At 70.1% G+C, this 55,930-nt stretch carries 54 protein-coding genes, 1 tRNA gene, 1 pseudogene and 1 riboswitch (2 of these 57 running past the window's edge); of the genes and pseudogenes, 31 read left to right on the forward strand and 25 right to left on the reverse strand.

Translation table 11 applies throughout. The features are described 5' to 3' along the window. From OG417_RS46235 to OG417_RS46245, 3 genes are all read right to left on the reverse strand, one after another. Positions 1-121 carry the 5' portion of a SigE family RNA polymerase sigma factor gene (locus OG417_RS46235; RefSeq protein WP_329243616.1) on the reverse strand. 407 nt of this gene lie to the left of the window's left edge, so 121 of the gene's 528 nt are visible here — the first part of the coding sequence; it begins with the start codon at positions 119-121; its stop codon lies beyond the left edge, outside the window. 17 nt (positions 122-138) lie between these two features. Then, positions 139-552 carry a hypothetical protein gene (locus OG417_RS46240; RefSeq protein WP_329243620.1) on the reverse strand — a complete coding sequence of 138 codons (414 nt, stop codon included), beginning with the start codon at positions 550-552 and terminating at the stop codon, positions 139-141. Positions 553-648: 96 nt separating this feature from the next. Further along, a complete protein-coding gene (locus OG417_RS46245) occupies positions 649-1,836 on the reverse strand; it encodes an FAD-dependent oxidoreductase (protein ID WP_329243623.1) in 1,188 nt (395 codons plus the stop codon). Between the two features lie 108 nt (positions 1,837-1,944). Here OG417_RS46245 and OG417_RS46250 point away from each other — a divergent pair, with 108 nt between their 5' ends. Both OG417_RS46250 and OG417_RS46255 read left to right on the forward strand, forming a co-directional pair. Continuing rightward, a complete protein-coding gene (locus tag OG417_RS46250) occupies positions 1,945-2,631 on the forward strand; it encodes a TetR/AcrR family transcriptional regulator C-terminal domain-containing protein (RefSeq protein ID WP_329243625.1) in 687 nt (228 codons plus the stop codon). Between the two features lie 117 nt (positions 2,632-2,748). Continuing rightward, the gene (locus tag OG417_RS46255; RefSeq protein WP_329243628.1) at positions 2,749-3,528 is read left to right on the forward strand and encodes an ArsR/SmtB family transcription factor; all 780 of its coding nucleotides are present in this window, start codon (positions 2,749-2,751) and stop codon (positions 3,526-3,528) included. An 18-nt stretch (positions 3,529-3,546) separates the two neighbouring features. Here OG417_RS46255 and OG417_RS46260 read toward each other — a convergent pair whose 3' ends face one another. From OG417_RS46260 to thrC, 5 genes are all read right to left on the reverse strand, one after another. Beyond that, a complete protein-coding gene (locus OG417_RS46260; RefSeq protein ID WP_329243632.1) occupies positions 3,547-4,149 on the reverse strand; it encodes a hypothetical protein in 603 nt (200 codons plus the stop codon). A 112-nt stretch (positions 4,150-4,261) separates the two neighbouring features. Next, positions 4,262-5,884 (reverse strand): chaperonin GroEL, encoded by a 1,623-nt coding sequence (gene groL / locus OG417_RS46265; protein ID WP_329243634.1) that lies wholly within the window; start codon positions 5,882-5,884, stop codon positions 4,262-4,264. A gap of 271 nt (positions 5,885-6,155) precedes the next feature. Further along, the gene (locus tag OG417_RS46270; RefSeq protein ID WP_285568450.1) at positions 6,156-6,356 is read right to left on the reverse strand and encodes a cold-shock protein; all 201 of its coding nucleotides are present in this window, start codon (positions 6,354-6,356) and stop codon (positions 6,156-6,158) included. A 249-nt stretch (positions 6,357-6,605) separates the two neighbouring features. Then, positions 6,606-6,884 carry a MoaD/ThiS family protein gene (locus OG417_RS46275; RefSeq protein WP_285568448.1) on the reverse strand — a complete coding sequence of 93 codons (279 nt, stop codon included), beginning with the start codon at positions 6,882-6,884 and terminating at the stop codon, positions 6,606-6,608. Continuing rightward, on the reverse strand, positions 6,881-8,125 hold the full coding sequence (thrC, locus tag OG417_RS46280; RefSeq protein ID WP_329243638.1) for a threonine synthase: 1,245 nt from the start codon (positions 8,123-8,125) through the stop codon (positions 6,881-6,883). The genes OG417_RS46275 and thrC overlap by 4 nt, the downstream gene beginning before the upstream one ends. 15 nt (positions 8,126-8,140) lie before the next feature. Beyond that, a riboswitch (SAM riboswitch) is annotated at positions 8,141-8,308 on the reverse strand. Between the two features lie 178 nt (positions 8,309-8,486). On the opposite strand from thrC, the gene OG417_RS46285 reads away from it, so the two are divergent. Next, complete coding sequence (locus tag OG417_RS46285; RefSeq protein ID WP_329243641.1) at positions 8,487-9,908, forward strand: alpha,alpha-trehalose-phosphate synthase (UDP-forming); 1,422 nt, start codon at positions 8,487-8,489, stop codon at positions 9,906-9,908. Between the two features lie 288 nt (positions 9,909-10,196). After that, entirely contained in the window at positions 10,197-10,406 is a 210-nt protein-coding gene (locus OG417_RS46290; protein ID WP_329263175.1) for a hypothetical protein, read from the forward strand. A gap of 7 nt (positions 10,407-10,413) precedes the next feature. On the opposite strand, the pseudogene OG417_RS46295 reads toward OG417_RS46290, so the two are convergent. After that, a pseudogene (locus tag OG417_RS46295) lies at positions 10,414-10,680 on the reverse strand (helix-turn-helix transcriptional regulator); the annotation flags it as partial. Then, the gene (locus OG417_RS46300; RefSeq protein WP_329243644.1) at positions 10,680-11,231 is read right to left on the reverse strand and encodes an RNA polymerase sigma factor; all 552 of its coding nucleotides are present in this window, start codon (positions 11,229-11,231) and stop codon (positions 10,680-10,682) included. The pseudogene OG417_RS46295 and the gene OG417_RS46300, both read right to left, overlap by 1 nt. Positions 11,232-11,285: 54 nt before the next feature. Here OG417_RS46300 and OG417_RS46305 point away from each other — a divergent pair, with 54 nt between their 5' ends. Then, positions 11,286-12,956, forward strand: coding sequence for a serine/threonine-protein kinase (locus OG417_RS46305; protein WP_329263041.1), 1,671 nt, complete (start codon positions 11,286-11,288; stop codon positions 12,954-12,956). 74 nt (positions 12,957-13,030) lie between these two features. Next, positions 13,031-13,567 carry a PadR family transcriptional regulator gene (locus OG417_RS46310; protein WP_329243647.1) on the forward strand — a complete coding sequence of 179 codons (537 nt, stop codon included), beginning with the start codon at positions 13,031-13,033 and terminating at the stop codon, positions 13,565-13,567. Positions 13,568-13,670: 103 nt separating this feature from the next. On the opposite strand, the gene OG417_RS46315 is transcribed toward OG417_RS46310, so the two are convergent. The 3 genes from OG417_RS46315 to OG417_RS46325 all read right to left on the reverse strand — a co-directional run bounded on the left by OG417_RS46315 (position 13,671) and on the right by OG417_RS46325 (position 15,460). Beyond that, the gene (locus OG417_RS46315) at positions 13,671-14,084 is read right to left on the reverse strand and encodes a hypothetical protein (RefSeq protein ID WP_329243651.1); all 414 of its coding nucleotides are present in this window, start codon (positions 14,082-14,084) and stop codon (positions 13,671-13,673) included. Between the two features lie 97 nt (positions 14,085-14,181). Then, positions 14,182-14,988 (reverse strand): trehalose-phosphatase, encoded by an 807-nt coding sequence (otsB, locus tag OG417_RS46320; RefSeq protein ID WP_329243653.1) that lies wholly within the window; start codon positions 14,986-14,988, stop codon positions 14,182-14,184. Between the two features lie 145 nt (positions 14,989-15,133). Next, positions 15,134-15,460 carry a DUF3263 domain-containing protein gene (locus tag OG417_RS46325; protein ID WP_329243656.1) on the reverse strand — a complete coding sequence of 109 codons (327 nt, stop codon included), beginning with the start codon at positions 15,458-15,460 and terminating at the stop codon, positions 15,134-15,136. A 99-nt stretch (positions 15,461-15,559) separates the two neighbouring features. Between OG417_RS46325 and OG417_RS46330 the strand changes: the two genes are divergently transcribed. The 3 genes from OG417_RS46330 (at position 15,560) to OG417_RS46340 (ending at position 18,196) form a co-directional block, all read left to right on the forward strand. Further along, entirely contained in the window at positions 15,560-16,366 is an 807-nt protein-coding gene (locus OG417_RS46330; protein ID WP_329243659.1) for an SAM hydrolase/SAM-dependent halogenase family protein, read from the forward strand. 96 nt (positions 16,367-16,462) lie between these two features. Continuing rightward, positions 16,463-17,563, forward strand: a complete 1,101-nt coding sequence (cax, locus tag OG417_RS46335; RefSeq protein WP_329243661.1) for a calcium/proton exchanger — start codon at positions 16,463-16,465, stop codon at positions 17,561-17,563. A gap of 69 nt (positions 17,564-17,632) precedes the next feature. Continuing rightward, positions 17,633-18,196, forward strand: coding sequence for a MarR family winged helix-turn-helix transcriptional regulator (locus tag OG417_RS46340; RefSeq protein WP_329243664.1), 564 nt, complete (start codon positions 17,633-17,635; stop codon positions 18,194-18,196). Positions 18,197-18,333: 137 nt separating this feature from the next. On the opposite strand, the gene OG417_RS46345 is transcribed toward OG417_RS46340, so the two are convergent. Further along, positions 18,334-18,579, reverse strand: coding sequence for an SHOCT domain-containing protein (locus OG417_RS46345; protein ID WP_329243667.1), 246 nt, complete (start codon positions 18,577-18,579; stop codon positions 18,334-18,336). 321 nt (positions 18,580-18,900) lie between these two features. Here OG417_RS46345 and OG417_RS46350 point away from each other — a divergent pair, with 321 nt between their 5' ends. The 5 genes from OG417_RS46350 to OG417_RS46370 all read left to right on the forward strand — a co-directional run bounded on the left by OG417_RS46350 (position 18,901) and on the right by OG417_RS46370 (position 25,908). Continuing rightward, positions 18,901-21,345, forward strand: coding sequence for a S8 family serine peptidase (locus tag OG417_RS46350; RefSeq protein ID WP_329243669.1), 2,445 nt, complete (start codon positions 18,901-18,903; stop codon positions 21,343-21,345). 145 nt (positions 21,346-21,490) lie between these two features. Continuing rightward, positions 21,491-22,324, forward strand: coding sequence for a hypothetical protein (locus OG417_RS46355; protein WP_329243672.1), 834 nt, complete (start codon positions 21,491-21,493; stop codon positions 22,322-22,324). Continuing rightward, positions 22,321-23,679 carry a serine/threonine-protein kinase gene (locus OG417_RS46360; protein ID WP_329243675.1) on the forward strand — a complete coding sequence of 453 codons (1,359 nt, stop codon included), beginning with the start codon at positions 22,321-22,323 and terminating at the stop codon, positions 23,677-23,679. Before OG417_RS46355 ends, OG417_RS46360 begins: the two co-directional genes overlap by 4 nt. Continuing rightward, positions 23,648-25,024, forward strand: a complete 1,377-nt coding sequence (locus tag OG417_RS46365; RefSeq protein ID WP_329243677.1) for a protein kinase domain-containing protein — start codon at positions 23,648-23,650, stop codon at positions 25,022-25,024. Before OG417_RS46360 ends, OG417_RS46365 begins: the two co-directional genes overlap by 32 nt. An 89-nt stretch (positions 25,025-25,113) precedes the next feature. Further along, positions 25,114-25,908 (forward strand): DUF4097 family beta strand repeat-containing protein, encoded by a 795-nt coding sequence (locus tag OG417_RS46370; RefSeq protein WP_329243679.1) that lies wholly within the window; start codon positions 25,114-25,116, stop codon positions 25,906-25,908. A 41-nt stretch (positions 25,909-25,949) separates the two neighbouring features. Here OG417_RS46370 and OG417_RS46375 read toward each other — a convergent pair whose 3' ends face one another. Together OG417_RS46375 and OG417_RS46380 are read right to left on the reverse strand one after the other, a co-directional pair. After that, on the reverse strand, positions 25,950-27,578 hold the full coding sequence (locus OG417_RS46375) for an ABC-F family ATP-binding cassette domain-containing protein (protein ID WP_329243682.1): 1,629 nt from the start codon (positions 27,576-27,578) through the stop codon (positions 25,950-25,952). Positions 27,579-27,862: 284 nt separating this feature from the next. Continuing rightward, positions 27,863-28,741 (reverse strand): NmrA family NAD(P)-binding protein, encoded by an 879-nt coding sequence (locus tag OG417_RS46380; RefSeq protein WP_329243685.1) that lies wholly within the window; start codon positions 28,739-28,741, stop codon positions 27,863-27,865. Between the two features lie 147 nt (positions 28,742-28,888). Between OG417_RS46380 and OG417_RS46385 the strand changes: the two genes are divergently transcribed. Beyond that, positions 28,889-30,937, forward strand: coding sequence for a hypothetical protein (locus OG417_RS46385; RefSeq protein ID WP_329243688.1), 2,049 nt, complete (start codon positions 28,889-28,891; stop codon positions 30,935-30,937). Positions 30,938-30,963: 26 nt separating this feature from the next. On the opposite strand, the gene OG417_RS46390 is transcribed toward OG417_RS46385, so the two are convergent. Beyond that, positions 30,964-31,479, reverse strand: a complete 516-nt coding sequence (locus tag OG417_RS46390; protein WP_329243690.1) for a GNAT family N-acetyltransferase — start codon at positions 31,477-31,479, stop codon at positions 30,964-30,966. A 133-nt stretch (positions 31,480-31,612) separates the two neighbouring features. Here OG417_RS46390 and OG417_RS46395 point away from each other — a divergent pair, with 133 nt between their 5' ends. From OG417_RS46395 to sigJ, 5 genes are all read left to right on the forward strand, one after another. Beyond that, a complete protein-coding gene (locus tag OG417_RS46395) occupies positions 31,613-32,146 on the forward strand; it encodes a PadR family transcriptional regulator (protein WP_329243693.1) in 534 nt (177 codons plus the stop codon). Continuing rightward, positions 32,143-32,883, forward strand: a complete 741-nt coding sequence (locus OG417_RS46400) for an ABC transporter ATP-binding protein (protein ID WP_329243696.1) — start codon at positions 32,143-32,145, stop codon at positions 32,881-32,883. Before OG417_RS46395 ends, OG417_RS46400 begins: the two co-directional genes overlap by 4 nt. 5 nt (positions 32,884-32,888) lie before the next feature. Then, the gene (locus OG417_RS46405; RefSeq protein ID WP_329243698.1) at positions 32,889-34,682 is read left to right on the forward strand and encodes an FtsX-like permease family protein; all 1,794 of its coding nucleotides are present in this window, start codon (positions 32,889-32,891) and stop codon (positions 34,680-34,682) included. Positions 34,683-34,780: 98 nt separating this feature from the next. After that, positions 34,781-35,248, forward strand: coding sequence for a carboxymuconolactone decarboxylase family protein (locus tag OG417_RS46410; protein WP_329243701.1), 468 nt, complete (start codon positions 34,781-34,783; stop codon positions 35,246-35,248). Further along, the gene (gene sigJ, locus OG417_RS46415; RefSeq protein WP_329243704.1) at positions 35,197-36,138 is read left to right on the forward strand and encodes an RNA polymerase sigma factor SigJ; all 942 of its coding nucleotides are present in this window, start codon (positions 35,197-35,199) and stop codon (positions 36,136-36,138) included. The genes OG417_RS46410 and sigJ overlap by 52 nt, the downstream gene beginning before the upstream one ends. A 33-nt stretch (positions 36,139-36,171) precedes the next feature. Here the strand turns inward: sigJ and OG417_RS46420 are convergent, their stop codons facing one another. Beyond that, positions 36,172-36,723, reverse strand: coding sequence for a DinB family protein (locus tag OG417_RS46420; protein ID WP_329243708.1), 552 nt, complete (start codon positions 36,721-36,723; stop codon positions 36,172-36,174). 284 nt (positions 36,724-37,007) lie between these two features. Here OG417_RS46420 and OG417_RS46425 point away from each other — a divergent pair, with 284 nt between their 5' ends. Then, on the forward strand, positions 37,008-37,490 hold the full coding sequence (locus OG417_RS46425; RefSeq protein WP_329243710.1) for a DinB family protein: 483 nt from the start codon (positions 37,008-37,010) through the stop codon (positions 37,488-37,490). A 174-nt stretch (positions 37,491-37,664) separates the two neighbouring features. Here OG417_RS46425 and OG417_RS46430 read toward each other — a convergent pair whose 3' ends face one another. Next, positions 37,665-38,525 carry an SdrD B-like domain-containing protein gene (locus tag OG417_RS46430; RefSeq protein WP_329243712.1) on the reverse strand — a complete coding sequence of 287 codons (861 nt, stop codon included), beginning with the start codon at positions 38,523-38,525 and terminating at the stop codon, positions 37,665-37,667. 1,023 nt (positions 38,526-39,548) lie between these two features. Here OG417_RS46430 and OG417_RS46435 point away from each other — a divergent pair. From OG417_RS46435 to OG417_RS46455, 5 genes are all read left to right on the forward strand, one after another. Continuing rightward, on the forward strand, positions 39,549-40,154 hold the full coding sequence (locus OG417_RS46435) for a class I SAM-dependent methyltransferase (RefSeq protein WP_329243715.1): 606 nt from the start codon (positions 39,549-39,551) through the stop codon (positions 40,152-40,154). A 1,596-nt stretch (positions 40,155-41,750) separates the two neighbouring features. Then, complete coding sequence (locus OG417_RS46440; protein ID WP_329243719.1) at positions 41,751-42,221, forward strand: hypothetical protein; 471 nt, start codon at positions 41,751-41,753, stop codon at positions 42,219-42,221. A 799-nt stretch (positions 42,222-43,020) separates the two neighbouring features. Then, entirely contained in the window at positions 43,021-44,340 is a 1,320-nt protein-coding gene (locus OG417_RS46445; RefSeq protein ID WP_329243723.1) for an MFS transporter, read from the forward strand. Between the two features lie 528 nt (positions 44,341-44,868). Further along, positions 44,869-45,774, forward strand: a complete 906-nt coding sequence (locus OG417_RS46450) for a heavy metal-binding domain-containing protein (RefSeq protein ID WP_329243726.1) — start codon at positions 44,869-44,871, stop codon at positions 45,772-45,774. A 110-nt stretch (positions 45,775-45,884) separates the two neighbouring features. Beyond that, complete coding sequence (locus OG417_RS46455) at positions 45,885-46,148, forward strand: hypothetical protein (protein ID WP_329243728.1); 264 nt, start codon at positions 45,885-45,887, stop codon at positions 46,146-46,148. A 169-nt stretch (positions 46,149-46,317) separates the two neighbouring features. Here the strand turns inward: OG417_RS46455 and OG417_RS46460 are convergent, their stop codons facing one another. The 4 genes from OG417_RS46460 to OG417_RS46475 all read right to left on the reverse strand — a co-directional run bounded on the left by OG417_RS46460 (position 46,318) and on the right by OG417_RS46475 (position 49,803). Next, on the reverse strand, positions 46,318-46,974 hold the full coding sequence (locus OG417_RS46460) for a DUF4253 domain-containing protein (RefSeq protein ID WP_329243731.1): 657 nt from the start codon (positions 46,972-46,974) through the stop codon (positions 46,318-46,320). A 412-nt stretch (positions 46,975-47,386) separates the two neighbouring features. Next, complete coding sequence (locus OG417_RS46465) at positions 47,387-47,665, reverse strand: hypothetical protein (protein WP_329243733.1); 279 nt, start codon at positions 47,663-47,665, stop codon at positions 47,387-47,389. Between the two features lie 637 nt (positions 47,666-48,302). Then, a complete protein-coding gene (locus OG417_RS46470) occupies positions 48,303-49,067 on the reverse strand; it encodes a hypothetical protein (RefSeq protein WP_329243736.1) in 765 nt (254 codons plus the stop codon). Positions 49,068-49,521: 454 nt separating this feature from the next. Then, positions 49,522-49,803 (reverse strand): hypothetical protein, encoded by a 282-nt coding sequence (locus OG417_RS46475; protein ID WP_329243739.1) that lies wholly within the window; start codon positions 49,801-49,803, stop codon positions 49,522-49,524. A 715-nt stretch (positions 49,804-50,518) separates the two neighbouring features. On the opposite strand from OG417_RS46475, the gene OG417_RS46480 reads away from it, so the two are divergent. Both OG417_RS46480 and OG417_RS46485 read left to right on the forward strand, forming a co-directional pair. Next, entirely contained in the window at positions 50,519-51,991 is a 1,473-nt protein-coding gene (locus tag OG417_RS46480) for an exonuclease domain-containing protein (RefSeq protein WP_329243743.1), read from the forward strand. Positions 51,992-52,079: 88 nt separating this feature from the next. Further along, the gene (locus tag OG417_RS46485; RefSeq protein ID WP_329243746.1) at positions 52,080-52,229 is read left to right on the forward strand and encodes a hypothetical protein; all 150 of its coding nucleotides are present in this window, start codon (positions 52,080-52,082) and stop codon (positions 52,227-52,229) included. Between the two features lie 267 nt (positions 52,230-52,496). Here the strand turns inward: OG417_RS46485 and OG417_RS46490 are convergent. After that, positions 52,497-52,569, reverse strand: a tRNA-Thr gene (locus OG417_RS46490). A 113-nt stretch (positions 52,570-52,682) separates the two neighbouring features. Between OG417_RS46490 and OG417_RS46495 the strand changes: the two genes are divergently transcribed. The 3 genes from OG417_RS46495 (at position 52,683) to OG417_RS46505 (ending at position 55,155) form a co-directional block, all read left to right on the forward strand. Then, positions 52,683-53,249 carry a TetR/AcrR family transcriptional regulator gene (locus OG417_RS46495; RefSeq protein ID WP_329243749.1) on the forward strand — a complete coding sequence of 189 codons (567 nt, stop codon included), beginning with the start codon at positions 52,683-52,685 and terminating at the stop codon, positions 53,247-53,249. A gap of 16 nt (positions 53,250-53,265) precedes the next feature. Further along, positions 53,266-54,174 (forward strand): SDR family oxidoreductase, encoded by a 909-nt coding sequence (locus OG417_RS46500; protein ID WP_329243752.1) that lies wholly within the window; start codon positions 53,266-53,268, stop codon positions 54,172-54,174. A gap of 360 nt (positions 54,175-54,534) precedes the next feature. After that, complete coding sequence (locus OG417_RS46505; protein ID WP_329243755.1) at positions 54,535-55,155, forward strand: hypothetical protein; 621 nt, start codon at positions 54,535-54,537, stop codon at positions 55,153-55,155. Positions 55,156-55,218: 63 nt separating this feature from the next. On the opposite strand, the gene rlmB is transcribed toward OG417_RS46505, so the two are convergent. Further along, positions 55,219-55,930, reverse strand: partial view of a 23S rRNA (guanosine(2251)-2'-O)-methyltransferase RlmB gene (gene rlmB, locus OG417_RS46510; RefSeq protein ID WP_329243758.1) — the 3' portion only. The gene runs 200 nt beyond the window's last position; the window shows 712 of its 912 coding nt (coding positions 201-912); its start codon lies off the right edge, out of view; its stop codon occupies positions 55,219-55,221.

Below are 55,930 nucleotides of genomic sequence, written 5' to 3' on the forward strand. Positions count from 1 at the left end.
CGGCCAGGTGCCGGTCGTAGACGAGGAAGATCGCGGTACGCAGGAGGCGGCCCGCGGAGGCGACCACGAACTCATCGAAGGTGAGCTCGCCGTCGCCTCCGCGTGCCCCTTCACCGCTCACGCCCGACAGCGTGCCACCTAGCCCAGGCCGGGCACGGTCGGCGGCGGGCACGGGCGCACCGACGGCACCGGGCGCGGCGTCTCGCGCCGGGTGGACGGCGTAGGAGAGGGCGCCGGCTTACACGGCCGGTGTACGGGCGGCTTGCTCACGACGGGCGGGCGGGGCGAGGGCGTGGCCGCCGGGGGTGCCGTCGGACGGCGCGAGGGTGTGGCCGTCGGCGGGCGGGTGGGCGTCGTGCTCGGCCGGGGAGCGAACGTCGGGGGATCGGACGGCCGAACGCTCGGAGCCGCGACGCGCACGTCGGCCACCGGCGACGACTCGTGGCCGGAGCCGCCCGCCAGGGCGGTACCGCCCACCCACACTCCCGCGAGCACGGCGGCTGCCGCCCCCGTCAGCACCATCACGCTCCGACGGCGTCTGCGGTCGGTCATCGGTTGTTTCCTTTCGTCGTCTCTACACCCCCATCAACCCCTCCCGCCCGTCGATCGGTTGTCATGGTCCTCCGGATTTCCGCGGTGCGGGCGGCCCTAGGCGGGGAGAGGATCCTGGCCGAGCATGCGGTGGCCGTTGGCGGCGGAGGCGCGCACCGCGGCGAAGCCGTAGGCGATCATCTCTGCCTCGTAGGCGGCCAGTGCCGGGATGAGCGGTTCGCCGTGCGCGACCTTGCCGAGCGCGGTGGTGAGGTTGGCGGCGTCGCGCAGGGCGGTGTTGGCGCCGACGCCCGCCGCCGGGCTCATCGCGTGGATCGCGTCGCCGAGCAGGGTGACGTTGGTGGTGGGCCACGGGTCGATCGGCACGCTGGTGCGCAGCGTCAGCGGGAAGACCGTGTCGGGCTGCCAGTGCTCGATGATCCGGCGGACCCGGGGATGCCAGTCTTTGATCATTCGCAGGGTCATCTCCCGCAGCTCCTCGCCGGACATGGCGTACAGCTCCTCGTCCGCTGCGGGCAGGAATTCGGGTCGTGAGCCGAACGAGCACGTCATGTAGTCGGTGGTGTCGGTCAGCCGTACGCCGGGGGCCAGCCGGGCGGTGGCCCGCGCCACCGGCTCGGGGTACCGCACCGGCGCGACCCCGACGTAGTTCTTGTTCGGACCGATGATCGGGGTGAACACGGCGTGCATGTCCGGGAGGAACAGCTCCCGGGTCCGGTCGTTCAGCGGCACCTTGCCGTAGAGCTGACGTAGCCCGGTGTCGACCACGCGGGCGTGCGGCAGGTACTGGCGGCGCACCGGCGAGTTCACGCCGTCGGCCGCCACGAGGACGTCGCCGGTCGCCCGGGTGCCGTCGGAGAAGTGCGCGGCGACGCGGCCGTCGGCCGCCGAGCCGTAGCGGGTGAGCCGTTTGCCGAAGGCGACGGAGTCCCGCACGCCGCTGAGCAGGATCTGCCGCAACGTCAGCCGGTTGACCGCCAGGTGCACGCCGTCGTCGGCCGGTTCGAGCACGGTCAACCTGGTGAGCTGGTCGTCGAACACCGGTGTGCGGGTCCTCGGCACACCGGCCGTGGCGCGGAACAGCCGGTGCAGTTCGGCGGGCAGGACGTGGGCCAGGGCCTGGTCGCCCTGCCCGTCGATGTGGATGCGGTAGCCCTGGGGGCGCGAGGTGAGGGACTGGTCGCCTTCGTAGACGGCGAAGCTCACCCCGGATCGCCGGAGTCCCTGCGCCAGGCACAGGCCGCCCAGCCCGGCACCAACGATGATCACATGCGGATACGGCATGGCCGCCAACTCTCCATCTCCCTAGCAGTGCAAGGTGGAGACTAGCATCGGTAGGGAGACCCTCGCACTGCTAGATTGTCGGAAGGCGAAACGGCAGGGGAGACACGGATGACACCGCACGAGCTCGGCTTTCCGACCCCGGCAGAGGAGGCCGATCCCCGGCTCGACCGCGCGCGGATCGCCCAGACCGCGCTCAAGCTGCTCGACGAGCAGGGGTACGACGCGTTCAGCATGCGCAAGCTGGCCGTCGCCCTCGACATCAAGTCCCCGTCGCTGTACTGGCACGTCCGCAGCAAGGACGAGCTCTTCGAGCTGCTGATCGACACCGTCATCGGCCTGTGCCCGCTGGCCGACGACGACGGCCGCGACTGGGCCGATCGGCTGGTCGGCATCGGACTGGAGCTGCGCCAGGTCCTCCTGGCCCACCCCGCGGTGGTCCGGCTGCTTCCCGGCCGGATTCCGTTCGGCCCGGGCGGGCTGCGGCTGGCCGACCATGTCATCGGCGTCCTCCGCCGGGCCGGCTTCGACAACCGCCTCTCCGGCTACGGCTACCTGCTGTTGATGTTCTACGTCGTCGGTTTCGCCGCCCAGGAGGTCGCCTTCGGCAAGGGCGCCGCCAACCAGGCGCGCCTGACGCAGATCAACGAGTTCCTCCGTGACCTGCCCGCCGATCGCTACCCCGATCTGGTGGCCGTGGCCGACGAGCTCACCGGCCGCCCCGGCCTCACCCACCGGTTCGAGCTCGGCCTCACCGGCATCTTCAAGGAGCTGGCTTCGGCGCGGGACGCGCGCTGAGCCGATCCGGCGGGCGGGCCGTACACCTCCGTACGGTGCCCCGGGATTGACACGCAACCTTGGAGTTGCCTAAATTCTCATGCAACCGGAAGGTTGCCTTTTGTTCGAGGGACGGGGATGGACGCGGTCTTCAAGGCACTCGCCGACACCACACGCCGGCGGCTGCTCGACAGCCTCAACGCGCGCAGCGGCCAGAGCCTGCGTGAGCTGTGCACCAAGTCGGGCATGACCCGCCAGGCCGTCACCAAGCACCTCGCGGTGCTGGAGGCCGCCGGCCTCGTGACGAGCGTCCGGCACGGCCGGGAGAAGCTGCACTACCTCAACGCCGCGCCCATCAACGAGATCGCCGAACGCTGGATCAACCGGTACCACCGCGAGCGGGTGCACGCGCTCGCCGACCTGAAGACCTCACTGGAGGACCGCCTGATGAGTAAGCCCGAGTTCGTCTACGTCACCTACATCAGGACCACGCCCGAACAGCTCTGGCAGGCGCTCACCGATCCGGTGTTCACCAAGCGCTACTGGGGCGTCGAGTTCGGCACGGACTGGTCGGCGGGCGCGCCGATGACCTGGCGGGAAGGCGGGTTCGAGACGAGCGACCCGGAGCAGGTGGTACTGGTCAGCGAGCCGTACCGGCGGCTGTCCTACACCTGGCACACCTTCACGCCCGAGTGGGCGGAGTACGCCGGAAAGTCCGCGGACGCCCTGGCCGCGCTGGCCGCCGAGTCCCGGTCGAAGGTCACGTTCGACCTGGAGGAGGAGGGAGCCGCGGTGAAGCTGACGGTGACCCATGACGGCTTCGACCCCGGCAGCGCCGTACTGCCGGACGTGAGCAACGGCTGGCCGCGCGTCATCGCCGGCCTCAAGTCGCTCCTGGAGTCCGGCGAGCCGCTGTGAGGGAGCGACCTCCGGCCTTCAGATGCCCAGGAAACCACCCATCCCGCGGTTGGAGGACCGGGTCGTGTCGTAGGCGAGGGGGCAGGCCAGCGTCAGCGTGCGGATCGGCTCGGGGAGCTGGAAGTTGAGCTGCAGCACGTAGCGGTCGGCGCCGCTGAACATCTGTGAGATGTAGTCGCCCACACCCCCGGCCCGCCGGAAGGACGCGATCTGGACGTTCTGCCAGTCGGTCACCTGGGAGCTCATGTGGTCGAAGTAGCCGATCTGGCGCTCGTACGCGTCGAGCATCTCGTAGCCCTGCAGGGCCCGCTTGCGGAGATGGCCGATCAACTGCCCCTGTGGCGTGACGACGTCGATCTTCGGCGTGCCGACGTAGGAGTACGGCTTGTTCACCCAGAAATAGGGCATGCCGTCGGGCCTGGTGACGAGAAGGTCGCGCTTGGCCTGGTCGTTGCGGCGCTGGTTGAGCACGCGCCAGGCCTTCTGGGCTCCGCCCACGCCCTGTTCCGCGACATTGGCGACCGGCTGACCCTGCGGATTCCAGATGGTGTACTTCGCCTCGACCGAGAACATCTCCGGCGGCTGGTCGTAAACGAGCACAGGGGTGTTGAAAAGGTCCACGCGCGAAGTGTACGACCGACACGGCGGAGCGGGGACAGGATTCGATTCCCCTCGAAACGCATAACGAAAGGGGCGGCCCCAGCACCGAGGGCCGCCCCTGACGTTGCAGGACTTAGAAGTCCATGCCGCCCGCGTCGGGAGCGGCCGGGGCCTTCTCCTTCTCGGGCTTTTCGGCGACGACGGCCTCGGTCGTCAGGAACAGCGCCGCGATGGACGCCGCGTTCTGCAGCGCCGAACGCGTCACCTTGGCCGGGTCGATGATGCCCGCCTCGAACATGTTCACGTACTCACCGGACGCGGCGTTCAACCCCTGACCCGGCTCCAGCGAGCGGACCCGCTCGGCCACCACACCGCCCTCCAGACCGGCGTTGACCGCGATCTGCTTGAGCGGCTCCTCCAGCGCCCGCTTGACGATGGAGGCACCGGTGGCCTCATCACCCTCAAGATCGATCTTGTCGAACGCGCCCGTGCCCGCCTGCAACAGCGCCACGCCGCCACCGGGGACGATGCCCTCCTCCACGGCGGCCTTGGCGTTGCGGACGGCGTCCTCGATCCGGTGCTTGCGCTCCTTCAGCTCCACCTCGGTCGCCGCACCCGCCTTGATGACGGCCACACCACCGGCGAGCTTGGCGAGGCGCTCCTGGAGCTTCTCCCGGTCGTAGTCGGAGTCGCTGTTGTCGATCTCGACCCGGATCTCGTTCACCCGGCCCGCGATGTCGTCGGTGTTACCCGCGCCGTCGACGATGGTGGTCTCGTCCTTGGTCACCACGACACGCTTGGCCTGGCCCAGCATGTCCAGCGTGGTGTTCTCCAGCTTCAGACCGATGTCCTCCGACACCACCTGGCCACCGGTCAAGATCGCGATGTCCTGCAGCATCGCCTTCCGACGGTCACCGAAACCCGGAGCCTTGACGGCCACGGACTTGAAGACACCGCGGATCTTGTTGACGACCAGGGTGGCCAGGGCCTCGCCCTCGACGTCCTCGGCGATGATGACGAGCGGCTTACCGCTCTGCATGACCTGCTCGAGGACCGGCACGAGGTCCTTGTTGGCCGAGATCTTCGAGCTGGCGATGAGGATGTAGGGGTCGTCGAAGACGGCCTCCATGCGCTCCGGGTCGGTCACGAAGTAGTGCGACACGTAGCCCTTGTCGAAGCGCATGCCCTCGGTCAGCTCGAGCTCCAGACCGAAGGTCTGGCTCTCCTCGACCGTGATCACACCTTCCTTGCCGACCTTGTCCATCGCCTCGGCGATCATCTCACCGATCGAGGTGTCACCAGCGGAAATAGAGGCCGTGGAGGCGATCTGCTCCTTCGTCTCCACGTCCTTGGCGATCTTGGAAAGCTCCTCGCTCACCCGCTCGACGGCGGACTCGATGCCCCGCTTCAGCGACATCGGGTTCGCGCCGGCGGCGACGTTGCGCAGGCCCTCGCGGACCAGCGCCTGGGCCAGGACGGTGGCCGTGGTGGTGCCATCACCCGCGACGTCGTCGGTCTTCTTCGCGACCTCCTTGACCAGCTCCGCGCCGATCTTCTCCCACGGGTCCTCGAGCTCGATCTCCTTGGCGATCGACACACCGTCGTTGGTGATCGTGGGGGCGCCCCACTTCTTCTCCAACACGACGTTGCGGCCCTTGGGACCGAGGGTGACCTTCACGGCGTCGGCGAGCTGGTTCATGCCGCGCTCGAGGCCGCGCCGCGCGTCCTCATCGAACGCGATCATCTTTGCAGCCATAGGCTCCAGATCCTCCCGGAACGGGGTGGCTATCACTGGATCGAGTCGACGCCCGCGACGGACGACCTGCCCGGCGGTTTCCATGCCGCCGCCGGGTGTGAGGCCTCGTCGCCTCGATCGCTTATTCAGGGCTGGCACTCTCAATGGCCGAGTGCCAATGTCGTGTTTAGCACTCTACCCAGGAGAGTGCAAGCCGTACCCCGTCTCACCTGGTCACCGACATGCCAAGGCCCGGCGCGCCAGGCGCCGGGCCTCGACCGAGCTATACCGATCAGAGCGTGCGAACCGACTCCGCCTGCGGACCCCGGTCGCTCTGGGTGATCTCGAACTCGACCCGCTGCCCCTGCTCGAGGCTGCGGTAGCCATCAGCGAGGATGGCCGAATAGTGCACGAACACGTCCCTGCCACCGTCGACCGCGATGAAGCCGTAGCCTTTGTCCGCGTTGAACCACTTGACGGTGCCTTGTGCCATTCCTAACAACTCCCACCAGGGCAATTCCCGTGGTCATTCCCACGGCTACCGACTCGAGCCCGCCGGAGGCGCGGAACCCGACGGTCAGCACGGGTGCGCCGCGATGACCATCGCCGACCATACACACGGCTACGGTCCGTGGAACACCCTTTACCCAAGATGAGCGGACGGCCGATCCTGGTCAATGTGAGTTCATTGAAATGGGAACTTCGGCACGGGCTAGTAAAAATGCCCTGACGCGCCCGGCGCCTAACCGCCGGCGACGGCAGGGATGATCGAAACCTGCGTGCCGTCGGGGGTGGCGGTGTCGAGGCCATCGGCGAATCGGACATCCTCTTCGCCGACATAGACGTTGACGAAACGGCGGATTTTGCCGTTTTCGTCAAGGATTCGGGCGGCGATCCCGGAGAAACTGGCCTCCAGGTCCGCCACGACCTCGCGTACCGTCGTCCCGGACGCCGTCACCTCGGACTCACCGCCGGTGTAGTTCCGAAGGATCGTCGGGATACGCACGCTGATCGAGCTCATACCAGGCCTGCCTTTCGGAAAGCGTCGAAGGTGGGGGCGATGTTCGCCGACGGCTTGGCGACCGGCGCCACCGCGTCGAGGGTCTTCAGGCCGTCACCGGAGTTGATGAACACGGTCTCGGCGTCCGGGTCGAGCGCGCCCGAGGCCAGCAGCTTGCGCAGCGAACCCAGCGTGACACCGCCGGCGGTCTCGCCGAAGATGCCCTCGGTGCGCGCGAGCAGCCCGATGCTGTCCACCACCTCGTCGTCGGAGACGTCCTCGATGGCACCGCCGGTGCGCCGGACGGCGTCCAGGACGTACGGGCCGTCCGCCGGGTTGCCGATGGCGAGGGACTTGGCGATCGTGTCGGGCTTGACCGGCCGTACGACGTCGTGCCCGGCCTTGAAGGCCGCGGCGACCGGCGAGCAGCCGGTCGCCTGGGCGCCGAAGATCTTGTACGGCCTGTCCTCGACGAGGCCGAGCTTGATGAGCTCCTGGAACGCCTTGTCGATCTTGGTGAGCTGCGAGCCGGAGGCGATCGGGACGACGATCTGGTCGGGCAGCCGCCAGCCGAGCTGCTCGGCCACCTCGTACCCGATCGTCTTGGAGCCCTCGGCGTAGTAGGGCCGCACGTTGACGTTGACGAACGCCCAGTCGTCCTGCTCCCCGGCGATCTCGGAGGCGAGGCGGTTGACGTCGTCGTAGTTGCCGTCCACGGTGACGAACGTGCCGCCGTACACCGCGGTCGTGACGATCTTCTGCCGCTCCAGGTTCGACGGGACGAACACCGCGCTGCGGATGCCCGCGCGCGCCGCCGCGGCGGCCACCGCGTTGGCGAGGTTTCCGGTGGACGGGCAGGCCAGCACCTTGAAGCCCAGCTCGCGGGCGGCGGCGAGGGCGACGCCGACCACGCGGTCCTTGAAGGAGTGCGTGGGGTTGCCGCTGTCGTCCTTGACCCACAGCGCGCGGACGCCGAGCGCCTCGGCGAGGTTGTCGGCGCGGACCAGGCGCGTGAAGCCGGGCTCGGTGTTCGGGGTCTCGGCGACGTTCGGGGGCACCGGAAGCAGGTCACGGTAGCGCCAGATGTTCCGCGGACCCGCCTCGATGCGCTCCCGGCTCACCTGGGAGTAGTCGTAGGTGACTTCGAGGGGCCCGAAACACTGCTCACAGGCATAGCGTGGGCCGAGATCGTAGGATTCGCCGCATTCGCGGCACGCAAGTGCGGTCGCGGGGCCGAGGTTTCGGACGGCAGTCTGCGACATGGAGCGAGGCCTCTCTCCTCATCTTTCTCGTGCCACCTTGGTCACGAGCCGGAGTTGGCACCTGTCCCGGGCGGCCTCGCATCTGTCGGCGAGTTGCGGCGCGGCTGCGCCGCACTGGACCGCGTGTCCGGGAGGGTTGCCGGGGCTTCGACGGGCCGGTCCCTCCACCCCTCTGGATGAGCGGTATTGAGTTGTATCAGGAACTGTATACGTGACTGACCGGTTCTTTGGCCAGCCCGGGGTCTCAGCGCGCGAGACACGAGACGGATCTCACGCCACGGTGAGCATCCGTATGGTCACGAAACGGACAGAGGCCGACCTTCGGCGATTGGGGCCCACGACGGCCGGTTACTCTCCCCCCATGGCTGACACGCAGGTGCTCGTCGCGTCCAACCGTGGCCCGGTCTCCTTCTCGCTGGCCGACGACGGTGCACTGTCGATGCGACGCGGCGGCGGCGGGCTCGTGTCCGCGCTGGGCGAACTCAGCGGCGACATCCTGTGGGTCTGCGCCACGCTCTCCGACGCCGACCGTGCGGCGGCGCGACGTGCGGAGGAGGGCCGGCTCGACGTCCCCGGCATCGGCGCCGTCCGCATGCTGGACATCCCGCCGGGCACCTTCCACCGCGCCTACAACGCGGTCGCCAACTCCACGCTGTGGTTCGTGCACCACATGCTGTACGACACCCCGAACAAACCGCACTTCGACGCGCGGTCGCGCCGCGACTGGCAGTCCTACGAGGCCTACAACGCGGCCTTCGCCGACGCGCTCGCCCAGGACGCCGCGCACGGCGCGAAGGTCGCCGTACAGGACTACCACCTGACACTCGTGCCCACGCTCCTGCGCGAACGCCGGTCGGACGTGAAGATCACGCACTTCTCGCACACGCCGTGGGCGCCGCCGGAGTACTACCGGCTGCTGCCGGACGACATCGGACGCCAGGTGCTCGAGGGCATCCTCGGCGCCGACCACGCCGGGTTCCAGACGCGGCGCTGGGCCGAGGCGTTCGTCGACTGCTGCGCGGCGGTCCTGGGCGCCCGCGTCGACCGTGACGCCCGTACGGTCACCCACCAGGGCCACGTCACCCGCATCGGCGTGCACGGCCTCGGCGTCGACGGCGACGCCCTGCGGGCCCGCGCCGCCGAGCCGGACGTGACCGCCCGCGCCGCGGCACTGCGCGAGCAGGTCGGCGACCGGCGGCTGATCGTACGCATCGACCGCACCGAGCTGTCCAAGAACATCGTGCGCGGCCTGGCCGCCTACCGCGAGCTGCTCGCCAAGCACCCCGAATGGCACGGCCGGGTGATGCACCTGGCGTTCGCCTACCCGTCGCGGCACGACCTGCCGGAGTACCGGGAGTACACCGCCGCCGTGCAGCGGATCGCCGCCGAGATCTCCGACGAGTTCGGCGACGGCACGTGGGACCCGCTGATTCTGCAGGTCAACGACGACTACCCACGGTCGCTCGCGGCGTACGGCATGGCCGACGTGCTGCTGGTGAACCCCATCCGCGACGGCATGAACCTCGTGGCCAAGGAGGGTCCGGCGCTGTCGAAGAACGGCTGCGCCCTCGTGCTGTCGGACCAGGCGGGCGCCGCCGACGAGATGTCCGGCGACGCCATCATGGTGAACCCCTTCGACGTGTCGCAGACCGCGGAGGCGCTGCACCAGGCCCTGCTGATGCCGGCCGACGAACGCTCCGAGCGCTGCAAGCGCCTCGCCGCCGCCGCGACCGCCCTGCCGCCGCAGCAGTGGTTCGCCGACCAGCTCAGCGCCCTCGGCTGAGCCAGCCACCCCGGCCGGGGTGCGATCACTCCATCCGTTGCGTGAGGCTCACCAGTCGGATTAGCGATCCGTAGTCGTCCTATGGCAGACTGTCACGAGCACGCCCGGCGCCCAGGCGACGCCGGGCACCCTCCTCGGTGGAGTCCGAGACCCCACCGACCAGCGTCCGGAGGGACGTGCCACGAGGGTTGTCGGCTCCCGCCGTTCAGCACCAGGGCACGAAGGCGATTGGCTCACATCCTTGGGCGACACCAGGGATCACTTAGCCAATCAGAGACGCTGAACCAGTTGCCCGAGTGGTCGCGCCGTACGGCCTCGATGCCGTACGGCCGCTCGGCCGGCTTCTACACGAAGACGACGCCGCGCGCGGACAGCTCCTCGTACGCCTTGCGGAAGTCGGCCGTCTCCAACGAGCACGCCCTTGCCGACCAGCTCCTGGATCTGCTCGGCGGTGCGCTCGTGGCGGGACGCCGACGAACTCGGAGAACCGCGCGCTGAAGGAGCCCAGGCTGGAGAAGCCCACCAGGTGGCAGATCTCGGTGACCGTGAGGTTCGCGGCGCGCAGGAGGTCCTGGGCGCGTTCGATGCGGCGCCGGGTGAGGTTCGCGCGCGGCGTCTCCCCGTACGCCGCGCGGAAGGCGCGTGCGAAGTGGTAGCGGGAGAATCCCGCCGCGCGGGCCATGGCGTCGAGGTCGAGCGGCTCGGCGAAGCACCGGTCGATCAGGTCGCGGGCGCGCCGCAGATGAGCGACGGCCGGGACCGGACCCGGCATCAGTTGTAGCCGTCGCCGAGGCTCTGCCGGACCTGCTTGCGGGCCTCGTGGATGCGCGACTTCACCGTGCCCAGCGGAAGGTTGAGCTGCGTGGCGATCTCGGTGTACTCCAGCTGCGACACGTCGCGCAGCACCAGCGCCTCGATGAGGTCGGGCTTGCGGCGCTCCAGGTCTTCCATCGCGTCGAGGATGTCCACGCGCGAGCCGGCGATGACGCTCGTGCGGCGGGGGTCCGGCCGCTGGTCGGGCAGCTCACCGGCCTGTTCCATCGAGCGGCGCTTGAGCGACCGGTACGTCGAGCGCGCGGAGTTGGCCACCACGACGTGCAGCCACGTCGTGAAGCGCGACCGGCCCTCGAAGCGGTTGATGTTGCGCGCGACCTGCATCAGCGCGTCCTGGCAGGCCTCTTCGGCGTCCTGCCGGCACGGAAGGAACCGCGAGCAGTGCCGGAGCACGTCCGGCTCGATCACCCGCAGTAGTGCTTCGAGCGCCGCCCGATCGCCCCCGGCGGCTCGCTGCGCCAGTTGTTCGGTCCGCTCGTCGTACGCCATGACCCGTCCTCGCCCTCACCATCGCCCCGCATTGGGCATGATACGGGGGTGTCCATGCCTTCGGCCGTCGGCCGTTACCGAATCGATCGTGTTCTGGGATCAGGGGCCTTCGCCTCCGTGTGGCTCGCCCACGACGAGGTGCTCGATGCCCAGGTCGCGGTGAAGGTGCTGGCCGGCGGGCTCATCGACGACCTCGACGTGCGCAACCGCTTCCTGGAAGAGGCCAAGATACTGCGCCGTGCCGACTCCGAGCGGCTCGTGCGCGTGCACGACATCGGCGAACTCCCCGACGGGCGCCCCTACTTCGTCATGTCCTACGCCGACCTCGGCACGCTCGCGGACCGGATGCGGGGCCGCACCCTGCCGGTGTCCGAGGCGATCCGGCTCGCCACCGAGGTCGCGCGGGGCGTCGAGGTCATCAACCGGCTCGGCGTCATCCACCGCGACCTCAAGCCGTCCAACGTGCTGTTCCAGTCGACCACGGACGGCGGCGAGCGGCTGCTGATCGCCGACCTGGGCCTCGCCAAGGCGCTCGCGCACGCCTCCGGCGCGTTCACCCTTCCGGTCGGCACCCCCGGGTACATGTCGCCCGAGCAGGCCCGTTTCGGCGGAGGCCTCGACGTCCGCGCCGACGTGTACGGCCTGGGCGCGCTGACCTATCACCTGCTCACGGGCCGCGCGCCGGGCACCGCGCCGGTCGCGGTGCCGCCGAGCGCGATCCGGCCGGACCTGCCGCCGGCCATCGACGAGATCGTGATGCGGGCCCTGGAGGCCGACCGCGAGCGCCGCTGGCCCACGGCTGAGGCGTTCGCCGCCGCGCTCGCCGGGATCCTCCCGCTGGTGTCCGGCCGGAGCCCGGGCGGCTTCGCCGACTCCACGGTGGGCGACCCCACGGTCTCCGGCGGACCGGGGTCCGACCACACCGTGGCCGACCCGGCGACCGCCGACCCGTCGTTCCGCCACGGAGATCACGGGCTTCCGCCGCACGGCGGGACCGTCGGGCTGCCCCCGCCGTACGAGCGGACGGAGCAGAACCCGCTGCCCCACATGGAGAGCGCGGCGGACACGACCCGCGTGGACCTGCCGGTGTACCGGCCGGAACCGCCCGCCGGCGAGGTGCGCACCGGCGACACCACCCGCGGCCGGCTGCTGGTCTCGGCCGGCCTCGCGGCGGTCCTCGTGGTCTGCGGAGGCGGCGCGTACGGCATCGCCAGGCTCACCGGCGTCAAGGCCACCCGGTCCGCGGGCCAGGACCACACGCCCGGTGACGGTCTGGTGTCCGTCACCGACACCACCGGGCGGCTGAGCCTCCGGGTGCCGCCGTCCTGGACGCTGCAGCGCGACCACAGCCACTGGCCCGTGCAGGTCAGCGACGGCGCGACCGCCCCCGCGCTGCGCGCGACGCCGAACTACGACCAGTTCGTGCGCGACGACGTGCGGGTGCCCGGCGTGTTCGCCGGCCTGACCCGCGACCTGGGCGTCCGGCTGCCGCCCGCGAGCCTGGGCGACCATTCCTCCAAGTGCACCCGCGGCACCTCCCGCGCGTACCGCCACGGCTCGCTGAGCGGCCGGATCACCCCGTGGACCTGCCGTGGCTCGATCACGATCAACGAGGTCGGGCTGCGCGACTCCGGCGGCCGGTTCGCGATGTGGGTGCGGGTGAAGCTGACCGGGCCGCCGGACATCACCCGGACGATCCTCGACAGCATCCAGACCAAGGGCTGACGCTCCCCCGGCCACTCGCCCCCCGCGAAGGTCGCGTACGATATATCGGTAATAGCTCGGCCGGGGAGAGAACCATGCGTAAGAGATCGATGCACCGCGAGGAGCGCGCCGCGTTCGGCGGCTGGGGTCCCGGCTTCGGGCCCCGCGGGCGGGGCGGCCGTGGCGGACGCCGCACGAAGCGCGGCAACGTCCGCGCGGCGATCCTTGCGCTGCTGGCCGAGCGCCCCATGCACGGCTACGAGATGATCCAGGAGCTGGAGAGCCGCACCGGCGGCCTGTGGCGGCCCAGCCCGGGCTCGGTCTACCCGACGCTGCAGTTGCTCGAGGACGAGGGGCTGATCAGCGGCGAGCAGTCATCGGGCAAGCGGCTGTTCTCTCTCGCCGAGGCCGGGCGCACCGAGGCCGAGGCGCAGCGGACGCCGCCCTGGGCCGAGATCACCGAGGACGCCGGCGAGGCGGCAACGCACTTCCACGACGCGATGGGCCGGCTGATGATGGCGATCCGCCAGGTGATGCACGCGGGCAGCGAGGAGCAGAAGGCACGCGCGCTCGAGGTGATCAACGATGCGCGGCGGCGCCTGTACGGCATCCTCGCCGACGACGAGGGCTGAGACCGGGCGGAGCCGACGAGGGCGCCCTCGTCGGCTCCGCGCGCGCAGAGACCGCGGGAGATCCTCGCCCGTCGCGAGGGGGCATGGGGCGTCGGGCGGTGTCTCAGGCCACCGGTACGCCGAACGCACCGATCAGCGCGTCGAGCTCCTGGCGCCAGACCCGGTGGACGTTCAGGCGCAGCGGCTTGGGGGCGGTGGGCGTCTGGTACTGGAACGAGCTCCACACGGTGGCGCGGTTGTAGTTCGAGATCCGGACATTCTGCAGCGGCGCGGTGAAGGCGATCTCCTTCGGCCGGTTCGACACCCGGTTCATCTTGACGAAGATGATCTGCTGCGGGGTGACGGCGACGAAGTAATAGTCGACGAAGAACTGGCCCAGCAGGCCGAGCTGGTTCATCAGCCACGGGCTCGGGCCGGTGATGGAGTAGACGCCGCTGATGATCGGCTCCCCGGGCTGGAGCGCCCTCGACGCCATCTCGAACGCCTGCTGCTTGATGGTCTCCTTGCGAACGGCCACCATCTCACCTTTCATTTCGGGTGCGACAGAAGGCTCATTCCGCCGCGAAAAGGAGTTGATCGCCGGGGATGCTACCGGTTCCGCCGGAGGCCCACTGTCAGAACAATTCGTTCGTGAGCGATTCGAGCAAACGGACGACGCCGGGCGGGCCGTCGACCACGATGTCGGCGCGGTCGGCCAGCGCGGTCACCTCGTCGGACCCGCTGCACACCTTGACGCCCGGCACGCCCTCCTCCCGAAGCGCGTCGATCGCGTCGTAGGCGGCCAGGTCACCGAGGTCGTCGCCGGCGTAGAGGATGGCGACGCTGCCCAGTTCGGCGGCGAGCGCACGCAGCGCGGCACCCTTGTCCATGCCCGGCGGGCGAAGCTCCAGGACGAACCGTCCGGGCTCCACCACGAGGCCGGTGCGCTCGGCGAGCGCGGCGACGATGCCGCGCAGGCGTTCGAGGGCGACCTCCGGCTCGGCCGCGCGGCGGGTGTGCACGGCCAGCGCGTGGCCCTTGTCCTCGATCGCGACGCCCTCCGGAGCCGACTCGATGAGGCGGGGCAGCTTGCGCCGTGCCTCATCGACGCCCGGCGGCGGCTCGGGCGCGTCCAGGACGTCGTCCTCCCAGCGCTCGCGGCCGTACTGGCCGAGAACCACGAGCCCTTCGATGCCGGACAGGCCGCCCTTCTCGACCGCGGTGACGGCCGGGCGCCCGGTGATGATCGCGACCTTGCCGACCTGGCGCGCGAGCTCGGCGAGCGCCGCGATGGCGCCGTCCGCGAGCCGGGCGGCGTCGGGATCGTCGACGATCGGCGAGAGCGTGCCGTCGAAGTCGAAGGCGGCCAGCGTCTTGCCGGGCCGCGCCTTGATCGCCGCCAGCGCTTCGGCGCCCGCGGCCGTACGGGACTCAACGTTCATGGGTCGCCCAGCGTACCGACATCGGCGTGGAGCGGCGGGTGCCGCGCCGCGTCGTTCGCCGGGCGGTAGCGGAGCGGCGGCGTACGAACGGTCCGCCACGACGGACGGCGGTCTCCGTCAGAGACCGCCGGGGCCGGGCGGTCTTTCAGGTGCGGATGCCGAGGCGGCGTGCCGCACGCTGGCGCTGGCGCTGCGTGCGCTGCCGCCGCAGCCGCTTCACGAGCATCGGGTCGTGCCGGAGCGCCTCAGGACGGTCGATGAGCCGGCTGAGGAGCTGGTAGTAGCGGGTGGAGGACATGCCGAAGTTTTCACGGATCGCCTGCTCCTTGGCGCCCGCGTACTGCCACCACTGCCGCTCGAAGGCGAGGATTTGCAGGTCACGGTCGGTCAGGCCGCCGTCACCACCGTTTTCGGGGCCGTTGTCGTCAGGGCTGTTCTTAGGGCCGTCGCCCCGGGCGTCCGCCGGTTGCATCAGGTCCCCTCTGTACGGGTTCGGGGGGCTGTCATGCTACGCGCGATCAGTGACATCTTCGCGCTGTTCTCGCGGATGACCATTGCCGTAACCTGAACTGTGACGTCGACGCACTGCGTAACGCTACTGACCGACTACGGACTGGAAGATGGCTTCGTCGCCGCATGTCACGGGGTCATCGTGAGCATCTGCGCGCACGCTCGCATCATCGACATCACCCACCTCGTGCCCCCCGGTGACGTCCGGCGCGGCGCCGCGATCATGGCGCAGACGGTCCCGTACCTGCCGGCCGGCGTGCACGTGGCCGTGGTCGACCCGGGCGTCGGCACCCGGCGGCGCGCGATCGCGGTCGCGGCCGGCGACCGCGTCTTCGTCGGCCCGGATAACGGCGTGCTGTCCTGGGCGGCGTCCGGCGCCGACGTGCGCGCGTGGGAGCTGACCGAGCGGGACCTGTGGGTGGAGCCGGTGTCGGCGACCTTCCACGGCCGCGACATCTTCGCGCCCGTGGCGGCCCACATCGCCGCGGGCCGTGACGTCGCGACCGTGGGGCGGGAGATCGACCCCGCGGATCTCGTACGCCTGCCGCCGCCGGCCCGCACGGTGCGCGACGGCACGGCCGAGGGCGAGGTGGTCACGGTCGACCGGTTCGGCAACGTGCAGCTCTCCCTCACCCGCGCGGACCTGGACGCGATCGGCGCGCGGTGCGGCGGCACCCTCACGGTCACGCTGGGCCGCCACTCCGTGCGCATGGCCTACGGCGAGACGTTCGGATCCGTACCGCCGGGCGAGCTCGTGGCCTACACCGACGCGGCCGGCCGGGTGGCCTTCGCGGTCAACGCCGGCGACGCCGCCCAGCGTCTGGGTCTGCCACCGGGAGCCCACGTACGACTGGCCGTCGCGGACTGATCCCGGGGCACACCGCCCGTCTTCCGGCGAAATCCGACGCTTCGAAGGTAACGGAACCGTCAAGGCGGCTGGTCCGAATGCGGCATGATCTTTCCCATGGGTTTCACGCGCTCTGACTGGCGATTGATCATCATCACAGTCGCAGTGGCGGCGGCGGCCGGCGTCGCGCACTATGCAAAGCTCGGGGGGGACGTCGCACCGTTCGTGGTCGCGGCGATCGCCCTGGCACTGCTGGCCAGCCTGGTCGGCCGCAGCGTCGAAGCGCTGGGCGACCGGCTGGGGGCGGGCGCCACCGGCGTCGTGCAGAGCGCACTGGGGAACCTGCCCGAGCTGTTCGTCGTGCTGTTCGCGCTGCGCGACAAGCTGTACGGCGTGGCGACCGCGACGATCGTCGGGTCGATCCTGGCGAACGTCCTGCTGGTGCTCGGCCTGGCGTTCCTGTTCGGCGGCATCAAGCACGGGCGGCAGAAGTTCGGCAGCGACGCCGCCCGCACTCTGTCGATGCTCCTGGCACTCTCGGTCGCCGCTCTCCTCGTGCCCTCGCTCACCGCGGCGCTCGGCTCGCACGCGACGCGCGCCGCGCTACACGAGCGGAACCTCTCGATCGTGGTGTCGATCCTGCTGCTCTGCCTGTTCGTGGCGTCGTTGCCATCCTCGATCAAGCGGCAGAAGAGCGCCGAGAAGCCCGAGCCCTCCTCGGCGGCGGCCCCGTCCGACGGCGCCGGGGAGAAGCACCACTCCTGGCCGCTCGGCGTGGCGCTGGGGATGCTGGCGATCACCGGGCTGGGAGCGGCCTTCGTCTCCGACTGGTTCGTGGCCGCGCTGCAACCCGCGATCTCCTCCCTCGGCATCTCCGAGGCGTTCGCCGGTCTGGTGATCGTGGCGATCGCCGGCAACGCCGTCGAGAACGTCGTGGGCATCCAGCTCGCCCTGAAGAACCAGTCCGACTACGCGCTGTCGGTGATCCTGCAGAGCCCGTTGCAGATCTCGCTGGTCGTGGCCCCCGCCCTCGTGCTGCTCTCGCCGATCGTCGGTGCGTCGTTCACACTGGTGCTGTCGCCGCTGCTCATCGCCGTACTGATCATGGCTGTAGTGATCACCGTGCTGGTGGTGCTCGACGGCGAGTCGAACTGGCTGGAGGGCGCGACGCTGATCGTCCTGTACGGGATCATCGCCACCGCCTTCTGGTGGGGATGAGATGAAAAGCACTAAAGAGTCCGAAACCGGACGAGCGTCATACCGGCCCTTCTCAACTACTGTGACCTTGTGAATCCGCACATCGACCCGAGTGTCGCGGAGATCGAGCGGGCGGCGTTCCAGCTCCGCCGGCTCTGGGCCAAGCCGCAGCTTCTCCAGCGCCTGCGCGAGCGGTGCGGGCGCGGCGGGCGGCCGATTCAGCTGTCCAGTCTGCTGGTCATCCACGCGATCGCGGGCCAGGGCTCCGGCTCCGGCTCCGGCGATGTCACCGTGGGCGCTGTCGCGGACTTCCTCGACATCGACCCCTCGACCGCCAGCCGGCTCGTCGGGTACGCGACCGACGCCGGGTTCGTCTCGCGCACCTCGTCGCCGGTCGACGCACGCCGCGCCCACCTGCGGCTCACCGAGGCCGGCGAGCGGGTCAGGGCGCTGACCGACGAGTTCCGGCGGCGTTTCATCGCCCAGCTCGTCGCCGACTGGCCGGAGGAGGACCGGCGCACGTTCGCGCACCTGCTCGGCCGCTTCGCCGAGGCCGCCGCGCACTTCCCCACGAACGCGGCGGGCCTGGAGGCCGTCGGGCTGGGGGCCGAGCCGGAGCTCGAGGCGGCTCGGCGATGCGCGAATGACGGGTGAGGGCCTGTCGCGAAGTCCCCGTCCGTAGCAGCGGCGCCGCCTTGGCACCACGTCTGCGGGACGGCGGGACTTCGATCCCGAAGTGCCCGTCCGCGGCGAGCGCCGTGCAGTAGGACGGCGGGGCTTCGAGACAGGGCTCAGGAGCGCAGCACTCCCAGGCGCTCGCGGTACTCCTCCTCGTCGATCTCGCCGCGGGCGTAGCGTTCGGCGAGGACGCGCTCGGCGCCCCCTCCGCGCCACTTCGCGCGCTTCGACAGCAGGTAGAACCCTCCGCCGAGGACCAGGAGCCAGAACACGGCGAACCCGATCGGGAAGACCGGCCACCACCCGTGTGCGTGGCCGTCGTGCCAGGGACCGTACGCGGTCAGCGTCATGGCGTTCATGAGGTGATGGTGACCCGGCGACACGGCCTCGCGCGTCGTACGGCGGGCGGCTCCGTGCCTACGCCCGGCGGCGCAGTCTCACCAGACGAATCCGGGCCGGCAGTCCGGATGGCCGCCAGGGAAGGGGTGCGCGGACGACGCCGCGCGCGGCCATCGGGATCACAGGCCCGGAACGCGTACACCGTGCACCGTACACATCTCTCGGGATTTCGACCATATTCGCCCCGATCACCGTAGGTCACATTCAATCGCGTAAGCATCCGACCTCAGGCCGTGGCAGAATTACGCTCGCTGTCGACCGCCGGGAGGGAACCGGTGCACTTGTCCGAAGTTCGCCGCGCCCTCCCCCGCGTGGCCTCGGCAGTGCTGGTCAGCGCCGCGGTCGGCGTGCTGTCCGTTCCCGCGGCCGAGTCCGCCTCACCCGCCGAGCCCGCCCGCCTGTCCGTGCCCGCGGCGCCGGCCGACCTCTACCGTGGCCAGCAGTGGACGCTCGACGCGCTGCACATCTCCCGCGCGTGGAAGTACTCCCGCGGCAACGGCGTGACCGTCGCGGTGCTCGACACCGGTGTCGACGGCCACCAGGCCGACCTTTCCGGACGCGTCATCGACGGCCCCGACTTCACCGGCCACGTGCGCAAGCCGGGCGGCCGCTACTGGGGCCGGCACGGCACCGAGATGGCGAGCCTCATCGCCGGGCACGGTCACGGCGCCGGCGCGGCGTCGGGCGTCATGGGCGTCGCGCCCGACGCCAAGATCCTCTCGATCCGGGTGACCTGGGAGCTGAACGACCCGATCCGGGACGACCACGCGGAGGTCAACCGCTCGCGCGACGCCGTGGCGAAGGGCATCCGCTACGCCGCCGACCACGGCGCGCAGGTCATCAGCATGTCGCTCGGCGGCGGCAACCTGTTCTACAACGGCAACGCCGCCGAGGAGGCGGCGATCAAGTACGCCCTCGGCAAGGGCACCGTGCTCGTCGCGTCGGCGGGCAACGACGGCGACGGCGCCAACCGGCGCAACTACCCCGCCGCCTACCCCGGGGTGATCGCGGTCGGCGCGGTCGACCGCGCGTTCAAGGCGGCCAAGTTCACCAACCGGCACACCTACATCTCGGTCGCCGCCCCCGGCGTGGAGATCGTCAGCGCCGACGCGGCCGGGCACGGCTACATCCTCGGCACCGGCACGAGTTCCTCGGCCGCCTTCGTGGCGGGCATGAGCGCGCTGGTCAAGGCCCGTTACCCGACCCTCACGGCGCAGGAGGTCAAGCAGGCCCTGGAGGAGGGCGCCACCCACCGGCCGCCCGACGGGCGCAGCAGCGAGATCGGCACGGGCGTCGCCGACGCGTACGGCGCACTGCGCACGGCCGCACGGATCAACAAGGCCGAGCACGACGGCACGCCCGTCCAGACGCCGCAGCAGACGGCTCGGCCGGAGCCGGTGGCGTCCGGGCACAGCGACCCCGACCTGATGCTGATCGCCGTCCTGAGCGGCGGCGGCACACTGATCCTGCTCAGCCTGATCCTCGGCTGGCGGCAGCGACGGCGCCGGATCGCCCGTGAACGTGAAGAGGACGCCGACGAGCCGGAGGAGCCGCAGCGGTCGGCCCTGCCGGTGGCCGCGCACGCGTCGTCGGCCACGGGGCCGTGGGAGCGCCGGCCCGCGCCACCGCCGTCGCGTACGGGCCTGTCACCGTGGGAGCGCCGCCCGCAGACGCCCGCGGACGAGGATCCCCGCTGGAACCCGGGTCCGTCCGACGCGTCGCCCCCGGTCACGCCCTGGGACCGCCGGCCGGAGGCGCCCGCGTCCCACTGGGACGCCGGTCCGCCCGACGCGTCACCGCCGGTCACGCCCTGGGACCGCCGGCCGGAGACACCCGCGTCCCACTGGGACGCCGGTCCGCCCGAGGCGACGCCGCCGGTCACCCCCTGGGACCGCCGCGGGCCCGCCGGCTCCTGGGGCTCCTCGCCGAACGAGACCGCCTGGGACCGGCCCCGGCCCGAGACACCGCCTCCCGGCCGCGACGAGCAGCCGCCCGCGGAGCCCTCCTGGGACCGGACCGAGGCAGCGTCGCCGTCGTGGGACCGGCTGTCCGCCACGGAGGACTCCTGGGACGGGCCGCCCCCGGCGGAGCGCTCGTGGGACCGGCCGCCCGCCGACTCCTGGGGCCCGCCTTCGGCCGACGCCTCGCCACTGAGCGAATCCTGGGATCCAGCCGACTCCTCCTCGCCCACCGAGTCCTGGAACAGCCTGCCCGACTCCTCCTCCCCCACCGAATCCTGGGACCGCCTGCCCGCCGAGACCTCCTCCCCCACCGGCTTCGGGGAACGGACGGAGCCGGGCGAGCCGGAGGTGCGGGACACTCCGCCGGCCGAGCCGCCGGCGCCCGAGACTCCGTCTCCCGCCACACCGTCTCCCGCCACACCGTTCGAGCCGTACGAGCCGCCGCCCCGCGATCCGGCCGAGACCAACGGCCACCGCACGTCCGCGCATCAGGACTTCCGCGTCGCGGGCGGCGGCGAGCCCGACCCGCTGAGCGACGACTCCCCGTTCGACTCCTCCTCCGACGTCGGCACTCCGCTGGCCGACGAGAGCTGGGAGAGCATCCGCCGCGGCTTCGACCGGCTCAAGGACATGACCAACTGGGAGTCTCTCGGCAAGACCGACCCGGACGTCACCGGCGACGCGCCCCCGCAGGAGGCCTTCGACGAGACGGCGGCCCTCCCCACCGTCGACCCGGACGAAGACGACAAACACCCGCCTTCCTGACCTCTCGCCGCCTCAGCCGGCGAAGGCGACGAGGCGTGTGCGCGGAATGGCGAGAGTCCGTGCGCGTTCTGGCGGTGCGCCGATCTTCCGCGTCGCTACTGTCACGGCGAGTTCGCCGTCGAACAGAAGCGAAGCCGAGTCCCCAGTGTCCGTACCACGACTCGCGGCCGCCCGGCGTCCGGGCGGCCTGACGCGGGTTCCTCTCGCCGCGGTGTCCCTCGTCACCGCCTGCTCCACAGTGTCCAGCCCGCCGGACTACGCGGCGTTCGCGCGGCAGATCGGCGCGGCGGCCGCCGCCACCCGGTCGGCCGTCGCCGTACGCGCCACCGTGCACGTCGCGCTCACCTACCTCATGTCCCGGTACGAGCTGTCCGGCACGGTGAACCGGACGACGGCGGGCTTCACGTTCACCGGCACCTCGACGGTCCGGGCCGGCGCGGGCCTGTCCGCTCGGAAGGTGCGTGTCATCAGCGTCGCCGGCCGCTCGTACGCCGCCTCGGCGCTCCTGCCGCACCGTAAGGCCGATCAGTGGACCCTGCTGTCGTCTCCGGACCAGCTGGTGCCGATCACCGGATCCTCGACCGTCGACCTGGCCGTGCTCGACCCGCGGTTCTATCTGGCCGTCATGGATCCGGCGTACTGGACCTCGCACGCGGGCATCGGCATGCCCGAGCCCAAGGAGACGACCGCGACCGGCGGCGTACGGACCCGTCACTACCTGACCGGATGCGGCTACGGCTCGAGCTATCCCGGCTGTGACTGGGCCAGGCTCGGCTCGCTGTTCCGGGTCTGGCACGGCAGCCCCTCCGACGCGGCCGAGGACGTCTGGATCGACCCCGGGCGCCACGTCGTCCGCCGGATCGCGGTCGACTGGGGGCTGTGGTCCCCCGCGAACGTCCCCCTGTACGTGAAGGGCGACCTCGACCTGACCACACTGCCGGCGCCCGTCCCGATCACCGCCCCGCCGAACGCGCGATGACCGGCGACGGCCTGCTGCCCGGCGACCCGCACCGGCTGGGCGACTATCAGCTGATCAAACGGCTCGGCGCGGGCGCCATGGGCCAGGTCTTCCTGGGCCGCTCTCCCTCGGGCCTGCCCGTCGCCGTGAAGGTGGTCCACCACGATCTCGCCGCCGACGAGGGCTTCCGCGCGAGGTTCGCCCGCGAGACGCGGGCGGCGCGTGCGGTCGGCGGGGCGTTCACCGCGCCCGTCGTCGACGCCGACCCGTACGGCGACCCGCCCTGGCTGGCCACGCAGTTCCTGCCGGGGCTGTCGCTGTGGGAGGCGGTCGAGGAGTACGGCCCGATGACCGCACCCGCCGTCCTCTCCCTCGCCGCGGGCCTGGCCGAGGCGCTGCGGTCGGTCCACGAGGCGGGCGTCGTGCACCGCGACCTGAAGCCGTCCAACATCATGCTCACCCCCGACGGTCCGCGGGTCATCGACTTCGGCATCGCGCACACGGCCGACGCCGACCGGATCACCCGCGCCGGGGCCATGATCGGCACTCCGGGATACATGTCACCCGAGCGGGCGGCCGGCCGGGACAGCGGTCCGGCCGACGACGTCTTCGCCCTCGGCTGCGTGCTGGCGTACGCGGCGACCGGGCACCCGCCGTACGGGCCGGGCGGCCCGCACACCCAGCTCTACCGGGTCGCGCAGGGGCCGCCCGACCTCGGCGCCGTGGCCGCCCCCTCGCTGCGGAGCCTCATCGCGTCCTGCCTCGCGCGGGATCCCGCCCACCGTCCCACCACGCGCGACCTGCTCGGCCGGCTCGCCCGCCCGCCGCAGGGCGTCGCCTGGCTGCCCGATCCCGTCGCCGCCGGGATCTCCGCACGGGCCGCCGGACTGCCGCGCCGCCGCCTCCTCACGCGGCTGCCGGTGCTGATCACCGGAATCTTCCTCCTCGCGGCACTGGTGTACGCCGCGCTGCTTGCCTTGCCCTCCGGCGGCGGCTGCGACGAGGCGTGCGAACACGCGCACACCAGTGAGGCCGCGTTCTACCTGATCTGGAGCCCGCAGATCGAGGACGCGGCGCACAGCTGCGCGGAGGGCGCCGCGGGCTGCGCCGACCAGACCGCGCCGGTGCTCACCGGGCTGGCGAAGGAGATCCACCTGCGCACCGACGCGTCCCGGTACGCACGGCCCCTCGCCGACCTGACCCTCCTGAACCGGCGGCTCGCGGCCTACCGGGCCTGCCCGGGCTGCCGCCCCGGGGCGACCGGCCTGAACTCCTCTCTGCTCGCCCTCGACCAGGACCTGTTCGCCGTATCCACCCTGCCCTCGCCCACAGACGGAGCCACCGATGGAACCACTGCGCCCCACCGATCCCCGTAACGTCGGGGGCCACCAGGTGATCGCCCGGCTGGGCGAAGGCGGGATGGGTCAGGTCTTCCTCGGCACGTCGCCGGGCGGGCGGCCGGTCGCCATCAAGGTGGTCCGGCCGGCGCTGGCCGCCGAGGCCGGATTCCGCGAACGGTTCCGGCGGGAGGTCGAGGCGGCGCGCACGGTCAGCGGCGCGTTCACCGCACCGGTCGTCGAGGCCGACCCGGTCGGCCCGGTTCCCTGGCTGGCCACCGCCTACCTGCCCGGTCTGTCGCTGCTCGACCTGGTACGGACGCACGGCCCGCTGCCACCTCCGGCGGTCCGCGCCCTCGGCGCCGCGCTGGCCGAGGCCCTGGTCGCCGTCCACCGGGCGGGCATCGCGCACCGCGACCTCAAGCCCTCCAACGTCATGATCACTCCGCAGGGCGTCCGGGTCATCGACTTCGGCATCGCCAAGGCCGCCGACGGCGGCCCGCTCACCCAGAGCGGGCAGCTTCTCGGCACTCCGGGCTACCTGGCGCCCGAGCAGGCGGCGGGCGGCGCGGTCGGCCCCGCCACGGACGTGTTCGCCCTGGCCGCCGTGCTGTGCTTCGCGGCGACGGCCGTCGGCCCCTTCGGCGTCGGCGACGTCCCTCTCCTGCTCCACCGCACCTTCCACGAGGAACCGGATCTCACCGCCGTCACCGACCCCGGACTGCGGGACCTCATCGCCGCCGGGCTCCGCAAGGACCCCGCCCAGCGGCCGACGCCCGCCTGGCTGCTGTCCGCGCTCGCCCGGCCGGAGGACGGCCTGGGCTGGCTCCCCGCCCCGCTCGCCGACGTCGTGCTCCGCCAGGCCGCCCTCCGGCCACCCGCACCCGCGACCGCGCCTTCCCCTCCGTACGCGCCGTGGGGCCGCAGGCTGGTCGCCGCCCTGCTCGACGGTCTGTTCATCGTGCTGCCGATCCTCTGCTACGTCGCCTACCTCATGGCGTTCGTGTGGGGCCGCGAGAACATTCCCGTGCTCAACCGGGGCGTCGCGATCTCCACGATCCGTGCCACCGTCCCCATCGTCGCCCTCGCCTGCCTGATCATCTTCTTCGTGCTGCTGGTCCGGACCCTCGTGCGGGAGGGACGCACCGGCCAGAGCCCGGGGAAGCGGCTGCTGCGGATCGAACTGGTCGGCGCCCGGACGGGCCGCCCGATCGGCTTCGGGCGGGCCCTGGTCCGGCGGCTGGCGCACGTGCTGGACTCGCTGCCGTGCTATCTGGGCTTCCTCTGGCCGCTCTGGGATGAGGAGCACCAGACCTTCGCCGACAAGCTGGCCGGGACCGTCGTGCTGGACCGCCCCGCCCGGGCGCCGGGTATGGGGGGTTAGCCCCACCATCACGCGGCGTGCCAGCCGGATGGGAGCGGCGACGGTGGTCCCGTAGCGTTCTTCCCGTACCGACTTCCGAGGAGTCATCCGTGAAGAGCCGTGGCGTGGCGATCGTCGCCCTCACCGCACTGACCACACTGGCCGCGTCGGGGTGCGGCGTGGGCGTGCACTTCGCCGACTACCGGCACACCACCACCATGGACGACACGCACGTCTCCGGGGTCACGAGCGTGCAGGTCGACGCGGGCGACGGCCACGTCGTCGTGACGAAGGGCAGCGGAGACGACGTGACGGTCCACCGGGTGGTGCACTACCAGAGGGGCACCCCCCACCCCGGTCAGCGGCTGAACAACGGGACGCTGACCTTCAGCTCCGGCTGCACCCGGTGCCGGATCGACTATGACCTGGTCGTCCCCGCCTCGGTCAGCGTACGGGCCCACACGGACAGCGGCCGGGTGAACGTCAAGGACGTCCGGACCGCCGACGTGAGCACCGACTCCGGCTCGGTGACCGTGCGGCACGTCTCGGGCGACGTGAGCGCCCGCTCCGACTCGGGGGCGGTGACCCTGCAGGATGCCGGCGGCACCCTCCGGGTGAGCACGGACTCGGGGTCGATCCACGCGACGGAACTCCGCTCGGCGGACGCGACGGCCTCCAGCGACTCCGGCTCCATCCATCTGGCGTTCGCCTCGGCGCCCAAGAACGTCCGGATGACCGACGACTCCGGATCGCTGCACCTGGCCGTGCCCGGCGGCCCGTACGCCGTGGCCGCGCACACCGGCTCGGGCAGCCGGCACGTCGGCGTGCCCAGGGCGGCCGGCGCGACGGCACGGCTGTCGCTGCGCACCGACTCGGGCAGCGTGAACGTCGTCCCGGCCGGTTAGCCGCCTGTTCCGCCCGCGAGCGGGAACCCGTCACGTTCCGGTCAGTCCGATGCGGTGATCTCCTCCAGGGTGGTCTCCCGGAGTTCCTCGTCCTCCACCAGCAGCCAGCGCGTGATGCCGGCCGACTCCAGGAACGGCAGGTCGTGACTCGCGACGACGAGCGCGCCCTCGTACGACGCGAGCGCGCTGGTGAGCTGCTGGACGCTGGGCACGTCGAGGTTGTTGGTCGGCTCGTCGAGCAGCAGCAGCTGGGGCGCCGGTTCGGCGAGCATCATGGCGGCGAGCGCCGCGCGGAAGCGTTCGCCGCCGGAGAGGGTGCCGGCCGGCTGCTCCGCCCGCGCCCCCTTGAACAGGAAGCGGGCGAGCTGGGCGCGGATGTGGTTGTCGGTCACGCCGGGCGCCCGGCGGGCGACGTTCGCGGCGACGCTGAGATCGTCGTCCAGCACGTCGAGACGCTGCGGGAGGAACCGCAGCGGCACGTACGTCCTCGCCTCCCCCTCCAGCGGCGGAAGCTCTCCGGTGAGGGTGCGCAGAAGGGAGGTCTTGCCGGCGCCGTTGCGCCCGACGAGGGCGACCCGCTCCGGACCGTGCACCTCCAGGTCGGCCTCGCGCAGCCGCCCGTACCGGGGCCGCACGCCGCGCAGGCTGAGCACGGTGCGCCCGGCCGGCACGGCGGTGTGCGGGAGGCTCACGCGGATCTCGTCGTCGTCGCGTACGGCGTCCGCCGCCTCTTCGAGCCGGTCGCGCGCCTCGCCGAGCCGGTCCTGGTGAAGGTTGCGCAGCCTGCCCGCCGACTCCTGTGCGGACCGCTTCTTCGCGCCCGCGACGATCTTCGGCGCCCGCCGTTCGAGGTCCATCTTCCGGCTGTTGCGCTGCCGCCGGGCGATCTTGATCTGGGTCTCCTCCAGCTCCCGCTTCTGCCGGCGTACGTCCGCCTCCGCGGCGCGCAGCATCCGCCCGGCCGCCTCCTGCTCGATCGCCACACCCTCCTGGTACGCCGACCAGCCGCCGCCGTACCAGGACACCGCGCCGGCCCGGAGCTCGGCGATGCGATCGACGCGTTCGAGCAGCTCACGGTCGTGGCTGACCACAACCAGGATGCCGGAGTGCCATGCGTCGACGGCCTCGTACAGCCGCTTGCGGGCGTGCACGTCGAGGTTGTTGGTCGGCTCGTCCAGCAGGAGGACGTCGGGGCGCTCGAGGAGCAGGGCGGCTAGGCGCAGCAGGACGGTCTCACCACCCGAGATCTCCCCCACCGTACGGTCCAGGCCGATGCCGTCCAGCCCGAGCGAACCGAGCATGGCGAGGGCGCGCTCCTCGACGTCCCAGTCGTCGCCGACCGTCTCGAAGTGCTCCTCGCGCACGTCGCCGCACTCGATCGCGCGCAGGGCCCGGCGCCGGTCGGCGATCCCGAGCGCCTCGTCGACGTGAACGGCGGTGTCGAGGGTGATGGTCTGCGGGAGGTAGGCGAGGCTGCCGCGGACGCCGACCGATCCGGCGATGGGTTTCAGCCGTCCGGCGAGCAGCCGGAGCAGGGTCGACTTCCCGGAGCCGTTCGCCCCGGCCAGCCCGGTGCGTCCCGGCGGGAAACCGAGGGACAGCCCGTCGAAGACCGTCGTCCCGTCCGGCCAGGCGAACGACAGAGCGGAGCAGGTCAAGGATGCGCTCATGCTGGGGTCCTTCGCGGTCGTGGTGTTCGGGGCGTCGTATGCGAACACCACGCGGCGGAGCGGAGCGTTTGAGGAAGGCTCGTGCACCGAGGTCGCTGCCACGCGTCGTCGTACGGCGGAGCCGTACCGCGTGGTGATCGCGAACCTCAGACGAGCAACATCCACCTCTATCGCCGGCAGCAGAGACGAGCCGATATTAGACAGGCCCGGAACCGGCGGGCAACCGCATTTCGGGAAGGTCGCAGCGGCCCGGTGTCCCCCGTCTTCCTCGGTGACCCGCTCGATCAGCCGAGGACGGCGGGCTTGAGCACCTCCTCGCACCACTGGCGGAAGGTGGTGGGGCTGCTGGAGTCCGGGGTTCGCGGCTCGGTGTTGTAGACGCCCTCGTCGACGTCGGCGAGCAGGTCGACCAGGCCCTGGGCCCAGCCCTCGCTCATCCCGTTCCGCGTCAGGTTGGCCTTGAACGCGTCGCCGGGAACCCGCTGGTAGCGGATCGGCCGCTCCAGCACCTCGGACATGATCTGCGCCATCTCGTCGTAGGACAGGTCCTCGGGCCCGAGGATCGGGACACTGGCCCGCCCGCTCCAGGAGTCGTCGAGCAGCAGCCGGGCCGCGGTGGCCGCGACGTCGCGGGTGGCGCACGTCGGAAGCCTTCGGTCCCCGGACACCGGGTAGAAGAACACGCCCTGGCTCTTGAGCGGCCCGATCTGCTGGAGCAGGTTCTCCATGAACGCCGGCATCCGCAGGGCCCGGCAACTCACGCCCGTGCCCTCGATCATCTCGTCCATGACCAGCGACGTGGGCGCGTGCCTGCCCGGCGTGTCCCCGGCGCCGCGCAGGGCCGAGATGTAGACCAGGCGCTCGACGCCCTGGCTCCCGATGGCCTCGCACAGCGTCCGCGTGAACTCCAGGGTGCGGTCGCGCATGCTGTCGGCGGTGGGCGTCGGCGGCACGAGCCAGAACACACTGCCGGCGTCCGCGAACGCCTCGGTGACCGCGGCGACGTCGTCCAGCGAACCCCGCACGACCTCGACACGCTCGCGGACCCGCGGGGAGAGGCGAGAGGGGTCACGCGCGAGCACGCGGACCGGCGCGCCGCCGTCAAGGACGTTGTCGAGGACCTGGTGGCCGATCTGGCCGGTGGGAGTGGTGATGACGATCACGAGATCTTGCCCCTCGCTCGATTTCAGGAAACGGAATTACGCTTCCGGTACTTGCCGAGGAGTACGTTACGGAATCCAGATTCCGGTTGTCAATCAGGTGACGGCGAAGATCGGGAACGCCGGCGTTCTCCCGGATAGAGTGCGTCGATGCTGGATGGACTCGACGACGTCGCATGGTCCGAGTTGAGGCACGCGTACGGAGCGGCCGGCGACGTTCCCGGCCTGCTGCGCCGGGCCGCGTCGGGTGGGGACGCGGCCGAGGAGGCCCTCTCGGAGATCTTCGGCTGCCTCTTCCACCAGGGCACCGTCTACACCGCGACGGCGGCGGCCGTACCGTTCCTCACCGAGCTGGCGCGGTCCGCGCCGGAACGGCGCAGCGAGTTCGTCTGGCTGCTCGGCATGTTGGCCGATCCACACCATGCCCACGGCTCCGCCTTCGACGCGGTCAAGGCCGCCGTCAGCGCGAACGCCGGCGCCTTGATACCGCTCCTGGGCGACGCCGACCCACAGGTACGCGCGGCCGCCGCGTACGCCCTCGCCCAGTGCGGCGCGCCGCCGGCCCCGCTGTGGGACCGCCGGGCGGCCGAGGAGGACGCGGAAGTGCGTGCCTCACTCGCGTTCGCGCTCGGTCTCCTCGATCCGGCGCGGGCCGTCGAGGATCTCTCCCGCGCCGTCGTGCACGCTCCGCCGGTGGAGCGGGTCGCCGCCGCCCTGGCCCTGACGCGGAACGGCGAAGCGTGGCCGGACGGCGCGGCGGCCGCCGTGGTCGGCGCCATGGACGACGCCGAGGTCGAGTACGCCTGGCAGCGTCACGCCGACTGGACCGACGACCTGCTGGTCGAGACGGATGACGCTCTCGCCACCACCCTGCTGAGGCAGATGTTCACGGCGCCTTCGACGCAGGTCCGCCGTGCGGGCGTGTGGGGAATGACGGTACGCGGCCAGGCCCGGCGTACGACCCCGGCGCTGTTGCTGCCGCTGGTGCGCCCGCTGCTGGACGACCCGGACGAGGGCGTACGCGGTGAGGTCATCGGGGCGTTGCGCAGGTCCGGACGTGCGTCCGCGCGGTTCGCCGACGAGCTCCGTACGGTGGCCGCGCGCTACCCGCGGACGGCGCATCAGGTGGCGATCACCCCCGAGCTCAAGGCCGTGGAGACGCTGATGCTGCTCGGCGATCCCGGCTGGATCGACCCGGTCTGCTCGGCCGTCGCCGCCGCCCCTGACACGAGGCGGATACGGCTTCTGCATCAGGGCATGCCGTGGAGCCGGCGGGCGTTCGACGAGGTGCGGCGGCGGCTGGCCGCGCCGGCCGGCCGAGACGCCGCGACGGTCTCCGTCCTGGCCACGGTCCTCGGCCAGTGGGGCTCCGACTCCGCGCCCGCCGTTCCGGAACTGCTGGCGGTCCTGCCGCACGCGGGCGAGGCGGTGTCCCGCGCGCTGTCGCGGATCGGCCACGCCGCTCCTGAGACCGAGCCCTACCTGCGTGCGTTCGCCGAGCGGACCGGTGACCTGGAGGCCGCCCTGGACGTGTGGCGCATGACCGGGGACGCCCGGTTGCCGATCGAGGCTCTGAACCGGCTTCTGACGGGTGAGCGGGTACAGCCGCCGCGCGACTCCCCCGACCTCGGCGACGTGGGCCCCCACCTGCTGCCGTTGGTCCCCGCCGCACGCCACCACCTCACCGGCGCCGCGGCGGCGACCTACCCGCAACGCGACGTCCAGGTACTCGCGGCCCGCGTGCTGTCGGCCGCGACCGGCGATCCGGCGCCGGCGCTGCCGACCGTCCGCGCCGTCCTCGAGGCCGGCGGCACGTCCGCGAGCGGGGCGGCCGGCCTGGTCACCGACCTCGCCACGACGTTCCGGACGGGCGTCGGCGACCTGGAACCGGTCCTGCGCGGCCGGCTCGACGATCGTTGGAGCACGGTGGCGGCGGCCCGCGCACTGTGGCGTCTCGGTACCCCTCCGGCCGAGCTGGTCGCTCCCCTGATCGCGGCGATCCCGGCCCCGTACGGCGGTCGTGGCGCGGTGGCGCTGCTGGTCGACATGGGCGCCGTGGACGCCGTCGCGGATCTGGACCGCCTCGCCCGCCGCGACGAGCGGATCGTGACCTCAGGGATCGACGACGACATCGTCTGGCAGGACGAGCGGTTGCAGGACCGGTTGCGAGAGGCCGTCGTCGCACTGCGCGAGCTCTGACGACGCGTCACCCCCCGCGGTCCGTCTCACGTCGGCAGGGCGTTTACTCCCGGCCGTCGCACCATGGAGACGTCGATCGGGTCCTGGTCCTCCACGGTGAAGCCGTGGCGCTCGTACAGTCGCCGGGCGGCGCTGCCCTGAAGGACGTTCAGGCGGACGGGCACGCGGTCGGCGTCGATCCGTTCCAGGACTGTGCGCAGGACGGCCGATCCGAGCCCCCGGCCCTGGAGGTCGGGGGCGAGGTAGAAGTGCTCCAGCCACCGCCCGCCCTCGGCCGGGCGCACGGTCACGGAGCCGGCGAAGGCGCCGTCGACCACGATGACCGACGTATGCCGCGGGGAGAAGGAATCGCGCAGCCGCTGCCGGACCCGATGTTCGTCGAACCGCCCCAGCCGCTCCAGGTCCGGTCGCATCACTATCGCCCGCAGCTCCGCGATCGCCTCGACGTCCGCCGGCTCGGCAGGACGCAGCCTCCATTCGATGGGCCGGTCCGCCGCGACCTGCCCCGACAGTGTCCCGTCCGCCCCCGTACTCGCATCCATGTCCGAATCATCTCAATAGACCGCTATGGCCACGTACGCACCAATGCCGGGGCGCGCGATGCCGCCGCATGATCCGTCGGTTGACGGCCGGGGGGATAACCGCTATCTATTAGCTAGCCGTTAGGGGTGATACATGCAGGACGCAGTGCTGGCGATGCTCGCGAAGGAGCCGTCGCACGGTTATCAGCTGCGCACCCGGCTGCGGCGGTTTCTTGGCCCGCTGGGTGAGTCGATGAACGCGGGTCAGGTCTACGTGGCCCTGGCCCGGCTGGAGCGAGCGGGACTGGTCGTCTGCGAACGGGCGGACGGGCTGCCGGAGCGGCCCGACCGCAAGGTGTACGCGCTGACGCCGGCCGGACAGCAGCGGGTGGCCGCCTGGCTGACCGAGGTGAACTGGCCGAAGCCGGACCTGGCGGACTTCCACCTCAAACTCGCCACGGCCGCCGCGGCCCGCCTGGCCGACCCGGTGGAGCTGGTGGCCGCGCAGCGCCGCGAGCTGATGCGGCGCTTGCGCGATGCACAGCGCGCGATGCTGGCCGAGCCGGACGGGTCGACCGCCGGCCTGCTGCTGGAAGGGGTCGTGTTGCGTCTGCAGGCCGACCTGCGCTGGCTGGCGGCCTGCGAGCGGGCCTGGTCCAGAGCCGGACGGAAATCTGAGGACGCATGAACGACATCGGCGCGGTGCTCCAGGCCCGCGACCTGTACAAGGAGCACGGGCAGGGGCAGAGCCTGGTCCGCGCGGTCGACGGAGTTGACCTGGACGTGCCGGCGGGACAGATGCTGGCGGTGATGGGCCCCAGCGGCTGCGGGAAGTCCACCCTGCTGCATCTGATGGGCGGCCTGGAGCGGCCCACCGACGGCGAGGTGTGGCTGGCCGGCCGGCGCATCGACACCCTGAACGAGCGGGCCCTGGCCCGGTTGCGGCGCCGGGCCGTGGGGTTCGTCTTCCAGGCCTTCCATCTGGTGGAGGAGCTGTCGGCGGCGGAGAACGTGGAACTGCCCGTCCTGTTGGCCGGGGGCTCGCCGCGTGCGGCCCGGCGTCGCGCCGCCTTTCTGCTGGAGCGGTTCGGGCTCGCCGACCGCGCCCGGCATCTGCCCTGGCAGCTGTCGGGCGGACAGCGTCAGCGGGTGGCCATCGCGCGGGCGATGGCCAACGAGCCGCTGGTCCTGGTGGCCGACGAGCCCACCGGGAACCTGGACACGGCGGCGACGCTCGATGTGCTGCGGCTTTTCGAGGACCTGCGTACCGCGGGACAGACCCTGGTGATCGTCACCCATGACGAGCGGGTCGCGGCCACCGCGGATCGGCTGATCTCGATGCGCGACGGGATGTTCGTCGACGACACCCAGCTGGCCGGCCGCACCACCGGACGGCTCGACGGCCTGATCGGGCTGGAGGACTGAGCGCCGTGGGTCGCGTCCTGCTCATCGTCCGCCTCGTCCTGGCCGACGTACGCCGCCACCCCACCCAGGCGGTCATCCTTCTCGTCTCGGTCGCCGCCGCCACCGCCATGCTGGGCCTGGGCGCGTCATTGCACGGTGCGACCGAAACGCTCTACCGCAAGACCCGGACGGTCACGGCCGGACCGGACGCGGTCGCGTTCTCCCCCGGCACCGGCCGTGCCACGATCACGGCCTTGACGTCCTTGGCCCATATGCCCGGGGTGGTCGCGTACAGCGGCCCATACCGCGAGTACTACACGACGCTCACGGCGCACGGCTCCACGGGGGCCGCGGTGGTGCAGGTCGCCGACGCGACACCGGGTCCGGTCGACCGTCCGCTGGTGACCTCGGGCCGGTGGGTGCGCCCGGGCGGCGTCGTGGTCGAACGCGGCTTCGCCACCGCGCTGGGCGCCGGCGTCGGCGACCGTGTCACCGTCGCCGGCCGCTCGCTGCCCATCGTCGGGATCGCCGTGACCGCGTCCCACAGCGTGTACCCGTGGGCGCCGGGGATCGGCCCGGGCGGCGGGCCGAGCGACGGCGGCGGTCTGGTCTGGCTGGCCGAACGGGACACCCGCGCGCTGAAGACGTCCGATCTCTCGGTGACCTCCTTCGTCAACCTGAAGCTGCGGGATCCCGGCACGGCCCCGACGCTGGGGCATCGCGATCCCACCGTGGCCTCCGCGGTCGGGGACACCTGGGTGAACATCAGGGCGTGGCAGGACATGGCCGCCCAGGACTCCATCATGCTCAAGGACAGCCAGCCGATCCTGGTCATCGGCAGCTGGCTGCTCGCGTTCCTGGCCACCGCCGGCGTGGCCACGCTGGCCGCGGGACGTGCGGCCAAGCAGACCCGCCGGGTGGGACTGCTCAAGGCCGTCGGCGCGACACCCGGCATCATCGCCGCCGTCCTGCTCGCCGAGTACCTGACCCTGGCGCTGCTCGCCGACGCACTGGGGCTGGTCGCCGCGAGGCTGCTCCAGCCCGCCGTCATCAATCCCAGCGCCAGCCTGGTCACCACCGCCACCGGGCCGACCGGCGGCACGATCGTCGTCACGACCCTCGTCGCCGTGGCCGTGGCGGCCCTGACGAGCCTCGGCCCGACCGTACGGGCTCTGCGCACCGAGACCGTCACGGCGCTCGCCGACAGCGCCCACCAGCCCCAGCACCGGGCCCACCTGACCAGGCTGTCCGCGCTGCTGCCGACCCCGCTCCTCCTCGGGCTCCGCCTGATCGCCCGCCGACCCGGCCGCGCCGTCCTGCACGCCTGCAACACCGCGACCACCCTGGCCACGGTCACCGGCCTGCTGATGATCTACGCCCAGCCCTCGAAGGGGTACCCGGGCTCCGCCATGGCGAACGATCTGCGAAACGCTCAGGAACACCACGTGATCCTGGCCGTCACCGCCGCGCTGATCGTCCTTGCGGCCATCAACACCGTCACCATCACCTGGACCACGGCGCAAGAGGCCCGGCCCACCATGGCCATCGCCCGCACGCTGGGCGCCACGCCCGGACAGATCACCGCCGGGCTCTCCGTCGCGCAACTGTTTCCGACGCTGCCCGGCGCCCTCGCCGGCGTCCCCATGGGCATCATCCTGTGCCTGCCCTTCAGCGCCGGGAACGTGACCTGGCCACCCGCGTGGTCGCTGCTCGCCGCCGCACTCGCCGCCCTGCCCGCGACGGCGGCGCTCACCGCGGTGCCCGCCCGCGTCGCGGCCCGCAGATCCGTCGCACGAACCCTCAGCGCCGAAGCCGCGTGAGCCCCTGGCTGCTTCGGTGGGTTGTCACAAGCAGGAGGGCTGTCTCGTCGAGTAGGAGCGGCGCCGGCCGGCGCCGCTCCTACTCGAGAGGACAGATCATGAGCGAACAGCCGCAGGCCATTCGCACCCGCCTCGCCTGGGCGCGGGTCGACCCCGAGGCACGGCAGGCCATGCTGCGGCTCGACCAGGTCGGCGCCGACCAGATCGACCCGACCCTGCGCGGGCTGATCTGGATGCGCGCCTCCCACCTCAACGGTTGCGCGTTCTGCCTCGACCTGCACTCCGCCGACGCCGCCGAGCGCGGTGAGACGTTGCAGCGCCTGGTCGTCGTCGGCGCGTGGAACGAGGCACCGCACCTGTTCACCGAGCGCGAGCAGGCTGCCCTGGCGCTGACCGACGCGGTGACCAGGCTCGGCCCGCAGGGGGTGCCGGACGCCGTCTGGGCCGCGGCGACGGAGCAGTTCGACGAGAAGGAGCTGGTCAGGGTTCTGATGGCGATCGTTACGATCAACGGGTGGAACCGGCTGGCCGTCGCGACGCACGCGCACGTGAGGCCGCGGCGTTGAGTACGGTGGCGGACGCGGCGGCCCGGGCCGACGAGGAGATCTTCCTCGGCCACCGACCGATGCTGCTCGCGCTCGCCTACCGGCTGCTCGGCTCGGTGCACGAGGCCGAAGACGTGGTCCAGGACGCGTACCTGCGCTGGAGCGCGGCGAACCGCGCGGAGGTGGCGAACCCGGCCGCGTTCCTCACGGCGGTCACCACCCGGCTCGCCGTCGACCGGCTGCGCTCGGCGACGGCGCGGCGCGAGTTCTACGTCGGTTCGTGGCTGCCGGAGCCGCTGCCCACGGCCGGCCCGGACGATCCCGCCGAGAGCGCGGCGCTGCGCGAGTCGGCGTCCGTCGGCATGCTGCTGCTCCTGGACCGGCTCGGCCCGGCCGAACGGGCCGTCTTCGTGCTGCGCGAGGCCTTCGATGTCCCTTATGCCGAGATCGCCGCGATCCTGGGCCGTAGCGAGGCGTCCTGCCGTCAGTTGCTCAGCCGCGCCCGCCGCCGTACGGTCACCGCCCCGGCGCACGTCAGCGCCCTCGACGCGGCGGCGGCCCGACCGCTGGTCGACGCCTTCCTCGCCGCCGCCCGCAGCGGTGACCTGGGGCGGCTCGAGTCGCTGCTGCGCGAGGACGTGACCCTCACCACCGACGGCAACGGCACGGCTCGCGCGGGACGGCACCCCGTCCACGGGGCGGAGAAGGTCGGCCGGCTCGTCACCAAGGTGTTCGAGCGCTTCGACCCCCGCACCGAGGTCCGGCACGCCTGGTACAACCACGCCCCGGCGCTGGTCATCGACACGCCGGTACGCAGGGTCGTCTACCTCTTCCAGTACGACGCCGAGGGACGCATCGGGCAGCTGTTCGCCATCCTCACGCCCGAGAAGCTGAGCCATCTGCCCAGGTGAACCGGAGGCCGCCGGGGCGTCGCGCTCAACGCCTCACTGGCCCACGCGACCGTCGATGCACTCTCTCAACAGATCCGCGTGGCCACAGTGCCGCGCGTACTCCTCGATCCGGTGCACCAGCAGTTCCCGTACGGCGATGGCGTCCTTCCCCAGACGTACGCTCAGATCGTGGTGCTCGGCCAGCACGGCGTCGGTGGCCGCCTGCTCACGGGCCAGATCGGCGTACGCGGCGTCGACCATCGCCTGTTCGGCGACCGCTCCGTCGAAGTCGGCGTCGTACAGCTTCGGCGGAGGGTCGCCGGGCAGGATCCAGCCGCGCCAGTCCCGTTCGACCTCGGCGAGGTGCCGAAGCAGGCCGAGCAGCGACATGGTCGACGGCGGCACCGACCGGCGGGCCAGCTGCTCCGAGGTGAGACCCTCGCACTTCATCAGCAGGGTCAGCCGGTAGTTCGCCAGGTAGTCCTGCAGCGTCGCCAGCTCGCCGTCGGGGCTGGCTCCGGCGTTGTCTCGGGGATCCTCGTCCGGATCCACCCACATGTCCGGGTAGACGTTCGCCCGGCTCCACCGCTGGGGTTGGTCGCTCACCCGGGCCATGGTGGTCCTCGGACAGCCGGCTCGCCAGCGAATTTCCGCGAGTCACGCGCCCTCAATGCGGCGGTTCGAACCGGCGGCACGGGTGTTCGCACCCTGGTGGGTGACGTGGACGCGGGTGCCGTCCGGGCTGCCGACCATGCGGAATCGGGCGACGGGCGTACACGGCCGCGGGAAGACTGACGGTCCGGCCTGCTACCGTCCGGCAGGCGCCGGCGATGGCCGGCGTGAGATCCCCGGCCCCTCTTCACCGGGCGATCAGGAAGGGCATGGGCTGGATGGACGACGGCGAGAAGAACGCACTGTTGACGTTCTTGGAGGCGCAACGCGCGAGCGTTCTGGCGATCATCGACGGGCTCGATACCGAAACCCTGACAACCCCGGTCCTACCATCGGGATGGACACCTCTGGGACTCGTGGAACACCTCGGCCACGCCGAGCGGCACTGGTTCCAAGAGATCGCCACCGGCTCCGCCGAGCCGCTGCCCTGGCCCGACGACCACACGCCACTGATCACCTCACGGCCACCATCGGTGGTCTTCGAGTTCTACCGCACCCAGTGCGAGCGCTCGAACGCGATCCTCGCCTCGATGCCACTGTCGACGCCTCCGCGCGGGCGTCACCCTGATCCGCTCGGAAAAGAGATCACTGACCTACGGCGGATCGTTCTCCACATGATCGAGGAGACCGCGCGCCATGCGGGCCATCTCGACATCGTGCGCGAGCTGATCGACGGAAAGACGGGACTCGGCCCCCGGTGAGTCTTCGGGCGGCAAGCATCAGCCGGGACTGCTTTCTTCCGCCATCAGGTCGCACACCGGACGCACCGTGCCCTTGTTCTTCACGACCTGGCGCCTGGAGGGAAAACCGTCCGGCCTCTTCGTGGCGGAGCCGGCCGGTCTCCAGCGCCGGCTGGTGACCGACCGGCCGGCCCGTCACTGGGGCTTGGCCACCAGACCGACGTCGATGGTCACCACGCCACCCGCGGTGACGTTGAATTCGGCGCTGTCGCCGGTGATGACGGATCCAGTCTGCGAGACGTCGCTGATGTCGGAGTCCGTCGCGTCGTCGCCGACATTCGGTGTCGTGAACGTCCAGGGACCCGCCCCGTTGAGGGTGACACGAACGATGTTCCGCGTCGCGCGCACGTCCCAGAAGGAGTAGTAGCCGTCGAAGATGTTGCTGACGCCCGAGCCGTCGCCATCGTCAGGATTGATCACCTGGATGCTGGTGATGTCGTTGAGGGGCGGTTCTCCGGGTTCGCGCTGGCCGTCGCCGTTGAGGTCGTTCCAGACGTTCCCCTGGACGGTGCCGACGCCGACGATCTGTACGGTTTGAGTCGCCGTGTTGTTGGAGGTGTCGGACTCTCGTGACGTCGTCGTCACACTCGCGTCGAAGTCCGCGTCGGTGCCCGGGGGCGCCGTCGCCTCCAGACTGAGCGTGATGGGGTACTCGGTGGCGTGCGCGGCGAGGTCAGTGGTCCCCGTGCACGTCACCACCTGCCCGGCCGGGGTGCAGGGCAGGGCGGACGACGAGCTTGTGCCGAAGAGCTCGAAGCCGGACGGCATAGTGATCTTCAACTTGAGGTCACGAGCGGGGCGGTCGCCCTGGTTGCGAACCGTCGCCGTGACCGTGGTGCCATAACTAGTACCGACGACGGGCGGGTCCGCACTCAGTTCGACCGCCACGTCCGCGGAGGCTTTGGCTGCCGGGGCCGCGTGCGCGACTCCACTCGCCGTGAACGTCAGCGCCGCCGCGGTGACCGCTACCAGCGGCCCACGCAACGCCAGGGTCATCCGTGTTCTGGGCATGCTTCCCCCGGTTCTGTTGAGGTTTCCGCAACAGGGACGCGCCCCCACGGCCCGCCGGTTGGCGGCGTGACCGTACACGGCCACCTCCGAACGCCAACCCGGGTTCCACCTCAACCACTGACCGGCTAGATGTTTGGGCGGGCCAGTCCCGGGCTCGGAGTACCCCCGCCGGAGGCCCCCTCAGACCAGGTTGCGGGGGTGACGTGATTTCCGTATCAGCCGGATCAGACCGAGCACCAGGAAACTCGCAGTGGCTGCGATGATCCCCCCGATCACGGCGCTCACCTCGTGCACATGATTTTCGGTCCATGACCATGACCCCACATAGTGTGGAAGGGTCAATGAGCAGACGACGATCATCACCACAAACGTCGCTGTGAATGCGAGCCGGAGCGTACGGTCTTCGAGATTCCGCCAGCTCGATTTTCGTCTGGGCTGAGGGGGGCGACTGTACATCGCGGCACCTTTGGCGTCGGTTCGGGCAATATTCAAATGCTAGGGATGCAAATTACCGCACGTTGGGCCGCCCGAACGGCCGGAGTGTGTCTGCGGTTAGGACGACGCCCTCGCTCCGGCTGGAGAGTACCGGGCTTCCGTCATGATGAGCGGATGGGGCACTGGTTCCGCGGTCGACGAGTACTACGAAACCTACGGGATGCCGCAAGAGTGGTCTATTCGGTCGTCGGACGACTACGACCTCAAGCCCTCTACTGAGGCCGACTTCGAAAGCGTGTGGAGATACGCCCGTCGGACCTGCGAGGCCGGATCTCGGTCTCGACCAGACCACCCAGGCTCGTGAACCCTCCGTACTCGGGCCGCCCCATCGGCGCGGCCGGACGGAGCCAGCGCCGTCCACGCCGGAGCATCGGAGGGCGAGTACACGGGACATGACGGCACAGCACGGCTTTTCTCGTGACGGAGCACGAGCAACTCAGCGTCCGTCCGGCTCATCGCCGCTCGACCCATGGGCTACAGCAGAGCGGAAACCCGCTCAATATGCTTGCCGCCATGAGTCGTTGGGACGAGCTGACCGGTGGGACGTCTGGGGAGGACTACGCCGCGCGGTTCGCGGCTCTGGCCGCCAGCGGCAAGGACATGCACGGTGAGGCGCGGTTCTGCGCCGCACTTGTTCCCGCCGGAGCACGGGTGCTGGACGCCGGGTGCGGCACCGGGCGAGTCATGATCCGCCTTGCGGAGCTCGGGTACGACTGCGTCGGGGTGGATCTTGATCCGTCCATGCTGGCGGTAGCGCGGAAAGAGGCGCCGGAATTGCCCTGGATCCAGGCTGACCTGGCGGAGTTCGACCCGGCGGTGGTCGATATGGCCGCGGACTTCGATCTCGTGGTCGCCGCCGGCAACATCTTCCCGCTTCTCGCCGCCGGCACCGAGTCCGCGGTGGTCACTCGCCTGGCCGCGACCCTGCGCCCGGGCGGTCTGATGGTCGCCGGATTCGGCTTGGACGAGGCTCACCTGCCGGTACCACCCGGCATCACCCTGCCGGAGTACGACGCCTACTGCGCCGCGGCCGGCCTCACCTTCGTCGACCGCTTCGCCACTTGGGACGCTGACCCCTACGACGACGGCGGCTATGCCATCAGCGTCCACCGCCGCTGAGGATCCTCTGTCTCCACCGGAGGACGGTTCCGGGCTGTCGACCTCGGCTGAGCGCTTCCTTCAGACCTCAGCCCATGGGGGCGAGAGCCCCTCAGATCATGGAACTCCGGGTGTCGTCCCACGCTCCGCCCGCCGCCTCATCCTTCACCTGTCCCGGCACTGGCCCTGGCAGCGGTCAGCGAGATGCTTGATCGCCAGGATCTTCCAATGAAAGAGGTCGGCTAGAACCCCTTCTCCGGCACCAGCGCTTGATCAAGAAACTCATGATTACGGCGGTCACGGTTGCCAACTTCAGCGCTGCCCGGACACCGGCCACCGTCAACGCCGGCCCATCGGCCGTCGCCTGGCGGGCGATCTCCCGCTTATACCTCCGCTCAGGCGGCTCACCTTTGCGCAGGTCAGAGAGGGCCAGTACGGCAGTCCGAGATCGTGATCTTGTCATCGGCGTTTGAGGCGTGCTCACGTTGCAACCCCTGCTCGACCCGCCCATCTCGGACTGCCGTACCAACCAAAGTCGCCGCCGCAGTTCACTGATCTGGTGAGCCGGCTAAAGGTAAGGTCGTGGTCGTGGAAATGGTCGGCGCTGCAATAGGGACCGTGATCCGCCCTGATGAGGGACTACTAGGGCACGTCGGTCGTACCGATGACCGGCACACCGCAATGGGGACCAGAGCGTTTGGCCCTGGTGGGCTCCTTAAGCCTGGCGAACCGGTCGGCTATGACGTGGCACAACGGAGGCCAGAGCGTTCCGCCCTGGTGAGGTCGCCGGCGACCGAACCCGTACGGCGTGGGCAGCGGACCGCAATGGGGACCAGAGGTTTCCGCCCTGGCGAGTAGCGGAGTGAGGTGATCCCCGTAGTGCGAGAGCGGACCGCAATGAGGGCGAGATGCATTCCACCCTGGTGAGTTCGCGAGAACCCTCGTACTACCACGCCGGCGACCTGATGCCGCAATGGGAACCTGAGCATTGGCGCCGGTGAGCCACGGCGCTAGGTGAAGAGGACTTCCAAACCGGAAAAGACGCGTTCGGGCTGGACCATTCCCAGGTCAGAACTACCCGGCACTCCTGCGCCACCTCGTGCCGGCCATGGCCGCGCTGGCTGCGGTCGCCGGCACCGCCGCCCTCACCCGGACAGCCGGCAACCTTCGAACCGGCGACCTGCCGCTTACAAGGAATACGGACACCCCAGGTCGCGCCGCATCCGCCGAGGTAGATGCTGTTGAACGTATGCCGGTGGCTGTCCGCGGTTGCCGTCGTTGCCGTCGTTGCCGTCAGCCTCCCCAGCCCCGGCGGCTTTGCAGAAGGTCGGCGACCCTCCACTGGCTCCCCCACTGACCTGGACTTCCATCCGCCCGGGAGCCACGGTTTCCTAAGGAACACACGCTTTGATCGTCGGGCGTCTCCCGTTGCCACACCTGATCAGCGAAAACCTACTGTGGCCTGCATCGTCTGGCTTCAGCGTTGCCGTGCTGTCGAGTGCCATGAATGATCACCGCGTGCAGCCCTATACCACCATTCGCGGGCCAAACACGGGCCAGATTCGGCACGGTCCAGGTCAAGGGGGCTGAAGATCGCAACTAATCTAATCTGATCTCGTGATCGACGTCCTGATCGTCAATATCCTCCTGGGCATCGTCGTGCTGGGCGTGTTCGCCATGGGGCTGTCCGGCCTCGTGGACGCGATACGTGAGCGCAAGCCCGGCGATGCCTTCGGCGGCGTGTTCATCATGCTCGTCGCTGTTGGGCTCGGCTGGGCAATATCCTTTGTCGTCTTGAGTCACCACAAGATCGTCCCCACCCGGGTTGGCAGCGCCCACGCGGTTAACTGCACTGCCAAGATCCTCAGGGAACGGGACGCGCGTTCTCGGATCAACGGTGATGAGGTCTACCGCTTGCGTGTGCGGGTGCAGATTCCCGGTAGGGCCTCGTACGAGGCCGACAGCTCGGCTGCGGTGTCGCCGCTGGTCGCCGGAGGCATCGGTGCGGACCGGACCGTATATGCGTGCCGGGCCGATCGTGACCACCTCAAGAAGGTGGAGATCCTTTGGGACCACCCGAGGTCCTGAGCACGGGAGTCGATCGCGTTCCACGCCACAACATCGCTTCCACCCCACCCACCGACTACCCTGCGCCGCGTGCGGCCCCTCTCCATCCCCGAGCCTGAGTCCCCCGCCGCACGCCCGTAGGGCCTGCCGGAGCGGGCGGCCTGCGCCGCCGCCTTGATCGCTGGCTGATGATCAACCTTCCCGGCACGGTGGCCGAGTCCACGGAGGACGACTACAACGACACTGTGCGGTTCCACCTGGCCCCCGCGCTGGGGCGCAAGCGGCTGACCAAGCTCACCGTCGTGGATCTCGACAAACTGTGGAAGGCCAAACGAGAGGCCGGCTACAGCGCCAACAGCATCGGAATCATGCGGACGGTGCTACGGACGGCACTCGGCCAGGCGGAGCCCAGATGCGGTGGACCTCTTACCTGTAGCCGCCAGCTAGCCGTGCGTCCGCGTCTCACAAGGCCTCTGCCGAAGGTCGGTAGCGGCTCTGGCCTGCCGAGTACGGAACACGACCTTACGGCTGGCCGGTTCTCCGCGAGCCTCGTAAGTTGCGCCGCGTGTCTGGTGCCCGCATACTGCGGTGTGTAAGAGCCGACCACGGAGGTACAGCGATAAATATCAAGGCCATCCACGCCGCCGCGTCATCCGTGCGATTCGCCTGAGCCTGGATCTTCTTCCACCGCCCAGTCTGTAGCAACAGCCCATAGAAGAGGCTGAGCGCAGGCGTACATGGGTTGCTTCAGGGCCTTCGCGCGCGGGACGCCGCGGCTGCAGCGTTCAATCGTCGCAGCTCCGCGTGGAGGCCTTCTTTCATGCCTGTTTTCTCCGGTGGCCGCCGTATCCCGGCGCACCCGGTTCGTCCTTCGTTCCGTGATCCGCGCTTCGCCCTCCTGTTGGTCGGCCAGTCGGCCGGCTGGGTCTGCAGTTGGGCGGCGTCCCTTGTCCTGTGGGGATTCGCCGCCTACCACTTCGGCGCCAACCCGGCGGGCATCTCGCTCACGGCTCTGTGCTGGTCGGGTCCGCCCGTAGTACTCACCGCGTTCACCGGCGGTCTCACCGACCGGTTCGGCCCGCGGACCATGCTGATCATCGGCTACACATGCTCCGCCGCCGCGTCGCTGGGGATGTCCGTCTCGGGATCGCTGACGTCCCTGGACATCATGGCACTCGCCTGCGGTGCCGCCCGGTCACTGTGCAGCCCCGCGAGCAGTGCGCTCCCGACACGAATCGTCGAGTCCGATGACTTGCTCGCCGCTAACTCCCTCCTCGGCGTCACCGCCTCGATCGGGCAGGTGGCAGGGCCGCTAGCGGCCAGCGTCCTCATGGCCACCGCGGGATTCCGGATCGCGTTCACCGCCGACGCCATCATGTACCTGGTGGGCGCTCTGGTCCTCATCCCGCTTCCGGTTCTCCCGCTGCCGGAGGAGCCGCGGAACGCCGGGGCAACGGCCACCAGGCGTCCGGTGTACGGGCTGTCGTGGTTCCGCACCGCCATGGTCGGCGCGGTCGCAGTAGCCCGGGAGCCGGGACTGCGCGCTATCGCGCTGGCCCGGATGGGCGTGATCTTCACGTCCGGGGCGTTCCTGGTCATCGAGCCGCTTTACACACGGCACGTGCTGCACCAGCCGTCGTCCCAGTTCGCACGGTTCGAGGCAGCGACCGGGATCGGAGCGGTCGTGACCGGGCTGCTGCTCCCGGTCATTCGCCGCCGAGTACCGGGGATCCGGTCGCCAATGTGGCTCCTGACGGCAGGAGCGGTCAGCTGCGGGCTGGCGGCGGCGCTGTCCACGGGCACGCCGTGGGTTCTCGTTGCCTACCTCGGTGCGTTCGTCTGGGGTGTCTGCGACACCGTGTTCTACGCGGTCGCGGCCACAACCTTGCAGCGGCTCGCCCCCACGGGGAAATTGGGCCGGGTCTCGGGTGTGATCTCCACGGCCGAATCGACAACGCAGAGCCTCAGCATGCCGGTGGCGGGCGCACTCGTGGCCGTTGTCGGCCTCCAGCCGGGCGCGCTCCTCTTGGCAGCGGTGGCCGTCGCGGCCGGGGCGGTGTGCCTGCTGGGCGTGGCCGGAAACCCGACTACGCGCTCGCGCTCGGTACGCACTGCCGAGTATGAGCGCGCCACCCGCTGAAGGCTCCTGCGTCACCTGGGTCGACGAGGTTGAAACGGCGTAGTCGATTCCGACGGCACAGGGGCCGGAAGCGGTGACATGCGGCGGCTACGCGCCCGACAGAGCGCCTATCACCTCTGCCAGCATGGTCATCCGGCCTCGCGTCTCCTTCCAGGGTCAGGGGCCGATGTCGGCACCGGCCTGGAAGGAGTCACCGAGTGGCATATCTGTGATGGGTCACGCCAACGAGGCGGACAGGCTTCTGATCAGGACAACACGGTGGGCCAGGCCGACGCCGGCGACCCCGGGGACAGGTCAGACGAAGGGCACGCGGTCTCGCGGCCAGATCCGTAGTGAGTCACCCGGTATCGTCGACACCGATCCTGACGGCAGTCCACCCAGAACCGCCGGAAAACACACCCACAAATCCGTAGGCACCCAACTGCCCCTCGATGGCGACGTGCCTGTAGACGGCGTGTCCTTGCTGGTGAGGTGATCACGGCTGAGGCCCGTACTCCCCATCGCCGCCACGGACCGCTGGGTGCGATCATGGCGCGGGATGTGATCCGGGCCGGAGGTCGTATGGGGTCTCAGCAGGATCGGCGCACGGTCGGGCGCGAACCCCGCCGCACGTGGACCTCGGGGTTGTCCGTAGACGGGTTCGCTTGCGTGCGTGCCGCGGGGTTCGAGCCGGTCGGCCAGGTCATGGGGGTGTCGGTGTATTCCTTCGACCCCGGGCTGCGGACCAGTTTTGAGCGCTATTCCCGCACCATCGACTGCCCTGGGGACCAGGTGCTCAACGCCGCCCGGCGTAAGGCGATGCGCGCGATGGAGCTCGAGTGCCGGGCGCTCGGTGGCGACGGGATCATCGCCGTCAACGTGGAGATCGGGCCCTTTAAAGGCGAGCAGCGCACGAGAGCGTTCCAGGTCCGGGGTACGGCTGTCCGCGCCCGGGGACGGGTACGTTCACCTGAGCCGTTCTCCTCGCACCTGGACGCGCAGGAGTTCGTCACGCTGATTAACGCCGGCTGGGTTCCCGTCCGCCTGGTGGTCGGCGCGTCGATGCTGTGGATCAACGAGCGTCGCACGGTCGGGGGGCAGGCGAGGAGGTTCGCGCCCAGCCAGGAGATGAAGCAGTGGACCACCGCGCTCGATGCCGCTCGCACGCTCGCCGTGAGCAACGCTAGGCATGAGGCCGCCATGGTCGGCGCGGACGGGGTCGTGATGTCTGAGATGGCGGTGCAGATACACGAGACCGAGGTCAAGCGCGAGCGCCTCGAGGCGCGGTTCATCGGCACCGCGATCGCCGAGTTCGGGTCCTCGTCCAGGCCACGCGAATGGACGCAGCTTGAGAAGTTGCTCCCTACCCTGAGAACATCGCCACCGCCGCGTCCGCTGGCCGTGCCACCGATTCCGATCATCCGGCTGTCGGCGGACAAACCTCAGCGCCCCTAGCCCCGAGCACCTGCAGGTCGGCTTTACTGGGGCCGGCCTTGCCCCGAACGGTCGGTCAGCAGCCCCGTTCGTATGCCCGTCGGTTACTCGGTACGCGGCAGCTGGAGTCGATGGCCGACACCGTCGAACTGCTCGTCAGCGAGCTGACGACCACTGCAATCAACGCAACCGGCATCATCGATGAGGAACCGGACGACAGCCGCCTCATCGGCAACGTGAAACCGATCTACGTCTGTCTGTCCGTCAGGAGCGAAGCCTTGCGGGACGAGGTGTGGGACACCAGCGGCAGGCCGCGAGTGACCGCCGCTGCCCCCTGTTCACCATGGCTAATGGCCCGGAGGGCCGAACCTGGACCCGATCGGCGGACCTTCTGATCCGCAGGTACCCAAACGCTCTCCGAAGTCGTTCGGATCAGTTCGCACGCTCGGATGACTCCGTCTGAGACGTTCGGTTCCGTCCGTCCGCTCACAAAACCGTTCGCCCGGGTGACTCCTGGGAGCCACGCGCCGTCGGCCTGAGGGAGACTTTGCGCTATCAACTCGCCTAGTCCCACCAGAAATGCCATAGGTGAGCATCGATGAGGGACGCGGCGTATCGAGGAAACGGCGTCGTTCCATCGTTGATGTTATCCGCGCCGGTCAGAACGTGTTCCAAAGCGATGTGTGTCGCGTGTTCCAATGTGCGCGGTGGGCGGGCGACCGAGACGAAGATCGACGAGCCTTGGAATACGACGACGCACGCACCAAAACGATCTTCCCAGCTGCGCAGCATCCAGCAGAGCTGTTCCAGCGGTGCGTCGGCATCCCAACCCATCGCAACCGGAATGTCGGCGCTGCGGCCGGCAGGCACCAAGGCCAGGTGGCTGCCCTGTCCGTGGCCGTACGGATCGGCCATCAGCTCTTCAAGGGCCAGCCGTGCCGCCTCCTCGGGGGTGAGAGCACTGGGCCCCCTGGTTTCGGGTGCGAGTCCGGGCCACTGATCGTAGGGCGGGCCGGGATCGTCTTCGAACGGCTCAACGTCATCCGGCACGTAGGCATCCGGCACCCTGGTTTGCCGACGGAGTTGCATGGCCCGGTAGGAACGCCAGGACGCCTCCAGCTCTGCCTCCAGCTGGACCTCGGAGATGGCCGGAGGAACCTTGGGCTGACGCGGGTGACTGGGCCAGGGGCAGAGGACAGGGCGCAAGTTCGTGCTGTCCACCTGCTTCTGGCAGCGCGACCACCACGTCACAGGCTCTTTGACAGGAGCATCAGATATCCAGAACAACGGCGAACAACTGGGTATGTACTGCCCCACAGGCAGACCCGGCGGAAGAAGGAATGGGCCCGTATCGCTCGATGCCATGAGGGCGAGCATAGAGCCACCGCGTCCGCGACTCCGGCAGTGTCGGCTTGCTGGTCTGGACCTTCGTTATGAGGGCGGATGACGGGAATCAAATCCGCAGTACCAGCTTAGGAATCGTCCGGTTCTCCGTGAGGATGGGCGCTGACCTGCGGCCGGCGGTAATCAGGAGTGACCGCTGTTGACCCCTGGTTCCCCTGGCTAATACGCACGATAATTGCCTGGGCCGACTTCCTGGCTGCGGTGTCGTCGCTCTTGCGGCTGGGCGGCGTCAGTAGTCGGTGGCAGTACCTTCGATGAAGTACTCCTTGTCGGGCTCGGGCGGTGGGCGGGAGAGTATCTCGATCACCTGGGGCCACAGCTCCGGTCGTACCGGGTAGGAGTTGGCGAACCACTCGTCATCGCCGTAGTCGAACAACTTCCGGACACGGATGAACTGCTCACGAGTGATCGGGAACTGTCCGCACAGATGGTCATCTTGAGTGCTGTAGGCCGCCAGGTCCCATCGGGTGTTCTGGCCGTTGGCATAGCGGTCGGGATCGCGTGTCATGTCCGTAGTGTGGCGTGGCTTCACGCACACGTCCCCCGCCTGGTCATCCCGTCCGCCTTCGTCCCATCCATCGGGGAGCGGGCCAGGCCTTAGGCGTGCAAGGCGGAACGCCCCGTCGACGAACGATCTTGTACCCCTCCGGCCTGGTCAGCTCGGCTTGCCCTGGGACGAAGGCGGGCGGGATGACCAGGCTTCCAACTAACCCAGCTCGCGATCCGGCGCGTGCCATTCCGGGAGCCTGAGGCCCCCGCCGGAGGCGCTTGCCATTAGAACCCCTCCTCCGACACCAATCCGTGGGGGGTTGTGGGGGGCGGGAGCCCCCCACATCGGGGGGCTCCGGGGGGTCGTCCCCCCGGACCGGCACCGAGCCTCCGGCCGGATTCGAACCGGCGACCTGCCGTTTACAAGGAATACGGACATCAATGCTCGCACACCGTCCGCCGAGATAGACGGTGTTGAACGTATGCCGGTGGCTGTCCCAGCTTGCCGTCGTTGCCGTCAGCTTCCCTATCGCCGGCGGATTTACAGTTGCGGACTGCGAACCGGTGTTCCGGAGCCGCCGACGCATTCCGCGTATGTTCCGGATTTAGAAACGGGCTCTCGGCACATGCAGACGGTGCCCGAGCGTCGGTCCCTGTTATACGGTCGGTGGCGCCATGAGCCAATCGCCGGGCATGGCGTGACGTACGGCTTGAAGGGCTTCAGGCGTTCGGGCCGCAACCCACATCCATTGACGGCTGTCGTCTCGGATCAGCACATCGCGGCCGGCGAACCAGCGGACCGGCGGCTCCTCCGGATCGGCCGGCATCGGGTAGTCCGTGCCGGCCCACAGTGGATAGTCCGGCATCGCCAACCGAGTGTAATGGCGTTCCAGGAGCTCAAGGGTGGTCTGATCGGACGCCCGGTTGTCGTGATGGTCGCTTCGGTGCTCGGCCAAGACCATCTCCACACAAGCGAGGGAGAAGCGATCGAGGAAGCGTCTCCACGGCTGGGGAGCACTGCGGGAGGCGTTGAGTTGAAAGACCACGGGCGGATCGTCCAGTCGCAGGTCTTCCGCGGCGATGCCCCAGTACGCGACGGCTTGATTCTCGACGCGGAAGACCAGCACCTGGCCTGTCCCATCGAACTGCAGTTGATCCGGCCGCAGCAGGGTGTCCTGGTTACTGGTGAGGTCATCGCGCCGCCCCAAAAGCGCATAGCCCTCGCGGACTGCCGCCGGCAAGGTCAGCCCCAGACGCCGTTCGGCTGCGGTGAGCTCCTGGTCATCACAGCCACTCGACTCATCCAGGCAGGTCGCCCAGACCTCGGTGAAGCGACGCAAAAAATCCCAGGCTTCCCTCCGGCCGCGGCAAGCGGCCACCATCTCAAGGGCGATATCAAAGCGGTCCGGCACACCACTCATCTTCTCCGCCTCGCACACCAGAGCCCAAATCGACACAACACCGGGCTTAAACCTCGTCCAGTTGGAACCGCGCACCCTGTTCCGGAGGGCGGTAGCGCATTTCACGCCGTCTATCTGTCTGAACTGCGGCGGAACCGCGGCGGGAGCGTAGCCGGCGGGGTAGCGAGTACGCGGGGCGGCGTCGCCTACGTTTCCACCTGTCGGGTCATCCAATACGCCGTCGTCCCGCCCTTCGCGAAGCGGCCAGGCCCTACGGGTCGGGGCAGAGCGCCCCACGAACGAACGATCTCGACCCGTAGACGCAGAGCCTGGTCCGCTTGGCTTCGCCTGGGATGTCGGCGGAGGGGATGCCCCGGCTTCCACCTCAACCCCTGACTACCGATCCAGCACGTGCGGTGTCGGGTCGTCCCCGGGCCGGAGCGCCCCCGCCGGAGGCGTTTGTTCTGTCGGACACCTAGCGGCTTCTGACGGGCGCTTTTCCGGCGATGGTCCGCTGGCGATCTGTCTCGCGGCCGAGCACGATGACCATGTCGCAGAACGTGTCGTAGCCGTATCTCTTCTTGAGTTTGCCCAGCACGCCTTTGCGGCTGGCCTCGACGAACATGCCCTTCAGGGCGACGTAGGGGACTTCCCGACCGGCGGAGAAGTCCTCATACGCGGCTTGGGCGACGCTTCGCAGCTCTGCGTACGGAGTGGATTCGCTAAGGAACATGTACGACGCCTCTTTGAGATCCATGCCCCGGAGTCTAGGCAGCCCGATTGCCTGACATGGCTTCCTTCCCCATCAGGTCGTACACGTGTTGAGGACGTAGAGCTTGAGCAGTGGCGGGACACCGTGAACGCGGATCTCGCCGATGCGTTATCACCGCGCTCAGATCAGACAGTTCTCGACGCCGCGCTCGCCGTAGAAGAACGAGTAAACCCCTCCTCCGACACCAGCCAGTGGGGGGCTGTGGGGGGGCGGAGCCCCTCACATCGGGGGGCTCCGGGGGTCGTCCCCCCGGGCCAACACGAGCCTCCGGCCGGATTCGAACCGGCGACCTGCCGCTTACAAGGAATAGGGACACCCCAGCTCGCGCACCGTCCGCCGAGGACGACGGTGTTGAACGTACGCCGGTGGCTGTCCTGGTTGCCGTCGTTGCCGTCACCGTTGCCGTCAGCCACGCCCCGCTGCCCGGGGACAAGCCGCGCCGTCCACGGCCGTCCGGCCCGTCCGCTGACCTGGCGCCGAACTTCACGACCGTCCAGGTGAGTCCACGTCCGTCCAGCCTCCTTGTCATCCGGGGGCGTTAGCAGTGCCGATTGGCGATGAATGGTGGCACACCTTCGTCCTAGGGCCGTCCACATTCGGACAGTAGGTAGTCCTGACATAGCGACCCGGCGTCAACGCTTCGCCGGTTGCAGTGAAGGTGATCGGTTTGCTGGTCGGCGATCGTGTAGCTGGAGGTTCGATGTTCACCTATGGTGCGCTGACTCGTGGCGCGGGCATCGACCCCAGGGCTCTGACTTTCGCGGTGCTCGACGTAGAGACGACCGGCCTCCGCCCGGAACGCGGAGCGCGGGTCTGTGAGATCGCGGTGGTGCGGATGCGAGGTGATGGCGAGGTCCTTGACGAGTACGCCACGCTCATCTCCCCTGCGTCCCCTATTCGTAACGACGTCTACCACGGCATCACCGACACGCACGTCTCCGGCGCTCCGACGTTCCCGCAGGTAGCCGGTGACGTCCTGGCACGGCTGGGCAATGCGATCGTGGTGGGCCACAACCTGGAGTACGACCAGCGCTTCCTGGTGGCCGAGTTCGGCCGCATGGGCCTGCGCCTCCAAGGTGTTCCTGCCTTGTGCACCATGGTGGCCGCCCGTTTCCACCTCGACCGCTACACCTACCGGCTCCCCGACATCGCCACGCTGGTCACCGATGAGTGGCCGGCCGCCCAGCACACGGCGCTGGGTGACACCCGCGCCACCGGGCTGGTACTGGCGGCTCTCATCAATCAGGCACCCCAACGCCTGTCCTGGTACGGCCCCGCGCCTGTCCCCTTGCCCGCAGTCCCACCCACACAGGTGATCGCTCCTCGTCCGGGACAGCTCAGACGCGGCAGTGAGGGGTGGTTGGCCACCCTCACCGCGTGGCTCCCTCTCATGGCCACGCCCCCCGCACCGCGGTCCGAAGGGTTGGCTCGCTATCGGGCACTTCTCGCCCACGCCCTCGCGGACGGCAAGATCGTCGCCGACGAGGCTGAGCAGTTGGCCATCGTCGCCGCCCGAGCCGGACTCACCCAGACCACGGCACGCCAGGTCCACGAGCAGTTCCTCGCCGAAGCCAGGAGGAGAGCCGAAGCCGACGGCACCGTCACACCAGCCGAACTGAGGGAGTTGCAACGCGCGGCCAAGAGTCTGGCCGCCACCCACCTCATCCGCGATCTGGAAGAAGCGGCCGCCGCCGCACGCTCCCGCCGCAACGGCCCGCTCAAAGGCTGGCGCATCGTCCCGATCAGCTCCGACCAAGAAGCCACCGAGGCCAAGCTGGTCGAGTTGGTCGACCTGGCGGCCGAGCACGGAGCCACCGTGGCGACGAACGTCACAAAGACCGTGCGCCTCGTCATCGCCGCCGATGAAACGACCGACCCACGCATCAAGCGAGCACACAACGCGGGGATCAACGTCGTTAACATCGAACATGCCGAACGGCTGATCACCGCAGCGATCGCATCCGCGTCTGCGGACCAAGGTCTGTTCGGCAGCCGTGAAGGCGAGAAGGTGGCGGCCGAACTGGCTGGGGAAAAGAATCAGGCCGGCAGACGGCCGGCTTGGTATGAATTCTGGCGCGCTAATCAGCTCACGGCCGACCAATACCGCATGCTCTTCATCGAACCCTACAAGGACGCGGACGACGGGACCGATGACGACGACTGGGATGTCTAGAAGCCCGTGCTGGGGTACCCGTGGCACCTGAGGAAGACTTGCTTCACCCGGTCCGGCTCCACACGGCCGCAGAGATCGATGGACGAGCGTGCCCGGTCCCGCAAAGGCCTTCTCCACGTACGGCCGGGTGCCGATCGGCGATGCGGCGATCGCCGTCTCCGGCAGGGCCATGGCGCCGGGCTCGAAGAGCTGGTCGGCGGTCCAACCCGGGCACATCTTCTCCAACACCCGGCAGTGATGCTGGTACGGCAGGCCCTTGAGCTCGCCGGGCGGCCAGCGGTGGAACTCGGCGCGGCTCGGCCAGGTGCCGACCAGCTCAGCGTCGTCCCGCAGAACGACGCCTGACTGCGAGCGACCACACCGCTCATGCCCACGCGAGGCGAGTCATGTGTGGCCGAGGTGCTCTGATTAAACCCCTCCTCCGACACCAGCCAGTGGGGGGCTGTGGGGGGCGGAGCCCCTCACATCGGGGGGCTCCGGGGGGTCGTCCCCCCGGGCCAACACGAGCCTCCGGCCGGATTCGAACCGGCGACCTGCCGCTTACAAGGCGGACGCTCTGCCAGCTGAGCTACGGAGGCCTGCTTCCTGCAGCGTCACCACGATAGCGCGTGCGGCGGGGCGGATGGGCTGGTCGGCGATCAGCTCGCGGCCTCGTGTTCGCGTGATTAATGAATCGTGATTCAATAATCCCATGGCACGCCCCAGGGAGATCACGGACGAGCGGTTGCTGGACGCCGCCGCTCTCGTCATCGGACGGCTCGGGCCGGCGTTCAAGCTGGCCGACGTCGCCGCGGAGGCTCGTGTGGCCGTGGGGACGGTGGCTCAGCGGTTCGGGTCCAAGCACGGGTTGCTCGTCGCCATGACCAGGACGGCGATCGAGCAGATGCGTACCGGCATGACGGACGAGGGCTCGCCCGTGGACGCGCTCGTCTCCGCGTACGCGCCGCTCGACGACCCGCACACCGCGGCGCACAACCTCGCTCAGCTCGCCTTCGATCTCGCCGACGAGGAGCTTCGGGCGCTGATGGCCGAGTTCTACGCGGTCATGGAGGCCCAGGTCGCCGTGCTCGTTCGGCGTGAGCAGGACGAAGGGCGGCTCGGTGAGGCGCCTCCGCCCGAGGTCGCCGCTCGGATCCTCACCGCCACGGCCGACGGCACGGCCGTTCACTGGTCGGCCCGGCCGCGCGGTGGGCTCATCGAGCGGATGAAGGCCGACCTCGACGCGATCGTGGCCGGCTGGCGCAGCAGAAACGGATGACATGAGAGGAACGAACATGACGCTGGACGGACAGGTCGCGGTGGTCACCGGCGGCACGCGAGGTGCCGGGAGGGGGATGGCGGTCGAGCTGGGTGCGGCCGGGGCGACCGTGTACGTCACCGGGCGGAGCACGCGGCGGGAGGCGAGTCCGCTGGGCCGCCGGGAGACGATCGAGGAGACCGCCGAGCTCGTCACCGAGGCCGGTGGCCGCGGTATCGCCGTGCGCTGTGACCACATGGACCCGCAGGACGTACGGGCGCTCGCCGCGCGGATCGAGGCCGAGCAGGACGGGCGGCTCGACATCCTCGTCGACGACACCTGGGGCGGGGACCAGTGGATCGAGTGGAAACCGCTCTGGGAGCACGACCTCGACAAGGGGCTCCAGGCGCTGCGCAACGGGCTCGAGACGCATCTGATCACGTTGCACACCCTGCTTCCGCTGCTCGTACGGCGGCGGGGCGGCCTGGTGGTCGAGATCACCGACGGCGACGACATGTTCAACGACCGGTACCGGGGCTCGATGTTCTTCGACATGATCAAGGTGGCCCTGACCCGGCTGGGCAAGATGCTCAAGGACGAGCTCGACCCGTACGGGGTCACGTCCGTCTCGCTGACGCCCGGTTTCCTGCGTTCCGAAGAGATGCTGGAGCACTTCGGCGTCACCGAGGAGACCTGGCGGGACGGCATCGCCAAGGACCGGTGGTTCGCGATCTCGGAGACGCCCCGCTACATCGGGCGGGCGGTCGCCGCCCTGGCCGCCGACCCCGACCGGGCCCGCTGGTCCGGGCAGGCGCTCTCGTCCGGCGTCCTCGCCAAGCACTACGGCTTCACCGACCTGGACGGCTCACAGCCGGAGGCGAGCCGGTACTTCGCCGAGGTCTACTTCGGCGACAAGAAGGAGGCGGACGTCGCCGACTACCGATGAGAAAAACTGTGATACGCCTCGGCTAATGTGACGGGGGCATTCCACCGGCTCGCCGGATCATACGTAGTACGCGAAAAGAGATCCCTCAGCATGAGCATGCCCCCCTCACCGCCGGGTCCCAACGGCCCTAACGGCCCCCACGGCGCTCCCGGCCCCTGGCAGGGACCCCCGCCCCAGGGACGCCCGCCCCAGGGACCCCCGCCGCAGGGCCCGCCGCCCCAAGGTCCCCCACCCCAGGGCCCGCCGCCCCAAGGACCACCACACCAGGCACCGCCTCCGGGCCCGCCCGGTGCCTACCAGGGCCCTCCGGGACCACAGGGCTTCCCCGGCGGCCCCCAAGCGCCCTGGGGCGGGCCGGGAGTGCCCCCGTACGCACCCCCGCAGCGCAGCAAGCGAGGCAGGATCGTCGCCCTCGCCATCGCCGCGCCCATCGTGATCGTGCTGCTCATCGTGGTCGCCAACCTGCTCCCCGACACCTCGGCGCCGACCGGCGAGTGGAAGGTGGGGCAGTGCGTGACGCCCGCCGGGCATGTGGGAGATGTGGAGGGCAAGTCGTTCCACCGCGTCGGCTGCGACGCGTCCGACGCCGCGGCGAAGATCACCAAGATGACCTCCGCCGGGCTGACCGGGTTCACGCCGACCGACTGCCCCGAGGACACCGACGCCATGGTCAAGGTCGACCAGACCAAAGGGCACCTATCCCTCACCGACAACGTCGCGTGCATCCGCAACATCAAGGCGCCGCACCCCGGCGACGTGGGGCAGGGCGGCGGGCTCTTCCGGGCCGGCGACTGCATCTCCGACCCGGAGGCCAGCTCCAGCCTGAAGGAGGTTCCCTGCTCCGAGTCGCACTGGGGCACGGTCGTACGGTGGGCGGACAGCGCCGAGTCCTGCCCGCAGGGCGCCGGCTACAACGCCGTCCGCACTCTCGGCGGCTCCAGGGCCCTCTGCGTACGCCAGGGCACAGGCCAGACCAGCTGACCCACTAGGGCGCGTCTCAAAGTCCGCGCCGCGCAGTAGGACAGCGGGGCTTTGAGACACGCCCTACGACGCGCGGCGGCGGGCGATCTCGTACAGGGCGATGCCGCCCGCCACGCCGGCGTTCAGCGACTCGGCCTTGCCCGGCATCGGGATGTTGACGAGCAGGTCGCAGGTCTCGGCGACCAGCCGCGACAGGCCCTTGCCCTCCGAGCCCACGACGAGCACCATCGGGCCGGTCGCGGCGTCCAGGGAGTCGATGCCGTTCGCGCCCCGCGCGTCGAGGCCCGCCACGAACACGCCCGCCTTCTGGTACGACTTCAGCGCCCGTACGAGGTTGGTCGCGCGGGCGACCGGCACCGAGGCGAGCGTGCCCGCCGAGGTCTTCCACGCTCCGGCGGTGACGCCGGCCGCGCGCCGCTCCGGCACGAGCACGCCGTGCGCGCCGAAGGCCGCGGCGGAGCGTACGACGGCGCCGAGGTTGCGCGGGTCGGTCACGCCGTCCAAGGCGACGATCAGCGTGGGCGAGCCGCGGTGCAGCAGGTCGTCGGGGTGCGCGTAGTCGTACTCGGGCACCTGCAGGGCGATGCCCTGGTGGACGGCGCGGTCGGTGAGCCGGTCGAGCTCGGCCTTGCCGGTCTCCAGGAGCGGCACGCCCGCGTTGGTCGCCAGCTTGATCGACTCGCGGATGCGGTCGTCGGCGGCGCCCGTCATGACGTACAGCGTGCTCGCGGGGATGCCGGCCCGGAGGGCCTCGACGACCGGGTTGCGGCCGGTG

The sequence above is a fragment of the Actinoallomurus sp. NBC_01490 genome, assembly GCF_036227085.1.
GTDB classification, from domain to species: domain Bacteria; phylum Actinomycetota; class Actinomycetes; order Streptosporangiales; family Streptosporangiaceae; genus Actinoallomurus; species Actinoallomurus oryzae.

Bases quoted from the DNA above. Each gene is read 5' to 3' on its own strand.
- OG417_RS46240 (WP_329243620.1), bottom strand. From the start codon at position 552: ATGACCGACCGCAGACGCCGTCGGAGCGTGATGGTGCTGACGGGGGCG.
- OG417_RS46245 (WP_329243623.1), bottom strand. From the start codon at position 1,836: ATGCCGTATCCGCATGTGATCATCGTTGGTGCCGGGCTGGGCGGCCTG.
- OG417_RS46250 (WP_329243625.1), top strand. From the start codon at position 1,945: ATGACACCGCACGAGCTCGGCTTTCCGACCCCGGCAGAGGAGGCCGAT.
- OG417_RS46255 (WP_329243628.1), top strand. From the start codon at position 2,749: ATGGACGCGGTCTTCAAGGCACTCGCCGACACCACACGCCGGCGGCTG.
- groL (WP_329243634.1), bottom strand. From the start codon at position 5,884: ATGGCTGCAAAGATGATCGCGTTCGATGAGGACGCGCGGCGCGGCCTC.
- OG417_RS46270 (WP_285568450.1), bottom strand. From the start codon at position 6,356: ATGGCACAAGGCACCGTCAAGTGGTTCAACGCGGACAAAGGCTACGGC.
- OG417_RS46275 (WP_285568448.1), bottom strand. From the start codon at position 6,884: ATGAGCTCGATCAGCGTGCGTATCCCGACGATCCTTCGGAACTACACC.
- thrC (WP_329243638.1), bottom strand. From the start codon at position 8,125: ATGTCGCAGACTGCCGTCCGAAACCTCGGCCCCGCGACCGCACTTGCG.
- OG417_RS46285 (WP_329243641.1), top strand. From the start codon at position 8,487: ATGGCTGACACGCAGGTGCTCGTCGCGTCCAACCGTGGCCCGGTCTCC.
- OG417_RS46300 (WP_329243644.1), bottom strand. From the start codon at position 11,231: ATGGCGTACGACGAGCGGACCGAACAACTGGCGCAGCGAGCCGCCGGG.
- OG417_RS46305 (WP_329263041.1), top strand. From the start codon at position 11,286: ATGCCTTCGGCCGTCGGCCGTTACCGAATCGATCGTGTTCTGGGATCA.
- OG417_RS46310 (WP_329243647.1), top strand. From the start codon at position 13,031: ATGCGTAAGAGATCGATGCACCGCGAGGAGCGCGCCGCGTTCGGCGGC.
- otsB (WP_329243653.1), bottom strand. From the start codon at position 14,988: ATGAACGTTGAGTCCCGTACGGCCGCGGGCGCCGAAGCGCTGGCGGCG.
- OG417_RS46325 (WP_329243656.1), bottom strand. From the start codon at position 15,460: ATGCAACCGGCGGACGCCCGGGGCGACGGCCCTAAGAACAGCCCTGAC.
- cax (WP_329243661.1), top strand. From the start codon at position 16,463: ATGGGTTTCACGCGCTCTGACTGGCGATTGATCATCATCACAGTCGCA.
- OG417_RS46345 (WP_329243667.1), bottom strand. From the start codon at position 18,579: ATGAACGCCATGACGCTGACCGCGTACGGTCCCTGGCACGACGGCCAC.
- OG417_RS46360 (WP_329243675.1), top strand. From the start codon at position 22,321: ATGACCGGCGACGGCCTGCTGCCCGGCGACCCGCACCGGCTGGGCGAC.
- OG417_RS46365 (WP_329243677.1), top strand. From the start codon at position 23,648: ATGGAACCACTGCGCCCCACCGATCCCCGTAACGTCGGGGGCCACCAG.
- OG417_RS46375 (WP_329243682.1), bottom strand. From the start codon at position 27,578: ATGAGCGCATCCTTGACCTGCTCCGCTCTGTCGTTCGCCTGGCCGGAC.
- OG417_RS46385 (WP_329243688.1), top strand. From the start codon at position 28,889: ATGCTGGATGGACTCGACGACGTCGCATGGTCCGAGTTGAGGCACGCG.
- OG417_RS46390 (WP_329243690.1), bottom strand. From the start codon at position 31,479: ATGGATGCGAGTACGGGGGCGGACGGGACACTGTCGGGGCAGGTCGCG.
- OG417_RS46395 (WP_329243693.1), top strand. From the start codon at position 31,613: ATGCAGGACGCAGTGCTGGCGATGCTCGCGAAGGAGCCGTCGCACGGT.
- OG417_RS46400 (WP_329243696.1), top strand. From the start codon at position 32,143: ATGAACGACATCGGCGCGGTGCTCCAGGCCCGCGACCTGTACAAGGAG.
- OG417_RS46410 (WP_329243701.1), top strand. From the start codon at position 34,781: ATGAGCGAACAGCCGCAGGCCATTCGCACCCGCCTCGCCTGGGCGCGG.
- OG417_RS46425 (WP_329243710.1), top strand. From the start codon at position 37,008: ATGGACGACGGCGAGAAGAACGCACTGTTGACGTTCTTGGAGGCGCAA.
- OG417_RS46430 (WP_329243712.1), bottom strand. From the start codon at position 38,525: ATGACCCTGGCGTTGCGTGGGCCGCTGGTAGCGGTCACCGCGGCGGCG.
- OG417_RS46435 (WP_329243715.1), top strand. From the start codon at position 39,549: ATGAGTCGTTGGGACGAGCTGACCGGTGGGACGTCTGGGGAGGACTAC.
- OG417_RS46445 (WP_329243723.1), top strand. From the start codon at position 43,021: ATGCCTGTTTTCTCCGGTGGCCGCCGTATCCCGGCGCACCCGGTTCGT.
- OG417_RS46450 (WP_329243726.1), top strand. From the start codon at position 44,869: ATGGCGCGGGATGTGATCCGGGCCGGAGGTCGTATGGGGTCTCAGCAG.
- OG417_RS46455 (WP_329243728.1), top strand. From the start codon at position 45,885: ATGGCCGACACCGTCGAACTGCTCGTCAGCGAGCTGACGACCACTGCA.
- OG417_RS46465 (WP_329243733.1), bottom strand. From the start codon at position 47,665: ATGACACGCGATCCCGACCGCTATGCCAACGGCCAGAACACCCGATGG.
- OG417_RS46470 (WP_329243736.1), bottom strand. From the start codon at position 49,067: ATGAGTGGTGTGCCGGACCGCTTTGATATCGCCCTTGAGATGGTGGCC.
- OG417_RS46475 (WP_329243739.1), bottom strand. From the start codon at position 49,803: ATGGATCTCAAAGAGGCGTCGTACATGTTCCTTAGCGAATCCACTCCG.
- OG417_RS46480 (WP_329243743.1), top strand. From the start codon at position 50,519: ATGTTCACCTATGGTGCGCTGACTCGTGGCGCGGGCATCGACCCCAGG.
- OG417_RS46495 (WP_329243749.1), top strand. From the start codon at position 52,683: ATGGCACGCCCCAGGGAGATCACGGACGAGCGGTTGCTGGACGCCGCC.
- OG417_RS46500 (WP_329243752.1), top strand. From the start codon at position 53,266: ATGACGCTGGACGGACAGGTCGCGGTGGTCACCGGCGGCACGCGAGGT.